The sequence below is a fragment of the Psychroflexus montanilacus genome (assembly GCF_020164535.1).
GTDB classification, from domain to species: Bacteria; Bacteroidota; Bacteroidia; order Flavobacteriales; family Flavobacteriaceae; genus Psychroflexus; species Psychroflexus montanilacus.
The window spans coordinates 173015-230685 of the sequence record NZ_JAIQZC010000001.1 but is presented as its reverse complement, the minus strand read 5'-3'; the positions used below and the strand labels follow the sequence as shown (position 1 = coordinate 230685).

At 35.5% G+C, this 57671-nt stretch carries 52 protein-coding genes, 1 tRNA gene and 1 pseudogene (1 of these 54 cut by a window edge); 21 read left to right on the top strand and 33 right to left on the bottom strand.

The features are described 5' to 3' along the window. Window positions 1-249: 249 nt before the first annotated feature. Window positions 250-789, top strand: coding sequence for a hypothetical protein (locus tag LB454_RS01105; RefSeq protein ID WP_224462463.1), 540 nt, complete (start codon window positions 250-252; stop codon window positions 787-789). A gap of 153 nt (window positions 790-942) precedes the next feature. Here the strand turns inward: LB454_RS01105 and LB454_RS01100 are convergent, their stop codons facing one another. After that, on the bottom strand, window positions 943-1137 hold the full coding sequence (locus tag LB454_RS01100) for a hypothetical protein (protein WP_224462462.1): 195 nt from the start codon (window positions 1135-1137) through the stop codon (window positions 943-945). A gap of 900 nt (window positions 1138-2037) precedes the next feature. On the opposite strand from LB454_RS01100, the gene LB454_RS01095 reads away from it, so the two are divergent. Together LB454_RS01095 and LB454_RS14190 are read left to right on the top strand one after the other, a co-directional pair. After that, window positions 2038-2187, top strand: coding sequence for a hypothetical protein (locus LB454_RS01095; protein ID WP_224462461.1), 150 nt, complete (start codon window positions 2038-2040; stop codon window positions 2185-2187). Between the two features lie 653 nt (window positions 2188-2840). After that, window positions 2841-3041, top strand: a pseudogene (locus tag LB454_RS14190) (T9SS type A sorting domain-containing protein); the annotation flags it as partial. 387 nt (window positions 3042-3428) lie between these two features. Here the strand turns inward: LB454_RS14190 and LB454_RS01085 are convergent. Then, complete coding sequence (locus LB454_RS01085; RefSeq protein WP_224462460.1) at window positions 3429-4178, bottom strand: hypothetical protein; 750 nt, start codon at window positions 4176-4178, stop codon at window positions 3429-3431. A gap of 182 nt (window positions 4179-4360) precedes the next feature. On the opposite strand from LB454_RS01085, the gene LB454_RS01080 reads away from it, so the two are divergent. Further along, window positions 4361-4546, top strand: a complete 186-nt coding sequence (locus LB454_RS01080) for a hypothetical protein (RefSeq protein WP_224462459.1) — start codon at window positions 4361-4363, stop codon at window positions 4544-4546. Window positions 4547-4663: 117 nt separating this feature from the next. Here LB454_RS01080 and LB454_RS01075 read toward each other — a convergent pair. From LB454_RS01075 to LB454_RS01060, 4 genes are all read right to left on the bottom strand, one after another. Then, a tRNA-Arg gene (locus LB454_RS01075) sits at window positions 4664-4737 on the bottom strand. A 115-nt stretch (window positions 4738-4852) separates the two neighbouring features. Then, window positions 4853-5695, bottom strand: a complete 843-nt coding sequence (locus LB454_RS01070; RefSeq protein WP_224462458.1) for an OmpA/MotB family protein — start codon at window positions 5693-5695, stop codon at window positions 4853-4855. A 78-nt stretch (window positions 5696-5773) separates the two neighbouring features. Beyond that, on the bottom strand, window positions 5774-6769 hold the full coding sequence (locus LB454_RS01065; RefSeq protein ID WP_224462457.1) for a glycosyltransferase family 2 protein: 996 nt from the start codon (window positions 6767-6769) through the stop codon (window positions 5774-5776). A 3-nt stretch (window positions 6770-6772) separates the two neighbouring features. Beyond that, window positions 6773-7213 (bottom strand): type I restriction enzyme HsdR N-terminal domain-containing protein, encoded by a 441-nt coding sequence (locus tag LB454_RS01060; protein WP_224462456.1) that lies wholly within the window; start codon window positions 7211-7213, stop codon window positions 6773-6775. A gap of 42 nt (window positions 7214-7255) precedes the next feature. Between LB454_RS01060 and holA the strand changes: the two genes are divergently transcribed. After that, window positions 7256-8263: a DNA polymerase III subunit delta gene (gene holA, locus LB454_RS01055; RefSeq protein ID WP_224462455.1), complete on the top strand. Its 1008-nt coding sequence runs from the start codon at window positions 7256-7258 to the stop codon at window positions 8261-8263. Here the strand turns inward: holA and LB454_RS01050 are convergent. From LB454_RS01050 to LB454_RS01025, 6 genes are all read right to left on the bottom strand, one after another. Continuing rightward, a complete protein-coding gene (locus tag LB454_RS01050) occupies window positions 8260-8436 on the bottom strand; it encodes a Lacal_2735 family protein (protein ID WP_224462454.1) in 177 nt (58 codons plus the stop codon). The genes holA and LB454_RS01050 overlap by 4 nt on opposite strands. A gap of 84 nt (window positions 8437-8520) precedes the next feature. Next, window positions 8521-10401, bottom strand: a complete 1881-nt coding sequence (locus tag LB454_RS01045; protein ID WP_224462453.1) for a T9SS type B sorting domain-containing protein — start codon at window positions 10399-10401, stop codon at window positions 8521-8523. A gap of 31 nt (window positions 10402-10432) precedes the next feature. Then, on the bottom strand, window positions 10433-11257 hold the full coding sequence (locus LB454_RS01040; RefSeq protein WP_224462452.1) for an SDR family oxidoreductase: 825 nt from the start codon (window positions 11255-11257) through the stop codon (window positions 10433-10435). A 14-nt stretch (window positions 11258-11271) separates the two neighbouring features. After that, window positions 11272-12243, bottom strand: coding sequence for a 3-oxoacyl-ACP synthase III family protein (locus LB454_RS01035; RefSeq protein ID WP_224462451.1), 972 nt, complete (start codon window positions 12241-12243; stop codon window positions 11272-11274). A 105-nt stretch (window positions 12244-12348) separates the two neighbouring features. Continuing rightward, on the bottom strand, window positions 12349-13236 hold the full coding sequence (gene cysM / locus LB454_RS01030) for a cysteine synthase CysM (RefSeq protein ID WP_224462450.1): 888 nt from the start codon (window positions 13234-13236) through the stop codon (window positions 12349-12351). After that, complete coding sequence (locus tag LB454_RS01025; protein ID WP_224462449.1) at window positions 13233-14033, bottom strand: serine O-acetyltransferase; 801 nt, start codon at window positions 14031-14033, stop codon at window positions 13233-13235. The genes cysM and LB454_RS01025 overlap by 4 nt, the downstream gene beginning before the upstream one ends. 170 nt (window positions 14034-14203) lie before the next feature. Between LB454_RS01025 and LB454_RS01020 the strand changes: the two genes are divergently transcribed. Beyond that, the gene (locus tag LB454_RS01020; protein ID WP_224462448.1) at window positions 14204-15253 is read left to right on the top strand and encodes a flavin monoamine oxidase family protein; all 1050 of its coding nucleotides are present in this window, start codon (window positions 14204-14206) and stop codon (window positions 15251-15253) included. Here the strand turns inward: LB454_RS01020 and folK are convergent. Further along, complete coding sequence (folK, locus tag LB454_RS01015) at window positions 15245-16387, bottom strand: 2-amino-4-hydroxy-6-hydroxymethyldihydropteridine diphosphokinase (protein WP_224462447.1); 1143 nt, start codon at window positions 16385-16387, stop codon at window positions 15245-15247. The genes LB454_RS01020 and folK overlap by 9 nt on opposite strands. A 113-nt stretch (window positions 16388-16500) precedes the next feature. Here folK and LB454_RS01010 point away from each other — a divergent pair, with 113 nt between their 5' ends. The 5 genes from LB454_RS01010 to LB454_RS00990 all read left to right on the top strand — a co-directional run bounded on the left by LB454_RS01010 (window position 16501) and on the right by LB454_RS00990 (window position 21818). After that, window positions 16501-17187 carry a queuosine precursor transporter gene (locus LB454_RS01010; RefSeq protein ID WP_224462446.1) on the top strand — a complete coding sequence of 229 codons (687 nt, stop codon included), beginning with the start codon at window positions 16501-16503 and terminating at the stop codon, window positions 17185-17187. A gap of 91 nt (window positions 17188-17278) precedes the next feature. After that, window positions 17279-19888, top strand: coding sequence for an AsmA-like C-terminal region-containing protein (locus LB454_RS01005; protein ID WP_224462445.1), 2610 nt, complete (start codon window positions 17279-17281; stop codon window positions 19886-19888). Between the two features lie 24 nt (window positions 19889-19912). Then, the gene (locus tag LB454_RS01000) at window positions 19913-20296 is read left to right on the top strand and encodes a hypothetical protein (RefSeq protein WP_224462444.1); all 384 of its coding nucleotides are present in this window, start codon (window positions 19913-19915) and stop codon (window positions 20294-20296) included. A 48-nt stretch (window positions 20297-20344) separates the two neighbouring features. Next, window positions 20345-21220 carry an HAEPLYID family protein gene (locus LB454_RS00995; RefSeq protein ID WP_224462443.1) on the top strand — a complete coding sequence of 292 codons (876 nt, stop codon included), beginning with the start codon at window positions 20345-20347 and terminating at the stop codon, window positions 21218-21220. 49 nt (window positions 21221-21269) lie between these two features. Then, on the top strand, window positions 21270-21818 hold the full coding sequence (locus tag LB454_RS00990; protein ID WP_224463853.1) for a hypothetical protein: 549 nt from the start codon (window positions 21270-21272) through the stop codon (window positions 21816-21818). On the opposite strand, the gene LB454_RS00985 is transcribed toward LB454_RS00990, so the two are convergent. From LB454_RS00985 to LB454_RS00930, 12 genes are all read right to left on the bottom strand, one after another. Beyond that, on the bottom strand, window positions 21815-23341 hold the full coding sequence (locus tag LB454_RS00985) for a GH3 family domain-containing protein (protein WP_224462442.1): 1527 nt from the start codon (window positions 23339-23341) through the stop codon (window positions 21815-21817). The two genes, LB454_RS00990 and LB454_RS00985, sit on opposite strands and share 4 nt — an antisense overlap. Window positions 23342-23463: 122 nt before the next feature. Next, window positions 23464-25590, bottom strand: a complete 2127-nt coding sequence (gene scpA, locus LB454_RS00980; protein WP_224462441.1) for a methylmalonyl-CoA mutase — start codon at window positions 25588-25590, stop codon at window positions 23464-23466. Window position 25591: 1 nt separating this feature from the next. Then, on the bottom strand, window positions 25592-26995 hold the full coding sequence (locus LB454_RS00975) for a methylmalonyl-CoA mutase subunit beta (RefSeq protein WP_224462440.1): 1404 nt from the start codon (window positions 26993-26995) through the stop codon (window positions 25592-25594). Beyond that, on the bottom strand, window positions 26988-27320 hold the full coding sequence (locus LB454_RS00970; protein WP_224462439.1) for an FtsB family cell division protein: 333 nt from the start codon (window positions 27318-27320) through the stop codon (window positions 26988-26990). Before LB454_RS00970 ends, LB454_RS00975 begins: the two co-directional genes overlap by 8 nt. Before the next feature lie 18 nt (window positions 27321-27338). Then, window positions 27339-27947, bottom strand: coding sequence for a uridine kinase (udk, locus tag LB454_RS00965; protein ID WP_224462438.1), 609 nt, complete (start codon window positions 27945-27947; stop codon window positions 27339-27341). A gap of 20 nt (window positions 27948-27967) precedes the next feature. Then, the gene (locus LB454_RS00960; RefSeq protein WP_224462437.1) at window positions 27968-28627 is read right to left on the bottom strand and encodes an alpha/beta hydrolase; all 660 of its coding nucleotides are present in this window, start codon (window positions 28625-28627) and stop codon (window positions 27968-27970) included. Continuing rightward, entirely contained in the window at window positions 28627-28980 is a 354-nt protein-coding gene (locus tag LB454_RS00955) for a DUF4870 domain-containing protein (protein ID WP_224462436.1), read from the bottom strand. Before LB454_RS00955 ends, LB454_RS00960 begins: the two co-directional genes overlap by 1 nt. After that, entirely contained in the window at window positions 28970-30220 is a 1251-nt protein-coding gene (locus LB454_RS00950) for a dihydroorotase (RefSeq protein WP_224462435.1), read from the bottom strand. The genes LB454_RS00955 and LB454_RS00950 overlap by 11 nt, the downstream gene beginning before the upstream one ends. Window positions 30221-30225: 5 nt before the next feature. Next, window positions 30226-32148, bottom strand: coding sequence for a BatA domain-containing protein (locus tag LB454_RS00945; protein ID WP_224462434.1), 1923 nt, complete (start codon window positions 32146-32148; stop codon window positions 30226-30228). 5 nt (window positions 32149-32153) lie between these two features. Beyond that, on the bottom strand, window positions 32154-33368 hold the full coding sequence (locus LB454_RS00940) for a sensor histidine kinase (RefSeq protein ID WP_224462433.1): 1215 nt from the start codon (window positions 33366-33368) through the stop codon (window positions 32154-32156). A gap of 73 nt (window positions 33369-33441) precedes the next feature. Then, on the bottom strand, window positions 33442-34218 hold the full coding sequence (locus tag LB454_RS00935; protein WP_224462432.1) for a TIGR02757 family protein: 777 nt from the start codon (window positions 34216-34218) through the stop codon (window positions 33442-33444). Then, the gene (locus LB454_RS00930; RefSeq protein ID WP_224462431.1) at window positions 34202-34861 is read right to left on the bottom strand and encodes an ABC transporter ATP-binding protein; all 660 of its coding nucleotides are present in this window, start codon (window positions 34859-34861) and stop codon (window positions 34202-34204) included. The genes LB454_RS00935 and LB454_RS00930 overlap by 17 nt, the downstream gene beginning before the upstream one ends. 213 nt (window positions 34862-35074) lie before the next feature. On the opposite strand from LB454_RS00930, the gene msrA reads away from it, so the two are divergent. Both msrA and folE read left to right on the top strand, forming a co-directional pair. Continuing rightward, window positions 35075-35620: a peptide-methionine (S)-S-oxide reductase MsrA gene (gene msrA / locus LB454_RS00925; RefSeq protein ID WP_224462430.1), complete on the top strand. Its 546-nt coding sequence runs from the start codon at window positions 35075-35077 to the stop codon at window positions 35618-35620. Between the two features lie 3 nt (window positions 35621-35623). Further along, complete coding sequence (gene folE, locus LB454_RS00920) at window positions 35624-36208, top strand: GTP cyclohydrolase I FolE (RefSeq protein WP_224462429.1); 585 nt, start codon at window positions 35624-35626, stop codon at window positions 36206-36208. A 63-nt stretch (window positions 36209-36271) separates the two neighbouring features. Here folE and LB454_RS00915 read toward each other — a convergent pair whose 3' ends face one another. The 5 genes from LB454_RS00915 to LB454_RS00895 form a co-directional block, all read right to left on the bottom strand. Continuing rightward, entirely contained in the window at window positions 36272-39079 is a 2808-nt protein-coding gene (locus tag LB454_RS00915; protein ID WP_224462428.1) for a gluzincin family metallopeptidase, read from the bottom strand. Further along, the gene (locus LB454_RS00910; RefSeq protein WP_224462427.1) at window positions 39076-40305 is read right to left on the bottom strand and encodes a T9SS type A sorting domain-containing protein; all 1230 of its coding nucleotides are present in this window, start codon (window positions 40303-40305) and stop codon (window positions 39076-39078) included. Before LB454_RS00910 ends, LB454_RS00915 begins: the two co-directional genes overlap by 4 nt. A 3-nt stretch (window positions 40306-40308) precedes the next feature. Continuing rightward, complete coding sequence (locus tag LB454_RS00905) at window positions 40309-40995, bottom strand: LOG family protein (protein WP_224462426.1); 687 nt, start codon at window positions 40993-40995, stop codon at window positions 40309-40311. 12 nt (window positions 40996-41007) lie between these two features. Next, entirely contained in the window at window positions 41008-43842 is a 2835-nt protein-coding gene (gene uvrA, locus LB454_RS00900; RefSeq protein ID WP_224462425.1) for an excinuclease ABC subunit UvrA, read from the bottom strand. A 117-nt stretch (window positions 43843-43959) separates the two neighbouring features. Then, window positions 43960-44259 (bottom strand): GNAT family N-acetyltransferase, encoded by a 300-nt coding sequence (locus LB454_RS00895; RefSeq protein WP_224462424.1) that lies wholly within the window; start codon window positions 44257-44259, stop codon window positions 43960-43962. A gap of 157 nt (window positions 44260-44416) precedes the next feature. Between LB454_RS00895 and LB454_RS00890 the strand changes: the two genes are divergently transcribed. Beyond that, window positions 44417-45067, top strand: coding sequence for an alpha/beta hydrolase (locus tag LB454_RS00890; RefSeq protein WP_224463852.1), 651 nt, complete (start codon window positions 44417-44419; stop codon window positions 45065-45067). Between the two features lie 10 nt (window positions 45068-45077). After that, the gene (locus LB454_RS00885; RefSeq protein ID WP_224462423.1) at window positions 45078-46013 is read left to right on the top strand and encodes a lytic transglycosylase domain-containing protein; all 936 of its coding nucleotides are present in this window, start codon (window positions 45078-45080) and stop codon (window positions 46011-46013) included. A gap of 379 nt (window positions 46014-46392) precedes the next feature. Here the strand turns inward: LB454_RS00885 and LB454_RS00880 are convergent, their stop codons facing one another. Then, window positions 46393-47064: a TlpA family protein disulfide reductase gene (locus LB454_RS00880; protein ID WP_224462422.1), complete on the bottom strand. Its 672-nt coding sequence runs from the start codon at window positions 47062-47064 to the stop codon at window positions 46393-46395. Between the two features lie 149 nt (window positions 47065-47213). Here LB454_RS00880 and LB454_RS00875 point away from each other — a divergent pair, with 149 nt between their 5' ends. Continuing rightward, window positions 47214-47816 (top strand): histidine kinase dimerization/phosphoacceptor domain -containing protein, encoded by a 603-nt coding sequence (locus LB454_RS00875; RefSeq protein ID WP_224462421.1) that lies wholly within the window; start codon window positions 47214-47216, stop codon window positions 47814-47816. Continuing rightward, window positions 47813-48553, top strand: a complete 741-nt coding sequence (locus tag LB454_RS00870; protein ID WP_224462420.1) for a response regulator transcription factor — start codon at window positions 47813-47815, stop codon at window positions 48551-48553. Before LB454_RS00875 ends, LB454_RS00870 begins: the two co-directional genes overlap by 4 nt. 6 nt (window positions 48554-48559) lie before the next feature. Here LB454_RS00870 and LB454_RS00865 read toward each other — a convergent pair whose 3' ends face one another. Continuing rightward, window positions 48560-49075: a DUF2892 domain-containing protein gene (locus tag LB454_RS00865; RefSeq protein ID WP_224462419.1), complete on the bottom strand. Its 516-nt coding sequence runs from the start codon at window positions 49073-49075 to the stop codon at window positions 48560-48562. 136 nt (window positions 49076-49211) lie between these two features. On the opposite strand from LB454_RS00865, the gene rpmH reads away from it, so the two are divergent. From rpmH to LB454_RS00850, 3 genes are all read left to right on the top strand, one after another. Continuing rightward, window positions 49212-49373 carry a 50S ribosomal protein L34 gene (gene rpmH / locus LB454_RS00860; protein WP_003438882.1) on the top strand — a complete coding sequence of 54 codons (162 nt, stop codon included), beginning with the start codon at window positions 49212-49214 and terminating at the stop codon, window positions 49371-49373. Window positions 49374-49465: 92 nt separating this feature from the next. Then, window positions 49466-52318, top strand: a complete 2853-nt coding sequence (carB, locus tag LB454_RS00855; protein ID WP_224462418.1) for a carbamoyl-phosphate synthase large subunit — start codon at window positions 49466-49468, stop codon at window positions 52316-52318. A gap of 1 nt (window position 52319) precedes the next feature. Continuing rightward, window positions 52320-52829 carry a gamma carbonic anhydrase family protein gene (locus LB454_RS00850; protein ID WP_224462417.1) on the top strand — a complete coding sequence of 170 codons (510 nt, stop codon included), beginning with the start codon at window positions 52320-52322 and terminating at the stop codon, window positions 52827-52829. 68 nt (window positions 52830-52897) lie between these two features. Here the strand turns inward: LB454_RS00850 and clpB are convergent, their stop codons facing one another. Next, entirely contained in the window at window positions 52898-55483 is a 2586-nt protein-coding gene (clpB, locus tag LB454_RS00845) for an ATP-dependent chaperone ClpB (RefSeq protein WP_224462416.1), read from the bottom strand. A 179-nt stretch (window positions 55484-55662) separates the two neighbouring features. On the opposite strand from clpB, the gene LB454_RS00840 reads away from it, so the two are divergent. Further along, a protein-coding gene (locus tag LB454_RS00840) for a T9SS type A sorting domain-containing protein (RefSeq protein WP_224462415.1) crosses the window boundary here: on the top strand, window positions 55663-57671 show its 5' portion. The gene runs 265 nt beyond the window's last position; the window shows 2009 of its 2274 coding nt (coding positions 1-2009); its start codon is at window positions 55663-55665; its stop codon lies off the right edge, out of view.

The window sequence follows — 57671 nt, the reverse complement described above, 5'->3', positions numbered from 1 at the left end:
TTGCACAAAAAAAAGGCTTATGTACTGCAAACCGCGAAATTGTATAAGTATAAACGAAAAACATATTATAAAATAAAAGGTAGTGAATAATGACAATGCTTGGTTATTTCTATGGTGTTTCAGATATCTTTAAACAGTCATTGTTTTTTTCTATGCATCTTTTATAGAAATATTTTAGCAATATTTATAAAGTTATAAATTATAAACTAAAGTCATAAAGCTGATAATAATATTTTTAAGATTTGACGTATGTCAAGTAATAATAATAAGCCAACTAAAAGGATAGAATATCGAGGTAAAAATATAAGAGCCTCAAGGACTGGTGGTGTAGCTGCAAGAAAAAATATAGCGGGTGATGGTTATGGTGCAACCTTAAACACAAAGCACGGTTTAAGACTTCACAAACGAATTTCAAAGGGTACAAGATTAGGTTTTCAAAATGGTAATTTTCAGTTTTTAGGTAGGTTCTCAAATGGTCCTTTTAATTTTAACATATCTAAATCAGGCGTTAGCACTTCTGTAAAAAACAGTAGAGGTTCTTATAATTTATTCAAGCCAAATTATTCAAGTTTTAATATGGGAGGTATAAATATTAGAGGTAAAAATGCTGCTTTCCTTCAACTATTATTTTTTGCATGTACACTTTTTATAAATCTTATTAAGTTACTTTGGTGGTTATCTACCCATATAATATGGTTTATACTATTAATGATAAAATGGTTTATTGATTTTTCAATAGGTTTTTACAATGGTTTTAATACCAAAAAAATAGATACTACAATTAATTAGATTATTTTAAAATATATTTTTTATTAATACAACCCCCCAGCAAAATAAGTAAAGCCTACGTTTCACTACACCTTTACCCATTTTGCTTCCCCGCAGTAAAAGCTATACAATAATTTATACAAAATAGAAGCACACATCACATAGCATTTACTCTTAGCCTTTGCCCACACATCCGTTTCCATAGGATATGTATTCCAGTATTGAAGCATTCCAATATTCCGTTTTCATAAGAAGTGTACAGCAAAATACAGGCAACACTACATCCGTTTCCATAGGAATAGCTACAACAAAATAGAAGCATCCGTGGCAGGTAATAAGGTGTGCTTCCGTCATTCTGTTTTGTTCCATATAGCATAGCTGCAAGGGCATACGTATTTCATAGACAGTTTAGTAGTGCATAGGATAATGGCACACACAACAAGCAATTAGTTATATATCCCTTGCATCTACCACTCATACGCTTATTCCGCTTAAAGCTTCATTCACTATTCGTTTGCTATATTTCACACACGCCATTCCTACTGCACCCACAGCTACTCTTGCACCCAAGCCCAGCAAGGTTTTGCTATCGCAAGTATTTTTTTTGGGTGCAACCGCTGCTTATTAATGTGCGAGCCTGCTAGTCACAACGGGCGGATAGTATGGCACAGTAATTGGAACAGCCATGTTTTCATAAAGCTTATTTTTGCTCATAACTTCACAAAAAAAAGCATTATTCCAACCCCGCAAAAAGAGCTATTACTCCATTCCACTACAAACGCTTCACAATGCACTACATTACATTTCACCTTGGCTATCGCCAAACCTTCATTTCGTTACGTGCACGTTCAGCTTATTTCCGTTGCATTACATAATAGCCCTTTTTTTTCCCACAGGCCAATTACTGCGCCATACAGTGTTTACATCATAGTAATGGGGGGCTTATCAGCCCTTCCTCCCATTACACCCGTTGTTCCACTCGCAGCCGGCTCGCGCCTTTGGATTACCTGCCATATCATGCTTTTAGTTAAAAACACAGCAAGAAAAGCTATTTTACTAGCATATCAAATATTCATAAGCATTTTTACCCCAATTAAGGATGCATAATTTTATGCAATTTTGAAAAAGTTTATGAAATATTATATCACTTATGTTTTGTACTGTATATAGATTAGTATAAAATAAAAAATATAGAATCGTTACATAAAATTAAAAAGTGATGTATTTTTGAATATATGTAATAATTAGTAACAAGCTAAAAAAGAAAACATGACAAGACAAGAAGCAGAGCATGAACTTTATGAATTATGGCAAAACGGTGAAATTCCAAGTAATTTCACTGTAGACCATTCCGAATATGAAAGAGCCGTAGAACAGTTGATGGTATATGGAGAAATTCACTATCCTGATTTTTTCTAATTAATGGCTTCTCTATTTCAAATAATTCCTTAGGTAATAATTGTATTTATAAATTCTAAACTGGATTTATTCGGTCTAAATCAAACGAAAAATCTTTGATTTTTCTATTAATTGTGGTATCGAGTTTTTCTTAATTCTATATTATGCTTTACATGAACCGTATTTTATATTAGTTAGATTACAGAACTTTGTATGGTATTATTTATATACGCTTTATGCAGGAAGTATTATTCGAATCTGGCATATAAGTGAATCTATTTATGGAAGTTTTAGAGGTAAAATTGATTTAAACTATAAATATGAAACCTTTTTGTTAGTTTAATTATAGGATATCTACTTTTATTATAAATAAGTCAAAATTTTAAATAACTATTCAATCGTAAAAAGCCAGTTCGTATCACGATTCTATATGTAATGCTAGGTTTTGGGCAAAATTTTAAGGCTTAGTCATTTCTTTTACTCACAATATATATATTTATAGTATAAAATTTATAAATCAAAAATTGTTCGCTCGGGTTTGTGCTAAATTTATGGCTTTAGCTTTTTTGGCTCGCACTACTCATAGCCAAAACGTTGTCACAGAAGCACCCAACACTTGGGGTACGCTTTAAGTTAGTAATCATACATTACAGCAAGTAGTAGTATATCCTACCGTTATCAATGATTTTTTATACTTCTCACATATAGGAAGCATATCCTATACCTATCACATTTACAGCATACAAGGAAAGCTACTTCAACAAGGTACTTTAAACAACACCCCCATAGATGTGTCATTATACAAACCAAACATTTATCTCATTAAGCTTTCGTCATCATATAAAACAACTACACAAAAGTTTACAATAAAATAATATCCTATAAATTGTTTTATATCAAATGTTTAGTCAATAAAAATAATAAAAGATAGCAAAGCTATATGGCACGCTCCACCCACCGCCATAAGGCAGTAAAGTTCAAGCCCTACGGGTTTTAGCCAAAACTTTTTTTTAACAACTTTTTATTTTTAATACATATTTAAAACAAAAAAAACTTTTGCCTAAAAAACTTGACAGCCTTGCCTGTGCCATATTTTAAGAGGCTTTCTTTTTTTATTTTTTTTTCTTTGTCTTTAAAATATTAGGGGGCATTCAGGTCTTATCCAAAGTTCGGAAAACAAAAAACCCTACGTTTCAATCGTAGGGCTTTTACAATTCAAAGGTCAATAAACCTATGCAGAACAAATCCAAATCAAAAAAATACTATGCAATTTCCAAAATGCTCAATACGTTGTAAGAACCATTCTTCAAGATGTATTGGCTACCATTCACCTCCTGAAAAAACTCTATGAGTAACAACATAACATCAACCCCTGTACCGGCAGGAACAGCAGGTGGCACCAATGTTTGAGTGGCCACTGTACTATCAATCGGTAAGTTCACAGCTGGACTAATCTCAATCGAATTTTCTCCCGTTTCAAAATCAATCTTTGCAAAAGCAGAAGTAAGGCTTACATGCGTAGCACCACTAGGGTAGGCTATATCATTCATCGGGTTTAAATCCGTCAAAGTAACTTGACCAGTAGCCGTATCAATGGCATAGGGTGCAAACAATACGGAGCCTATAATCGCCTTGTTATTAAAATTAAACCCTTTCAAAATCTCCTTTCCTTCCACGGTATTTAATCCAATAGAAACCTTTCTTTCCCCTCTAGCAGAAGTAGTATCAAGGTTTTTAATTTTGGTCATAGCCTGCGTAAGTCGGCTAGCCACCCTTCCATCCTTTGCCCTCATCAGCAAGTTCCTAACAGAAATACGAAGCAATTTTCCAGAAGATGCAGCAGCACCAAATTCACTTCCATTCTCTCGGGTTCTAACAAAGGCAGGATCATTCTGTATTCGTTCTTTCGATACGCCCCCTTTAGTTCTTACCAGATGACCATCCTTTGTCTTGTAGAACGTCATGTTTTCCAGCGTTCCTTCAATTTTTAAGATACCTCCAAGTTTTGCCATTTTCAAAAATTTTAAATTTACTCCAACAAATATAAACATAAGAATAGGAAATACTTATAGTTTTATTGTTTTGGTATAATAGTTTCCTATATTTGTCAATAATTCCGATACTGTATAATAAAGACCATACTTTAAGTATAGATAAAGCATATATAAAGTATCAAAAATAATAAGAAAAAGTTATGAGTAAGCGAGTTTGCATTTATCCAAAAGACATTGCCATGATCACTGGCAAAACAGTAAGACACGGTAGGAGCTTATTACAGCGCATTAGAAAGCATTACAACAAAGAACCCCACCAAGTAGTAAGTATATCAGAGTTTTGCGCATATATGGGCTTAAAAGAAGAAGAAATAAGCGTATATTAATATTCCTTTTTAACATCTATTGTGTTACAAAATACCTAAAAGCATAATTGTGTTACAAATGTGTTACAATGACAAATAAAAAAAGCCTTACAATTATGTAAGGCTTTCATTTTCAAGTGATCGCGACAGGATTCGAACCTGTGACCGTCTGCTTAGAAGGCAGATGCTCTATCCAGCTGAGCTACGCGACCTAATTTTGCGAGTGCAAATATAGAAATAATCTTCTTTTACACAACTAATCTTTTCCAATTTTATTAAATAAAAAAGCCTCACATAATTGTGAGGCTTTAGAATCATTAAGCTCAATTACTTAGCATCTTTCATACCATCTTCAATCATTCCAAAGAATTGATCAAGTTTTGGAAGAACAACTATTCTAGTTCTTCTATTTTTAGCTTTTCCAGCTGATGTATCGTTACTAGCTACAGGCTTATATTCTCCACGTCCAGCAGCTGTCATTCTTGCTGGTTCTACGTTGTAATCGTTTTGTAAAATTCTAACAACCGCAGTAGCTCTCTTAGTACTTAAATCCCAGTTGTCTTCAATATTTGTTCTAGATATTGGATCATCATCTGTATGTCCTTCTACCATAAACTCGAAGTCTTTCTTGTCATTTACAACTTTAGCAACTTTAGCCAATACTTTTTTAGCATCTTCAGTTACTTTAAATTGTCCGCTACCAAATAACAATTTGTCAGAAATAGATACAAATACTACTCCTTTTTCAACATTGATTTCGATGTCTTCATCATTCACATTATCAAGAGCTCCTTTCAAGCTTGTTACTAATGCTAAAGTTACACTATCTTTTTTGTTGATAGCATCACGCATAGTTTTGATTTGAAGATCTTTTTCTTTCATACTTTCTAAAGAGCGTTCTAAGTTTTCAGCACCTTTCTTAGAAATAGTAACTATTTCGCCTTGTGTATTTAGCAAAGCTGCATTTGTGTTTTGTAAAGTCTTGATTTGACTTTCATAGGACTCTCTAATAGATTTCTTGTCGTCTTCACAAGCTGAAAGTTTCATTTCAGCAGTTTTAAGTTCATCCTGTGTACTCTGATATTTGTCTTCCATTTCCGCAAATTTTTTGTTGGAAACGCAAGAGGTCATCAAAAGGCCAGTAATTGCAATAGCAAATAATTTTTTCATGATTCAATTTTAATTTTTAAGTTATACAAATTTAGTTTCTGTTAGTTAAATAATTTAAGAGTTAACAATTATTTATTGTCAATGTTTTAATTGATTAAACTGTTTACATTTTAATACAAAACTATGCCAAACTATGCTGTTAACAACAAATTTGTGTGATCTTTTTTTGAGATCTCTTCTCTTTTTTAGCAAGTCAGGGATTCGACTGTAAAAGCTCATGTGCGCTTGAAATATTGAAATGAAATGTGAAAATTGACCTTTCAATAAAAATCTAAACCCAGCCACTCCATCTAAAACCATTCTTATGAACAGGATAGCTGTAGGATTGTGATTTGAATTTTTCAAAATGTTGCTTAAGGAATTACGAAAATTCAGAAAAGTTTTGCGTGGACTTGATGCAGCTAGAGTACCTCCTCCTTGGTGATAAACCTCACTTCCAGAAGCACACCAGATGGTATAACCTAGATTTTTCAGCCTCCAGCATAAATCAATTTCTTCCTGATGTGCAAAATAACTTTCGTCAAATCCGTTAGCCTCTTCAAAATAATTCTTTCTCACGGCAAAGCAAGCACCACTCGCCCAAAATATTTCTAAATCTGTATCATATTGTCCTTGATCTTCTTCCAAATGATCAAAAATTCTTCCTCTGCAATAAGGATAACCAAGAGCATCTATAAACCCACCAGCTGCTCCAGCGTAGTCAAATTTATTTGGATGTTGGATAGATTTTATTTTAGGTTGAATGGCAGCTATCTTTTCAGAAGTTTTAAACAATTTCAAAAGAGCACCTATCCATCCGTGTGTGACTTCAACATCATTATTCAGTAAGATGAAAATCTCTTCCTCAACGTATTTTAAAGCTTCATTATAACCTCCTGCAAAGCCCATATTAGTCTTGTTTTTTAGAATAACGATTTCAGGAAATTTATCAGCTAGAAATTCAAGGGAATCGTCCGAGGATGCATTATCTGCCACATATATTTTTGCATTTTCAGAATGTGTTACAACCGATGGAAGATACTTTTCTAAAAGGGTTTTCCCATTCCAGTTCAAAATGACTACTGCTACATCCATATCTTAATGTGAAGGTAAATTTTCTAAAAAAATATAAGTCTCATTCATATAATCCATTTTGCAAAAATAATGATTCAAACCATTGGTAATCATTAAATACTCTGCTTTTAATGCCATATTATACCGTGCAATCTGGTCGAACGTTTCTTGATTTATACTAATGCCTGGCGCCTTGCATTCAACAACAAGTTCAATGGCTCCACTAGGCCTGTAACCCACAACATCATAGCGTTTTGTAATGCCATTAATGTCGATTTGGCGTTCTTCATTGAGTAGGTTGGGGGAGTATTTCTTTTCTCTTATTAAATAGTTGACAGTATGTTGCCTCACCCATTCTTCAGGAGTGAGTACCAGGTATTTTTTCCTTAAGATTGAAAATATAGCAGGTTTATTTTCTTTACTTTTGATTTTAAAAGAATACTCAGGAAAATTCAATTTTTGCATACCCAAAGAAACAAAATTGAATCAAATTGAAGCTCATCTACTATGAAGGATTTTAAATCTATACTCTCAGATCTCGATCAACGAAAGTTTTCTCCTATCTATTTTTTGGTAGGAGAGAGGGAGACCTTTTTTGTAGACCTTATTGCTAGCAAAATTGAAAATACAGTACTTTCGGATGAGGAAAAAGCGTTCAACCAAAGTATTCTTTATGGAAAAGATGTTACTATTGAAGATGTGATTGGGCAGGCTAAACAATATCCCATGATGTCCGAACATCGGGTCATTATAGTGAGAGAGGCTCAATCGTTGTTGAAAACCCTCGACAGTTTGTCTTCCTATGTAGAACAGCCTCAACAAAGCACTATTTTGGTGTTTTGTATTAAATATAAAAAGATGGATGGTCGCCAAAAAGTGACCAAACTCCTAAAGAAAGAAGCAGTTTACTTTGAGACAAAACCTTTGTATGATAATCAGGTGCCACAGTGGATATTTGAAACTTTATCTGCATCTGGTTTTTCAATTGCCCCAAAAGCATCAGAAATGCTGGTTGAGTTTCTTGGGAACAATCTTTCTCATATCTATAAAGAGCTGGAAAAATTACAACATGTATTACCAAAGGGTTCAAAAATTACGCCTGAACATGTTGAAGAAAATATCGGTATAAGTAAAGACTTTAATAATTTTGAACTTACCAAAGCCATAGGTGTTAAAGATGAAGTGAAAGCACAGCAAATTGTTGCTTACTTCGCTCAGAACTCAAAGAATCATCCCATACTACTTACGACGGCTCAGCTAAATTCATTCTTTAATAAATTATTGAGATATCATGCTCTAAAAGATAAGTCTCAATCTTCTGCGGCAAGAGCTTTGGGAGTTAATCCGTATTTCGTGAAAGATTATAGCTTTGCTGCACAAAAATATTCTATGAAGAAAGCCAGTCAGGCAATTTCACTAATTCGTGAAGTGGATTTGAAAGGAAAAGGTGTGAATTCCAATCAAATTTCTAATGGAGATTTATTGAAGGAATTACTCGTCAAATTAATGCGCTAATTTTGTTGAGCTTTCAACTTATCGATTTCTTTGGCCACATCATCGGCCTCTTTTAACTTGGCATCCGATTTTTGTCTATTACTTTTAGATAAGTCAAATGCTTCCTTCTGCAGCTTTTTATATTGTTCCTGAAGTTTTTCTAATTCAGTTTTCTTTTTAAATAATCCAAACATATTTTTTATTCAATAATAAATCTCTTGATACAATCAGTTCAGATTTAGAAGTAGAATTAACGAAAGTTTACACTGAAATGAAGTTTATCGCTTCAAAGTTATATTTCCACTATACGTTTTATCATTGATTTTGATACGATACCAGTAGTCGTCGACAGGCATATTTTTACCGTTATACGTTCCATCCCATTCAAATGGTGCTTTGTCACTTCGGATTAAAACTTTACCATATCTATCAAAAATGACAATTTCAAATACTTCGTAAAATATATCTCCTTCAATCTTGAAAGTATCATTGATTTGGTCTGCATTAGGAGTAAAAAAATCAGGAATAACCAAGTATAAAAACTCCTCACTTACTAGCCCGCATCCATTGTTTTCCTGGACGTAAACAGTATATAAGCCACCTTCTATATTATTGAAGATAGGTTGACTTTGAAAATTGTTTCCATCTATTGAATAACTAAAATCCCCATCATCAGTAGTTTCAATAATTAATGAGTCATCATTTTGTGAGATTTCTGAAATTTCTGGTGGAGAAATAGTTTCAACGTTGAAATCTTTGGAAACAACGCAGTTGTCTTCTGTAGTTATTTCAAGCGTATAAATTCCAGAACTATCAACTTCAATAAAGTTGGTTGTCTCGCCAGTACTCCATAAATAATCTACATTTTCAAAACTTTCACTCAGTATTAAACTTTGATTTTCACAAACTTCAATGGTTTCATCAAAAAGTTCTGGAGTGTCGAAGAGAGAATACTGGATAGCAACACGGTCGGGATTGGTGCAGTTACCTTCTATAGTTGTGCCTTCTGCGTAATAGATACCGTTGTTTTCTGGTTCAAATTCAAAAGTACCTTCTGCCAATAGATTTCCATCACTTTCACTATCGTACCAGTTCACACTTATACTGGAATTTGTCTCTACAACAATAGGCTGTGGAATTCCGTCACAAATGAACACATCACCTCTGCTTATTGGATCTATATACTCAATACTTTCTACTTCAAAAATTGTTGATATACTATTGCAGGCCGTGTTGTTTATATTAGAAGGGTCTTCCGCTACTAGAGTTCTATAAAATCTACTCTCTGAAATTTCAGGAATAACTAGCTGCGCATTAGTTTCTCCAGGAATATTATTCCAAATTTCACCATCAGTACTTTCCTGCCACTGATAATTATGAGATTCATAAACACTAAAATCTGGATTGGCTTCTATGGTGAAATCGTTCACAACCTCATTTTCACATAATTGAAGTTTTGTTTCATTATTTTCACCTAAAATTTCTGTAAAATCTCCACAGGATTTGAAAACTATATCATCAATAGCTAAGTCATTTCCACAGCCACCTTCACCATTATTGAGCATCTTTAAAATCACAGCATCCTGTCCGGGAAGTGTTGTGAATGTTAAACCAAACTGATTCCATGTGGGAGTATTTGTTCCATTTATGTCACCTGTATCACCTTCAGCTAAAAGTATTGTATCTGTTTCGTCCCAGATCTGAAATTTTACATTAACGGGAATACCTGCATTCGGGCAAATGTTTGAACTAGGATCATAAATGTTCATAAGATATGCTGAAAATTCATAAGAATTATTGATACAAAGCCCATCTACTGGAATTTGATAAAATAAGCCAGGTTCAGAAATAGGGTCATCACTGGCATTAACAATTAAAGCTTTGCCATTTGGATTCCCGGTATGATCGGGAGCATTGTGAAAGCTGCTAAGTTGCTGAAGGTTGGAAGAGATAGTGTACTGTCCGTCCTCAACATCTTGAGTCACAAATTCGTAATTGGTCACCTCTGCAGAGAGTGGAGGACCATTTTGAGTTCCTTGTCCAAAATCTTCTTCAAAAATAGGATCACCAGAATTTCCTTCACAAAACCCAAGCTGAGCCTGCATTGAAAATGTAATGGCAAATCCCATCACTACAAAAATGAAATACTTATAAATCAATACAAACTTTTATAAAAGTGACTAAATTTGCCTATCCCATAATATTATAGCCTCCATCCACATGTCTAATCTCTCCAGTCGTTCTTCCATTAGGTCTTAAAAGGTTTAAGACTTCGTAAGCTAAATCTTCTGGAAGAGCGTTACCAAGAGGGCTTTTGCGATGTGCAAATTCTACATCTTTCTCATTTAAAGTGGCATTACCAGCTTTACTTCCCATATAAGGTGAAAACCGAATACAATTCACTCGAGTTCCATTTTTTCTTCCCATTTCGTCGGCAAGTTCTACAGTGATACGCTCTAATGCAGCTTTAGCGATGCTGATATTTCTATAGGGGTGAAAGGTAACTTTGGAAGCAGCGATATAACTTAAGGAGCAAATGGAAGCATCAGCGTTCAACAAATTATTTTTGAATAAATGGCTTGTTAAACTTATAAGTGAAAATGCTGAAACCTCCATAGTATCACAAAACTCCTTGAAGGTGACATCAAGCAATGGTTTCACTACTTTATTTCTTATGGTTTTATCCATAGCAATGGCGTGAAGAAAACCGTCTACTTTCAGTTGTTTTGTTTTGAACTGTTCGCAAAAATCTGCAATGCTATCTTCTTGAGAAACATCTAAAATCTCAGTAGGAGTGTCTTTTCCTAATTCTTGATGAACACTTTCTTGAAAGTCTTTAAAATTTTGATTTAGAAAGGCTTTAGCCTTATCCGATAAATTATCGTGAAACTTGCTTACTCCAAGCCCTGTACAAATAACTTTACCTCCGTTTTCTTTTATTTTCTTGGCAACATACATAGCCAGTGAATGCTCATCTGCAATGCCTGTAATAAGATATGTTTTTCCTTTAAGCATAATTTAAATTTTGATTACCATTTATATAGTGCCGTCCCCCAGGTCCATCCCGCGCCAACGGCTGCAAAAAGCAATACGTCGTCTTTTTTGAATTTGCCAGCTTTATGAACTTCGTCTAAAACCAATGGAATTGTGGCTCCAGAAGTGTTGGCGTACCTATCCATATTGGTCATCACCTTCTCAAAAGGCATATTTATTTTTTCTGCAATAGTCTTTAAAATTCCAATACTTGGTTGATGTGGAATCATGAAACTCACATCATCAATCGATGTTTTTGTTTTTTCTAAAAGTTCATGAATAGATTCGGGTACTACTTTTGTAGCAGTATCAAATACTTCTTTTCCATTCATTTGAAAATAATGTAATCTATTGTCAAGTGTTTCTTTAGAAGCTGGGGTTTCAGAACCGCCTCCAGGAATTGTAAAATGCTCTTTTCCTCGTCCATCAGAATGTAAGTTGAAATCAATAAACCCCTTATCTTCTTCAGTTTTACTTAATACAAGAGCCCCTGCACCATCACCAAAAAACACAGAGTCTCTGCGTTCCCAATCTATAATATTGGAAAAGGTGTCTGCACCAATAACTAGTACATTATTATAAACACCGTTTTTTACAAATTGATAACCTACTGAAATGGTGAATAAAGCACCAGAACATACAGCCGCTACATCAAAAGCAACGGCATTAAAGGCCTCCATTTTTTCCTGAACAAAACAAGCACAAGAGGGAGCCTGCCGGTCTGGAGTAGTGGTAGCAACAATAATAAGATCGATATCTTCTACTTCAAGATTTGCATTTTTTACGGCATCCAGTCCTGCTTTGTAAGCCAAGTCACTTGTTGCTTCATCTTCAACAATACGGCGTTCTTTAATGCCAAGTTTATTGTAAATCCATTCGTCTGAAGATCCAACTTTTTCAAAAAAGGAATTGGGAACAATTTTAGGTGGCACATAAGCACCAGTTCCACTTATAAATACATTAGGCATAGATTATAATTTATGCGTTAAGTGTCGAAATTTAAGTTTTTAATTCACTTTTTAGGATAAATATAGAAGAAGTCTTATAAATTTAACATTTAGCCTCTTCAGCAATTAGCTCTCAAATAGATCGGAAGATAAATAGCGATCACCCCTGTCGCATATGATACTTACGACAACTCCATGATCCAAACCTTCACAAAGCTTCACAGCTGCTGCTGTTGCACCGCCAGAGCTCATGCCCGAAAAGATGCCTTCTTTTTCTGCAAGGTATCTCGCCATCTTTTTGGCTTCCTCTTCGTTCACTTCATAAATATGATCAACACGTTTGGGGTCGTAAATTTTAGGTAAGTATTCATCGGGCCACTTTCGTATCCCCGGGATTTTAGTTCCTTCGGCAGGATGCACCCCCACCAGCTGAATGTTTTTATTTTTTTCTTTAAGGTACCTGGATGTTCCCATAATGGTTCCTGTAGTTCCCATAGAGGATACGAAATGAGTTACTTTTTGGTCAGTATCTCTCCAAACTTCCGGGCCAGTAGTTTTGTAATGTGCTTTCCAATTATCCTCATTTCCAAACTGATTGAACATGTAATAATCTCCAGTTTTTACTTTTTCTTCAGCATAATCTCTGGAATACATAATTCCTTTTTCTCCGTCTGTAAGAGTAACCTTTGCTCCATATGCCATCATCGTTTGAACGCGTTCTTTTGTAGCATTTTCTGGCATCACGAGTTCTATATCCAGGCCAAATATACCTGCAACCATAGCCAAAGCAATACCCGTATTTCCACTAGTTGGTTCTATTAGTTTGGTGTTTTTATCAATATCACCACGCTCCATGGCGGATTTTATCATGTTGTACGCTGCACGATCTTTTACACTCCCGCCGGGATTTTGACCCTCGAGTTTTAAGTATAGTGTTACGTAAGGATTTTTTACTAAGGTTTTGGCCTCAACAATGGGGGTGTTGCCAATCAGGTCTAATATACTTCTGTTCATGTTTTTTTGTTTTCGTTGATTTTCACCATCGATTTATGAGTAACTGTAGATCTTCCAGCTACAGATTTGGTTAACCAAACATTTCCTCCAATAGTAGATCCCTCTCCAATCACAGTTTCTCCACCAAGTATTGTTGCGTTGGCGTAGATCGTTACATCACTTTTGATGGTAGGATGTCTTTTTTGATTTCTCAATGTTTTATCTACGAGCATGGCACCAAGGGTAACTCCCTGATAAATTTTCACCCGGTCTTCAATTTCTGAAGTTTCTCCAATCACTACGCCGGTGGCATGATCTATAAAAAAAGGATTTCCTATAATTGCTCCAGGGTTAATATCTGTTCCTGTTTTGGTATGAGCGCTTTCGGACATTAATCTGGGAACCAACGGAAGACCAAATTCTAGTAAGGCATGACTCAACCTGTAGATAGCAATTGCATAAAATCCAGGATAAGCTAAGTAAACTTCGTCTATAGAATTGGCGGCAGGATCATTTTCTTTGATGAAACAGGCGTCATTATTAAGTTTTTGAAGAATATCTGGTAATTTTTTCATGAAATCTGTCCAGATTTCACGACAGGGGTCTTCTTCTTTGAAGCATACCAAATCTGCCAGGGTTTTAAATTGTAATTCCAATTCATTCATTCCTGTTGTAACATCCGTTTCTTTATCAAAAAGTGTGAGAAAAAGCTGTTCAGTAAACTTCTCGGTTTTACTTTTTATTTGATATAAATTAGAAACCTTAGCTTTTTCAATCTCTATTTTTTGAATGATATCTTGCTTTAGTGTTGTAGACATGTAGCTAAATTAAATAACTAAAATTATTATTCTGCAATCTTTTTTTAAAATGTGAAAGTAAGAGTTCAATACTAAAGTATATCTGCTTTAATTCAATTTTAAACTTACTTTACAACTTCTGTATCTTAACTCCTGAATGTAAACCTGCATATTTGCAAGAAAATGAGTTGATGCAAAATGTTTTAATTATTGGAGCTGGCTTAAGTGGATTGTCTACAGCTTACACTCTTAGAAATGCTAATGTTAACCTTACTATACTCGAGGCAAGACCTAGACTCGGCGGACGAATTTATACCAAAAAAGAAAATCAGCTTCATCTGGAAATGGGAGCTACCTGGTTTGGACCACAGCATACAAGCCTTCTCAAATTAATTAATGTGCTGAATATTCCATATAAAGTTCAGGAAAATGGTAGAGAAGCTATTTATGATTTTAGACCTAATGGGAATATAGAACGATTTCAAATTCCTCATCAAGGGGCTGCTACTTACAAGTTTGAAAATGGTACTATAGATTTGATTGATGCTTTGCATCAAGAAATTTCAGCTTCAATTATGTATAACGAAGTAGTTAAAACCATTACTTACGATACTCACTTTAAGGTAAAAACTGAAAGTAATCAGTTTGAGGCAGATTATGTTATTGTAAGTCTTCCTCCGCAGTTGGTCCATGATAGTATTCAAGTTGAGCCTGCTTTGCCAGATTTATTCAAGGATTTGCTATCCAGCACTCACACATGGATGTCAGACTCTATCAAATTCTCCACTGCTTTCGCGTCTGATTTTTGGAAGACCAACCAATTTATAGGAACGCTGATGAGTCCTCATCAAATTATTCAGGAAATGTATGATCACAGCGATTTAAACAAAGCTCAACATGGTCTTGTTGGTTTTTTGAACTCAAGATATTCCCATGTAAATCAACAACTGAGAAAAACTAAAGTTTTGAATCAGTTAAAAAGTATTTTTACAAACAAGTCGTTTGAGACGAAAGCCTACGCAGATGTCAATTGGAGGGCTGAGGAATTTACCATTCATAAGAATGCCAAGTCTTTGGTTCCTCATCAAAATAATGGCAATCCTCAACTTAGAACTGCTTTTTACAATGACAGATTATTTTTTTCAGCTTCAGAGACTGCAGCTCAAACCCCTGGTTATATGGATGGAGCGGTGCATCGCGGGGTTGAAGTAGGAGAACTGCTTTTAAATAAACTAGCGTAAAGATTTTGTGTTGATTTCTGAAATTTTTTCTATCAGGTACAAATAATCTTCACGGTTGGCGACGAAATCCAAATCTGATATATCAATAACTTTTACATCTATTTTGTTCTGAGATTTAAAAAAATTCAGATACCCATCGTGAATGCGTTTCAGGTAATCTGGAGTGATATTTTGTTCGTATTCACGCCCTCTTTTCTTAATGTTTCTGAGCAACCTCTCAATATTCTGATATAAATAGACATAGACATCTGGCTTTGGGACTTCACTGTACATAATGTCAAAAATCTTTTTGTACAAAGCATATTCGTCTTCCTGAAGTGTCACCTTTGAAAATATCAACGACTTGTTGGGATTATAATCCGAGATGGCAAAATCTGAAAATAAATCCAGTTGTGATATATCGTCCATCAACTGCTGGTGGCGATCTGCCAGAAAGGACATTTCCAGAGGGAATGCAAACCGGGCTTGATCTTCGTAAAATTTTGGAAGAAAGGGGTTGTCTTTAAAACGTTCCAAAATCAACTTCCCATTAAAATCTTCAGCAATCATTTCTGCCAGACTGGTTTTTCCAGAACCAATATTCCCTTCAATGGTAAGGTAATTCACCTGTCTAAATTCAGCTTTCTTGTGCTGAAGTTGATCTGAAATAGCTTCAATAGGTGAGGTGTCCTTACAGTTATTTATGAGCTCTGATACACTTTTATTTAATGTAGGGTGAATAAGATTTGGAACTAAATCTGCCAGTGGGTATAAAACGAAACTCCTTTCTATCAATTTAGGATGAGGAACTGTGAGCCGTTCTGAAACAATGGTTTCATTTCCGTAAAATAAGATATCAAGGTCTATGGTTCTTGCCTGGTATCCTATGTTTTCAACTCTGATTCTTCCTAATTGAAGTTCTATAGTTAAAAGCTTTTCCAGAGTCACCTCAGCAGAAAATCTTGTGTTTACTTCGATGACAGCATTCAAAAAATCATCACCCTCAAATCCCCAGGCTGGCGTTTTATACACTTTAGAAACCCTGGTGACATCTCCAATGGCTTTGTATACTTCATAAACGGCTTTTTTAAGCCAGTCCATTTTTTCACCCTGATTGCTGCCTAAAGCGATATAAGTTGTGGTAATGATCTTCAATGTGTTAAGAAAATTTTAATAAATATTGATTTACAATCGGCTATGAAAATAGGCGATTCCATGATTTTGCAGCTTAAATTTGCTGCAAAGGTAAATATCAAAACCAAATATATTTGAGAGCAGGACAAAAACTTTCCGCAGAACATATTTTTCTCGTATTAACAGCTTTATTTATTACCTCTTTAGTTGTTTCGAACTTAATATTTCAGAAATTTTTTTACTGGGATTTTTTTGGAATTTACACTTTTGAAATTTCTGTTGGCGTTTTACCATACCCTATCACGTTCTTAATTACTGATACTGTCAGTGAAATTTATGGAAGAAAAAAAGCAAACCAGGTGGTGACGCTCGGTATTTTTGCGTCTGTATTTTCCTTACTTATCATTTTTGTCTCCAACTCAGTACCTTCTACAAGCTGGTCACCCATAGGTGATAATATATTTGATGACGTATTTGGGGCATCTACAATTGCAGTAGCAGCCTCTATGATGGCCTACTTACTGGCACAGTATGTTGATATTTACATTTATCACTTTTGGAAAAAACTGACGAAAGGCAAGTACCTATGGTTAAGAAATAATTTTTCCACTTTTTCATCACAGTTTGTAGACACCTTTGCAGTAGTTTTATTGCTTAGCATTTTCGGTGAACTTAGGTGGGAACTCTTTTGGGGATTGATCTTGAGTGGATTTCTCTTTAAAGCTCTTATCGCTCTATTGGATACACCGCTCTTATATTTAATCGTCTACTTTTTTAGAAAAAAATTCGATCTCAAGCCTGGTGAAGAGCTTTCAGAGTGATTTTCACCTTACTTCAACAATTCTAAATTTTAATTCTTTTTTTGGTATTTAAGCAAAGGCATTATGTAATTTTAGCTTCAAATAGTAAATTATGAAAAAGGCTTTTAAAATTCTAGGCGTTGTTGTATTGATACTCATTATAGGATTGTTTTTAACTCCAATTTTATTCAAAGGAAGTATTGAAAAAATGGTAAAAAAAGCAGCCAATGATAATGTAAATGCTAAGGTAGAATGGTCCTCCCTGAATCTAAGTCTTTTCAGAAATTTTCCAAATGCTAGTTTGAGCTTAGAGGAAGTGAGCGTTACCAACAAAGCACCATTTGAGGGCGATACGCTGGTATATGCTAAAGAGTTTAATGTAGCTATGGGCATTATGCAACTTTTCAAAGATGAAGGGTTAAGCGTAGATAAGTTATATTTAAATGAAGCTTTTATAAACGTAAAAGTTGATTCTCTTGGAAATGCAAATTACGATATTGCTAAAGCCTCTGAAGCTTCAGAACCTCAAGAAAGTCAACAAAGTAAACCTTTTCAGCTTAATCTGGATCATTATGAAATTAACTCTTCTCGAATTAATTATTTAGACGAAAGCGGGAATATTTTTTTGAAATTAAAAGAATTCAATCATAGCGGTGATGGAGATTTTGCTGAATCAGTATTTACTCTTAAAACACACACAGATTCCAAAGTGTCTTTCGATTTTGATGGGACTAACTATTTAAATGACAACTCAATAGTTTTGGATGCCGACTTAGAAATGGATCTTGAAAACATGAAATTTTCATTTTTAGATAACGAGGCTCGGGTAAATCAGCTTCCACTTCGGTTTGAAGGATTTGTGCAGCTTTATGAAGACTATAATGATATTGATATCCAATTTTCAACCCCATCTTCTGACTTTAAAAATTTCTTAGCCTTAATTCCGGAAGCCTATGCTTCCAGCCTTGATGGTGTAACAACAACGGGGGATTTTGAGTTGAAGGGTATGATAAAAGGTCGCGTAGATGAAACTTATATTCCTAAACTGGATATAAAAGCATCGAGTTCCAATGCTTCTTTTAAATATCCAGATTTACCCAAAAAGGTAGAAGATATTTCACTTAATTTAGAAATTAAAAATGAAAGTGGACTTGTAGAAGATACTTATATCAATTTTAACGATGTCAAATTCAGAATAGATCAGGATCGTTTTGCTGGAAGTGGTTCTGTTAAAAATCTGACTACCAATATGCTGATAGATTTGAAAGCTAAAGGTAGATTGAATCTTGCCAATATTTCTAAAGCTTATCCTGTGGATCTAGAACAGGAACTAAGTGGATTTTTGGATGCTGATTTGGTAACCAATTTTGACATGAATTCTATTGAACGTGAAGCTTATCAAAATGTTACAGCAAATGGTTCAATGAAATTATCTAAGTTTGATTATGCTTCACCAGAGCTTGCTAAATCTTTACATATTGAAGTAGCAACGGTAGACTTTACAACCAATGCGGTAAAGTTGAACAATTTCGAAATGACCTCTGGTTCTACTGATCTAAAAATGACAGGTAACCTTAATAATCTGTTAGGTTTTGCCTTTTCAGATCAGCCACTTAAAGGAAAGTTTAATGCTACTTCAAGTAATTTTGACGTTTCAGATTTTATGGTTGAAAGTTCTAATGAATCAGAATCTTCATCGGAACAACAAACATCCAAAACTGATACTGACTCCAACTCTTCAGAAGAAGCTATTCAAATTCCTAAGTTCCTGGACATCGTCTTGAACTTTGACGCTAAAAGCGTGAAATATGATAATCTTACTCTTAAAAATGCTAAAGGAAGTCTTGCTTTAAGAGAAGAAAAAGCTATTTTGGATAATGTCAGTGCAGATCTATTTGGTGGGAATATAAAACTAGACGGAATGGTATCTACAGCAGGTGCGCCAAATTTTGATATGAAATTGAGCCTCAATACTATCAAAATTGTTGAAGCATTTCAACAAATGGAATTAATAAAGGGACTGGCACCTATTGCACAGGCTTTAAACGGAGTGGCAACAACAAACCTATCTTTAAAAGGAAACTTAACCAAGGATTTGATGCCGATTTATACTTCTTTAACTGGAGATGCTTTGGCTAAAATCATCAGTGCTGAAGTAGAGGAAAACAAAATGCCACTGGTGTCAAACCTTAATAATCAATTTCAGTTTTTCGATTTTAATAATTTGAAAGTCAATGATTTGATTGCTAAATTGAATTTTAAAGATGGCGCCATCAATGCAGAAAATTTTGATTTCAAGCTTGATGATGTCAAGGTAGACGTTTCTGGTAGCCATTCCTTTGACAACACGATGAATTATAATCTAAAGTTTAATGTGCCGGCTAAATATTTTGGGGATGAAATAGGCGGCAGACTGGCTCAATTGAGTAATTCCGATTTAAGTAAAATGAATGTAGATGTTCCTGTGGTTCTGTCTGGAAGTTTTAATAATCCTAGGATACAGGTCAATACGCAAAATGCGATACAAAGCTTGACTTCACAAATAGTTGATGCCCAAAAAGAGAAAGCCAGGAATACGATAAAAGATAAGGCTGGAGAACAAATTGACAGACTTCTTGGTGGTGACAAGGATAAGGATAGCACCAAAACCAAGGAAGATGATGTAAAAGATAAAGTAAAAGATGTTCTTGGTGGCTTTCTAAAAAAGAAAAAAGATAATTAGATTTACCGAAAATTAAAATAGTTGATGTTTAGTTATATAAGACACGGTTGGATTGGTAAAAATATCCTTGGTCTGTTGATACTTGTGTTTTTGAACTCCAGTATCGATGCGCCAGATATTTTTTCAAAAAGTGTTGCTTACAACGAACAGGAAACACTCATTGAACTTATTGTTGAAAAAGGTTTAGGCTTTGAAGAGGCTATTAGCGAACAAGAACACGATAATGAACTTCCAGAAAATTCAGCTTCAAAGAAATTTCAAACTGACCTATTTAGAACTCAATTTTCTGAGAGCTTAATTGACTTTAATTTTGATTTGAAAAACCAGTCTAGTCCATGCTACCTCAACCTGATTTATTCTCAAGATCACTCCAAAATCATTATTCCACCGCCAGAATTTAGAGTTTAAAATTCAGTTTTTTATTTAAAAATAGTTTTAACTCAAATTCAATTTACAATGTCATTACAATATTCATTGAGAATAATTTTATTCTCAACATTTGCTATATGTTCAACTTCTGTATTTAGTCAAATCACAAAGCAGGAAAGAGATAGCATTTACATAGCAGAAACAGAAGAACAAAAAAATTTACCAGCAAAAGTCCTACATGCTGAACCCCTTTACATAGATCTTATAAGAGATTTGGGAGCCAGAAAAGGTGAGAGGGAATGGAACGTAGGTTTTGGAATCAAAGATAATAACGATTTCGAAGAGTATGAAAGCCTCATAGAATACGAATGGGCTCCAATAGATAGACTTGGTTTAGAAGTCGAACTTCCATTTTTATTTTTCTATGACAGAAGAGGAGCTTCCAATGGAGATGCTCTACCTCAAAGTAGGCTTGAAGGACTACAGTTTGCTGCACAATATTCATTTTTAGTAAGTCCAAAACATAACCTATCTATGGCAGGTGGTTATTTGCACAGCTTTACAATGAATGCCTTCAATAGATATGATTCTAGCCGTTTATTTACCGGTAATTTGATGAGTCCATTTCTAGTGGTTGCCAAGCGTTTGGGATCTAATTTCCATTCATTAGTCTATACTGGTCCTGTTTGGGAAAGAGGCTTTAGTGGTTTTGAGAATGAGTTTTTTTTCCAGATTAACACAAGTTTTCATTACATGATTACTGGAACTCGTAATTTTATAGGTCTAGAAGTAAATAAAATTGCTGTTGAAGGCAAGCTGAAAACGACCTTAAGACCACAAATGAGATTAGGAATTACAGACCATCTCATGATTGGAATTGTAACTGGCATACCAATTGACGTTAATAATGATCGCTTTAGTACATTTTTTAGACTAATTTATGAGCCAAAAGCAAAGCCATAACCTTTTTATTTTAGTTATTTTACAAATTATCATTCACTTTAGCTACTCTATGAAAGCTCAAGAGCACCACATATATCCTGATTCCTTAAAAGACGAAATCCAACTTGCTTTAGATTATTTCCCTCAGTTAACTGATGTAAAGATCACATTTAAGTTTAAGTCGGACATTAAAAAGTCGACTATGCAGGCCCAGCCTGACTTTAAGAGTTTATTTAAGGCGAGATCAAAACGAGAGTATTATATATTTATAAGTGAAAAATTTAAAATTTCAGATAAAGAATTCAAGACAGTTAATGTTCCTTCAGATATTATAACGGGTTGGATTGGGCATGAATTAGGCCATATTCTGGATTATGAAAATAGGGGAACTTTCAATCTTATTTGGTTTGGAATTAGGTATTTATATATGGAAAAGCATATAGTAGAAGCAGAGCGATCTGCAGATACGTTTGCTGTCAATCAGGGGATGGAGGAGTATATACTTAAGACAAAAAATTTCATCCTCAATCACGCCGACATAGATGAGAATTACAAGAAGCGAATCAAACGTTATTATTTATCACCAGAGGAAATCATGCAAATTGTACAAGAGCGTTAATGTTCTTGTACAAATTTTTCCCATTCCTGAAATTTTTCTTCGTTCATGACGCGTTCCATTTTTACCTGGCCACCTTTCTTTTTATTCCTTGCATTCCAATCGTAAAAGACATCTGGGTTGATCAAATTGACTTTGACTCCGTTAAGCGCTTTTGTTCTCGCCACTTTATAATTTTTATTGGCTGACTTTAATTTTTCGTCAAGAGATTCTGCTACTTCTGAAGCATCTAATCTTGTGTTGGAAGAGCCTAAGTACCAATAGTGATAAAACTCGTCATCCTCACCACGTTTGGCACAAATGGTATATTCAGAAATGTCCATATCATACTCATCTTCTAGCTCCTTCATGGCAGTATCCATCTTATTTACCGAGAGTTGAGATCCTACAGTATTTAAAAAGAATTTAGTTCGCCCTGTGATTTTAATTTCAGCTTTACTGATATCTGTAAATTGTATGGTATCTCCTATGGAGTAGCGCCATGTACCACTTACAGTACTTATGAGTAATACATAATCTTGGTCAAGCTCAACATCTTCGATGCTTATACTCGGAGAATCAGGTTTTAAAGAACCATCTCGATTTATGAATTCTGGTTTGAAGGGCACAAATTCAAAAAAGATACCATTATCCGTAAGGAGTTGCATAGAATCTGTTCCTGGACGTGTTTGTAAAGCTATAAACCCTTCAGATGCTAAGTAGGTATCAATAACCTCCACGTGTTTCCCAGTTAGGCGTTTGAAGCTTTTTTCGTAAGGACCAAACGCAACACCACCAGAAGTGTATACTTTTAAGTTGGGCCAGATGTCGTGAATAGTATCAACCTGGTGGTAGTCTATGACTTTCTCCATCATCAACTCCATCCAGGATGGAATTCCACTTAAGGCTCCAATATCCCAACTTTTTGCATTTTCAGCAATTTTCTGAACGCGCTCGTCCCAATCATCTATTTTTGAAATTTCTTCACCAGGTTTATAAAATCCACGAAACCAAAATGGAATTCTACTTGCACTTATGCCACTAATTTCACCCTCCAGATGATCATTGTTGTTCTGTAGCTCGGTAGAGCTTCCTAGCATCATGATTTCTTTTTCAAAGAAATCTGCTGGTAAGTCAAAATTTTCGATAGCTAAAATCTGCTTAATTCCAGCATTTTTTATAGCGTCTATCATATCATTAGTGACAGGAATACGTTTACTGGTTTTGCCAGTTGTACCAGAACTCAATGCAAAATAATCTGGATGCCCAGGCCAGGTCACATTCTCTTTTCCTTCGTGTAACTTATACCACCACTCGTTATGCATTTTGTCATAATCAAAATAAGGGATAGTAGATTTAAAATCCTGGTAGGGAGTTTTTGAATCACTTATTTTGGAAAACTTATAGTATTCTCCAAATTCCGTGTTTTTTGCTTTATCTAGTAAAAAGTTAAAAGTTTCCCTTTGATTTTCAACGTGATCTGTTTCTGAAGAAATAGAATTTCTGAGGTTGATGACGCCTTTAATGATGTTTCCTATAATTGCCATGGGGATGAGTTTAATTGCTAAACTAACGTATTAGATATTTTTAATTCTGAATAAAGTATTAAAAAAATTAATCTACAAAAAAACATCTTGTGTTGTAGAGCGTCAACTTTTAGACGAGCATCTTAAAAGCTATCGTTCAATATCTCTAAAATTTGAATCGCCGCATCACTGATTCTGCTACCTGGCCCAAAAACCGCAACTGCTCCAGCATCAAATAAAAACTGATAATCTGCAGAAGGAATTACTCCACCAACAATCACCATGATGTCTTCACGACCTAATTTTTTTAACTCACCTATCACTTCTGGTACAAGTGTCTTATGTCCTGCAGCTAAAGAAGATACACCAAGTACATGTACATCATTTTCTACAGCCTGCCTTGCCGCTTCTTGTGGTGTTTGAAACAAGGGACCAATATCTACATCAAAGCCAACATCGGCATAACCGGTTGCCACAACTTTGGCTCCACGATCGTGACCATCTTGTCCCATTTTAGCAATCATGATACGTGGACGACGGCCTTCTTTTTCGGCAAACTCATCGGCCAGCTCCTGTGCTTTACTAAAGGATTTGTCTTTTTTCATTTCTTTGCTATAAACTCCGCTAAAGGATTGAATTTTGGCCTGATGCCTTCCATAAACTTCTTCCAGAGCATCACTTATTTCGCCAAGGGTTGCTCTTTCTTTGGCGGCGACAACAGCGGCTTGTAGTAAGTTTCCATTTTCTTCTTTAGCGATTCGGGTTAACTCTGCTAAACTTTGCTTGACTTTGTCAGGATTACGCTCTGTTTTTATTTTTGAAAGTTTCTGAAGTTGCTGCTTCCTTACGGTTTGGTTATCCACTTCTAAAGTCACAATAATATCTTCCTGTTTCAATCGGTAGGCGTTTATGCCGATAATTTTATCGGTGCCACTATCAATTCTTGCTTGCTTTTTAGCCGCGGCTTGTTCTATTCTAAGTTTGGGAATACCGGCTTCAATAGCTTTGGTCATTCCACCAAGTTCTTCTACTTCTTCAATATGTTTCCAGGCCTGCTGAGCGATATCATGTGTCAATTTTTCGACATAATAACTACCTGCCCAGGGGTCTACGGTTTTGGTGATTCCTGTTTCTTCCTGAAGGTAAATCTGAGTATTTCTGGCAATTCTGGCTGAGAAATCAGTAGGTAGAGCAATAGCTTCATCCAGTGCATTGGTATGTAAACTTTGGGTTCCCCCAAAAGCTGCAGCAGTTGCTTCTATGCAAGTTCTCGCCACGTTATTAAACGGATCCTGCTCGGTTAAGGTCCAACCACTGGTTTGTGAGTGGGTTCTCAAAGCCAGTGACTTAGGGTTTTTGGGGTGGAATCGCTTAACCAGTTTTGCCCAAAGCATTCGGGCAGCGCGCATTTTAGCGATTTCCATAAAATGATTCATACCCACTCCCCAAAAAAAGGAGAGTCTTGGCGCAAAGGTATCGATGTCCATTCCTGCATCCAGTCCTTTTTTGATATATTCCAAACCATCAGCCAGGGTGTAAGCCAATTCAATATCAGCTGTAGCTCCAGCTTCTTGCATGTGATATCCAGAAATACTGATGCTGTTGAATTTTGGCATGTTCTGAGAAGTGAACTCAAAAATATCCGAAATAATTTTCATAGATGGCGTAGGTGGGTAGATGTAGGTATTCCTAACCATGAATTCTTTCAAAATATCATTTTGAATCGTTCCCGAAAGCTCTTCTTGCTTTACCCCGGTTTCTTCGGCAGCAGCGATGTAAAAAGCCATAATGGGGAGTACAGCGCCATTCATCGTCATAGAAACCGACATTTTATCGAGTGGAATTTGATCAAACAAGACTTTCATATCTTCCACTGTATCAATAGCCACACCTGCTTTCCCTACATCTCCAACCACGCGTTCGTGGTCACTGTCGTAACCTCTGTGCGTTGGCAAATCGAAAGCCACAGATAAGCCTTTTTGTCCGGCAGCCAAATTTCGTCTGTAGAACGCATTACTTTCTTCTGCGGTAGAGAATCCAGCATACTGTCTTATCGTCCAGGGTCTTCTTACATACATGGTTGAGTAGGGACCACGAAGATTAGGCGCCAATCCTGCCGCAAAATCTCTGTGCTCTACCTTGTCCAAATCTTCTTTAGAATAGGTAGATTTAATTTTGATCTGTTCTGCAGTTTTAAACTTCGACAACTCTTCATTCTCTGCCTTAGTTGCCGACTTTAAAGTCATCTGCTGTATATTTTTTCTTTCCATACTACACGTTTTGTTTTGAAGATGGATTTGTCTTTTCTCTTTCCAGCCTTTCCTTTTCGATAGGTTCTGCTAATCTTTTTTCTAAAATTGGTTCTATAAGGGTTTTACGCTGCTGTTGCTTCAAAAATGGAAATAACTCTAGGTTTTGAGACATCTGGTCATCGATGTTTTCATACTTGTTTAATCCAACCAAAGTGAATTTTCCAGTATTGACTTTTGCTTGTTCTTTTTCAGCGCTTTCTTTTATTTTCTTCTGAATTTTCCCTTCGAACAGCTGATGGATAAAACCTTTTCCAGCTTCAATGGTTTTGAAAATGTCTAAAGCTTTTTCAGCCAATTCTTTGGTGAGATTTTGAATGTAATAGGTGCCGTCAACAGGGTTTAAGACCTTGTTAAAATAGCTTTCCTGTTTTAAAATCAATAGTTGATTTCGGGAAATGCGCTCTCCAAATTCATTGCGTTTATGGAAAACTTCGTCGTAGGCTAGGTTATTGACCCAATCGGCTCCCCCCAAAATAGCACTCATGCATTCAGTCGTGGTTCTGAGCATATTCATGTTGTAATCATAAATTGTATGATTCCTTTTGCTGGGTTCAGCTATAATGTGAAGCTCAATATCGAAATCGTATTCGTTACCTAAACTGTTAACCAGAAGTCGCATAGCTTTCAACTTAGCAATTTCAAAAAAATAGTTCGAACCCTGCGCTATCACAAGATTAACGTTTACAGTTTTCAGCTTTAAGGTTGAATTATCTAACAGATTCAGATATTCGTTAAGATGTGCCAGGGAGTATGCCAGCTGTTGTATAATAATTCCTCCGGAATTTTGATACAGTCTCGCATCAATATGGATTTCATTTTGAAAGCTTTCAAATTGAGCTGTCTTTAAAAATATTTCATTGTCTTCCTTTTGACTTTTAAACCAATTGCCTGAAGAGGCTAATTGATGAATGGGATCGAAACCTAACCAAACCTGTTTATTTTGATTTTTTAAAAGAGTATCTAATTTTTCAAAAAAAGGTAAATCCTGAACTAAAAATTCAACATAAAGCGGAGTAGTGTCATCCTTTAGCGCCTCAAAAAACCTTAATTTTTTATCATCAGCTTCAGGAATAATAATCCAAAGACTTTCCGCTCCGCGTTCTATGACATCTTTTGCGTTTTCAATGGTTATGTCAACGTTTTCCAAATATAATTTTTCAGTCACATACCAGGCTGGCGATTCAGGAAGTGTAAACTCATAATCGTGATTGTCTGCATTATAAAAAGGTTTTATATCGATACCTTCATCGGTAGAAGTGACAAGGGTTTCGTTATAATCTGCTCCTTTCAGGTCAGCCTGTATTTTTTGTTTCCAAGCTTTGGCCGAAACTGGATCGAACTCATCAAATAAGGTTTTACTCATCTTTATCTGTTTTTAAGCTGTCTTCGTATTCAATGATATAAATATCTTCATTGGGACGTTTCATGAAATAGGTTTCTCTGGCAAAACGTTCTATTTCTATGCTGTCTTCCAACTCTTTCAGAATTTGTTTATCGCTTTTAATTTCTTTTTGATAATATAGTTTATTAGCCTCTATCTCCTCAATTTCCTGGTTTAATTCCCTGTGAATCAACCACGAGTTGCTGTCCAGAAATAACATCCATACGATAAAGACCGTGAGCACCAGCACGTATTTGTTGCTCATGAATTTAAACCAGGGTTTCTTTTTCAGGTCTTTAAACTTCATAGTTGTAAGTTACTAAAATTACAGGAGTCTTTCCTTGATAATAGTTTGAACTATGTCTATCGCCACCGTATTGAATCGATTGTTGGGGATAATGATATCCGCGTATTCTTTGGTTGGTTCAATAAACTGCTGATGCATGGGTTTCAAAGTCGACTTATAGCGATCCAAAACTTCGTCGAGATCTCTGCCACGATCGGAGATATCTCGCTTAAGACGTCGCATCAAGCGTTCATCACTATCGGCATGAACAAAAATTTTGATGTCAAACATTTCTCTAACTTCAGGATGAGTAAAAATCAAAATGCCCTCTACTATCATCACCTTCCTGGGTTTTGTAGTGATGGTCTCTTGGGTTCTATTGTGTTCTTTGAATGAATACACAGGTTGCTCAATGGATTCTCCCGACTTTAATATTTTTAAGTGCTCGACTAAAAGATCAAAATCTATAGATTTTGGATGATCAAAATTGATCTTCTTACGCTCTTCCATCGATAAATGAGACAAATCCTTGTAGTAAGAATCCTGATAAATCACATCAACTTCGTCGTGTTGCAGTTCGTTTATAATTTGGTTGACCACAGTGGTTTTACCACTTCCAGTCCCTCCGGCAATGCCTATAATGAGCATAATAAAAAGATGTAAAAAAATTAGTTGTTTTGCTTTGCTAGCCAGGTTTTGAAACTTTGGAAGTTTTGAGGGTTGATGCCATGACCAACTGGGTATTCTTCATAGGTCATGTCAATTTTCAATTCTTCTAAAAAGGGTTTATTGTTTCTGGCCCATTCCACAGGAATCACCTGGTCCACACTTCCATGAGAATTATAAACTTTTAAATGGCTAAAATCCTGGGATTCGTACCCAGCCTTTAGCATATTAGGATCCACATAACCAGATAAACCAATGATGTTCTTTACCAGATGTGGATACGAAAGCCCAAGAGCAAAACTTAAAATAGTTCCCTGGCTAAACCCAAGCATAGTCACATTATCTGCATCTACAGGATAAGCTTCCAGAGCTTCCTCTATAAATTTTTTCACTAATTCTCTGGATTGTACTGCTTGTTCAATATCGCTAAACTTCCCCTGCTGCGCATCAAAATTGATGGCGTACCAGGCGTTGCCCATGGGCTGAAGCGAATGCGGAGCTTTCAAGGAAATAATCATGTATTCTTCTGGCAATTCTCCGGCAAACGAAAATAAATCATTTTCATCGCTGCCGTATCCGTGCAACATGAGCATAAGTGGCGCATTTCCGGATAAGCTCGAAGGTCTTATTAGATGCGTAAGTGATAAATCTTTAGTTGTCATTAAGTCAGTTTTTTAAATAAGGTTTGGCATAGATTTCCAATCAATGGAACTTTAGTTTTTTTACCGGAAACCGCTCCTATAAATCCGTAAATCCAAAGAATGAAATAAGCCAAATAGAACGCCGAGCCAATCATTAAGTTTAGCGTTTCCGTTAGGCTATCGTACAGTCCATTAATGATTACACCAAATAGAATAATAAGTAGATTAATTCCAATGGCTTGTCTTATATGAAAACTGGCAAACTCGTGTTTACTCTCATCAGAGTTGAGAAACAAAGCCAAAATGCTACCAAAAATGGTAAAATAAGCCACAATGGCTGCGGTTTTTCCGCTTCTTTCCTGTTTAATTTTCATAGAATGAGCTGTTATAAATACTTCCTAAAACCTTTCCCTTTAAGCTTTCACCAAGGAATATAGCGTTCTTAGATTTAGAAATAATATGTTGTTTTTGGAATATGTATTCTGAATTTGGATCGAACAAGCTTAAATCTGCCCGTTGATTAACTTCAATTATTGACGTTTGTATTCCAAGTTTCGTCTTGGTTTTGGATAATAATTCTGAAGCTTTTTCGACACCAAACAAAGTGTTCAAGACTGAAAATGCAGATTCTAAGCCAATGCTTCCATAACTCGCGTTTTCAAATTCAAGCTCTTTGTGTTCTTCATCCATGGGTTCATGGTCGCAAGTGACCATGTCTATAGTCCCCGTTTTTACAGCTTCCCTTAAAGCCTCTGCATCTTTCTGAGTTCTCAGCGGAGGAAGGATTTTGTATTTGCTGTCAAAACTCTCCAGCTTTTGACTAGTAAAGAATAAATGTGGCAAAGCAACGCTACAGGTTACTTTTAGACCTTTAGCCTTAGCTTCTTTAATCAATTGAATTGAATTTTTGGTCGATATGTTCGGGATGTGCAATTTGCCTCCTGTGTATTCTAAAATATAAAGATCTCTTGCGACTTGTAATTCTTCAGCCAGACTTGGCATGCCTTTTAATCCAATGTAAGTGGTAAACTCATCTTCATTGACTTGAGCTTGTCCTGCTATAGATTTATCCTGAGGAAAGGAGAATAGCAGGCCATCAAAACTTTTGACATACTGTAGGGCTATTTTGAATAAGTTAGCATCTGCGATGGGTATCTTAAAATCGTAAAACCCGACAGCTCCCGCCATTTGCATGTCGTATAACTCTGCTAGATTCTTTCCATCAAAGCCTTTAGTGAGTGCTCCAAGTGGTTTGATGTCAATAAGCTGTGTATCGATTTGTTGTTGCAGAAATTTGACTGCAGAATTTGTATCGGTTACAGGATAGAGGTTTGGATTTAAAAAAAAACTGGTAAACCCCGATCGTCTTGCTGAAGTGACACCATTTGCTAGGGTCTCTCTCTCTTCAAAACCTGGCTCCCCAAATGAGACCGAACTGTCAAAGAATCCATTGGAGACGTGTAAATTGTCAAAGTTAATGATCTTGTCTGCACTTTCTATGGAGGCTTCAAGTTGAGTAATCACACCATTTTCAATCAAAATATCTTTGGTTTGGAGATGATGAGAACTTTCTGGATCTAGAATTTTGGCAGATTTTAGAAGTATGGATGACATAGGCATTATTTTAAAAATCTCAGAATTAAAAGTTCTATTAAAAAGAAACCAATTGCAAAAATAAGCATCCAGGTCCAAAGCTCAAGGATTTTCCTCTCTTCTGTAAAAGAATTAAAGGCTTCGGGAATAGACGAGAAGTTTTTGGTCTCCAAAGAACTCACATCCATTGGTTTAAGCTCGCTTTCACTTCTATTATGATTGAAGCTTAAGGTTAATAAAACAGAATCCTCCTGAACTAAATCAAAATAGCCAGCGGTTTCTGGCTGGTATTGGGTATTGATTAGTATTGAATTTCCACTTCTTTTTTGTTGAGGAATCACTTGCTGAGAGTCGTTTTTAAGCTTTAAAACTTCATCTTTCCCTAGATTTGCTTTTACATTGATAAGATTTTCCTTTCCTAAAAGTGAATATAGTTGTGGGTTGGGACTGCTTTGCATGGCAATATTATAGAAAACGGGTACCACAAGCGGAGAATTTGTAAAATTGGAGACATCAGAATTTAGTGCTGAAGCAAAACTGTAAATGTTGTTACCTTCTGCCAAAAAGGATTGCCCATTACTGAATTTTAAAATAGGAGTGAAGGCAGTATTCATCCTTAGAAATCGTGAAGTAGAGGGGTAATCAAAATTCTGAATTTTCTCTGAAAAAACGTTTTCAAACAAAGGGTGGTCAAAATTGATACCGGTGATTTCTCTTTTTGCTGATATTGAACCTTGATAAATTGCAGACCCACCAGCAATCGCTTTAAACGCGTCTGGTTTTGCATTTTCATTCGGTATGATGACTAATGTCCCTCCATTGTCTTGAAATTCTCTCAGTCGACTGATCAAAATAGGATTGACGTTTTCTATTTCATTAAGGATGACAAGATCTGTTTCCAAAATTCTAGAATAGTCAAAGTTTGAAATTGGATATTCTTTAAAATCAAATAGATCTGTTTGATAGATAGAGGCTAAAAAGGATTTGTTAGTATCCAATTCTGAGTAAAGCGATAACACATCGATTTGCTTTTCTTTGTTTAAGCTGAAATACAAGGTGTTATCATAAGACATTCCGTCGGAGTCTATCTCTAATTTTCCGCGTTTGAAATCTCTGTTGGACAAGTCAAAGTTGACCAAAGTTGAAGCGGACTTTTCAAAGTAAGCTTTGGTCTTGGCAACTAGTTCGTCGTTATCGAACAGCGAGACAGTGATGTCTTTTTCTGTTTTTGCTTGAGAACTGATTTCTGCTTGAAGAGTTTTGCTAGTGTTACTGGATTGTAACTGAGCAGAAGTAATTGTGAAATTTTCTAGTGAAGATGGGGATTTCACAATCAAACTGAGCTCTGTATCACTTTCAGGCTTCAGGCGAACTTCATTTTCAAAGTTGAGCGCATCTGAGATGATAAATAAACTACGGCTAGACTCCTGTTTTTGAAATAGAGACTCGGCTTTAAGCAACAGGTTCTCATAGTTTAGTTGAACGGGAGCAAATTCAATGGAAAAAAAATCGGTTTTGATATCGCTTTTTGTCACATTTTTCCAGGTCAGATCATTTGTAAAGAGCGAAAATCTTTGCTTTTCGTCTAGCTCATCCCATAGGTTTTGTTTGGCTTCTTCGAGTAAGGACATTTGTTTTCCAGGCAGTTCCATAGAAAAGGAATTGTCTAAATAAATGACGATTTCGCTGTCTTCTAGGGCGGTGTCTGTATGAGCAATAAAGGGTCTTGCAAAGGCCAAAACTAAAAAAACCAGACCTAGAAGCCTGGTAGCAAGGATTAACCATTTTTTAAGTGTTGAGCTTTTTCTGGATTGGAGCTTGATACGTTCTAGTAAAGCAACGTTACTAAACTTGGTGGTTTTGTATCTTCTAAGTTGAAATAAATGAACTAAAATGGGAATGATGAGCAGAAAGAGGAAGTAAAGAACGTCTGGCTTTTCAAAAATCATATAAATTACAACTTTTTGGTCCGTTCTACCGTAAATTCAAAGGTGGTTCCTTTTCCTTCTACGGAGTTTACAGAAATTTTTCCACCTAAGTTGTGTATCATTTTTTTGACTGTGGAAAGCCCAATTCCGTTTCCTTTGTTGCCTTTTCTGTCATTTTCCGCAGCAGTAGAAAACAGATTAAAAATTTCTTTCTGTTTGTCTTCAGGAATACCGATGCCATTATCTTTTACATAAAAGCGATAAAAATTTGGCTCCTTTTTAAAATCGATATCAATTTCAATTTTTGGCTTGTCGTTGTACTTAAGGCTGTTGCCAATCAGGTTGAGAAGAATTTGTTCCAAAGCTACGCGATTGGTGTAAATGTCTATGCTTTCTTCTGGAAATCTGATGTCACAATCGTCACCGATATCCAGCATTTCAACAATATCTTCCACAAGCGAGTGAACATCAAATTTTTCGAGCGAATCTTCATTACTGGTAATAGAATCACTTTCGTAATGAGTGAGAATATTGGAGATATAGTCGCTAAGCTGAAAGGATGATTTTTTAAGGTTATTGAGGTAATCTAATCCTGCTTCATCCAGTTTATCTTTATACTTTGCTTTCAAAACGTCTATGGTCACAATCATATTGGCCAGAGGCATTTTCATATCGTGAGAAACAACTCCGGCAAAATTCCTGAGCTGTGCGTTTTTTTCTTTTAGCTGTTTTTGAGTCTTATTCAAACCTCTGTTGATGGAATGCAACTCAAATAATTTAATGACTTGATTGGCCAGAAAAAAAAGACCTTCTTTTTGTTTTTTGGATAAAGTCCTTGGTTGATGATCTATAACACAAAGGGTGCCGAGCGCATAACCATCTTTGTCTCTCAAAGGAACCCCTGCGTAAAAAATAACCTGATCATCACCTTCAACTAATGGATTATTTTTGAACCTTTCGTCTTCACGAGCATCGGACACTTCCATGATGTCATCGTCTGAATGGATAGCAAAATTACAGAAGGAATATTTCTTTTCGGTTTCACAATGATCTATACCAACTTTGGATTTGAACCATTGTCTATCTTCATCCAAAAGAGAAATCAGTGCAACGGGAGTATCACAAATAGAAGCGACTAATTTTGTAATCTGATCATATTCCTGTTCTGGTAAAGTATCTAAAATGTCTAAAGACCTGAGTGCTGCAAGTCTTTGGGATTCAGTTTTGGGATCGGTCTTCATCAAAGCGTTATCTAAACTTATTCTAAATATTAACAAACTGCAATATACAAAAATTAGTGTTTTATACCTAGTCTTAAAAACTCTCAAAAGCACCTAATCCAAATAATGCAAAATCATATTTTACTGGGTCTTCAGCATCCAAAAATCGGAGGTTTGTGTCCAGTTCTTTTACTGCTTTGGCATCGTTTTGGGTTCGCTTCAATAAGCCCAGTTCTCTTGCGATTCTACCCGAATGCACATCAAGTGGACAGGATAACAGAGAAGGAGAGAGGCTTTTCCAAATTCCAAAATCTACACCATTTGGATCTTTTCTCACCATCCAGCGTAAAAACATATTGATGCGTTTTGCTGCTGAATTTCTTTCTGGATCACTCACATGCTTTTCGGTTCTTTTTTCATGATCGAGTTGAAAAAAAATGGATTTAAATTGATGAATGGCAAGCTGAAGCGAGGTGTCAGTTTTGTAAGTATTAAAAACAGTTTCTAAACCGCCGTGCTCAGTATAAATGAATTTTAAGGCTTTAATAAAGTACTTCAGATCCGTTGAATTGAAAGTTCTATGAACAAAACCATCGCAATTTTCAAGATCAGCTTCAGTGTGATTTAAAATGAAATCAAAGGGCTCAAATTGAAGAATTTGGCAGAGCTTTTCACCATTGTTTAGAATACTTTTTCTATTGCCCCAGGCAATGGTTGCCATCAGAAAACCTATGATTTCTATGTCCTCTTTCTTTTGAAATTTATGAGGAATAGAAATGGGATCTGTTGCTATAAATTTAAACTGATTATATAACTCAACTTTCTCGTCTAAAAAGGACTTTAACTCTATAGTTTTAGACAAATTTGCCATCTTTCATTTCCAATTTTCTATCCGCCATATCGGCCAATTCTTCGTTATGAGTCACAATGACAAAGGTTTGATCAAATTCATCACGCAATCTTAAAAACAACTTATGCAATCTGTCAGCAGAAGCAGAATCTAAGTTTCCAGAGGGCTCGTCTGCAAAGATAGCCTTTGGCTGGTTGATGAGTGCTCTGGCTACAGCAACTCTCTGTTGCTCACCACCACTAAGTTCATTAGGTTTATGATCCGCTCTATGCTTTAGGTCCAAATAACCCAACAATTCTTTTGCCCGTTTTTCTGCTTTTTGTCTTGAAGTTTTATTTATAAAAGCGGGGATACAAATGTTTTCAATTGCTGAAAATTCTGGTAATAATTGATGAAATTGAAATATGAATCCAACATTCTCATTTCTAAATCTTGCCAAGGCTTTTTTCTTTAAACCATTTATTTGTTGCCCGTTGATTTCGATGATAGGGTTCTTAGCTTTGTCTGGCTGTTCTAATGTGCCAAGAATTTGGAGCAGGGTTGTTTTTCCAACTCCAGAAGGTCCAACAATTGAAATAATCTCCTTTTGTTGAATATCTAAACTAATATTGTCTAATACTTTCAGCTCTCCATAATGTTTGCTGATATTCCTGGCTTTTATCATGAATCAAATTTGAAGTTCAAAAGTCAGAATAAAATCTGAATTAAAAAAAATACTATGGATTTAAGAGTCTTTGCATAATTAACTCGTTATGAAATGAGTATCAACATATGAATCAAATGTCTTAATCTGAAAAAATCATCACCTACTAATATTTCCTTAAATGAAAAAATAATGTTTAATATATGCGTAGATTTGTTCAACAAAATCTAATTTATGTCAGATCAAACTTTAGAACTAGCCACTTTTGCAAATGGATGTTTTTGGTGTACGGAAGCCGTATTTCAAAGACTTGAAGGTGTAATAGAGGTGAAATCTGGTTTTACTGGTGGAAAAATAAAGAATCCTCCATATAGAGAAGTCGTGATGGGAAGAACTGGACATGCTGAAGCAATTCAGCTTACTTATGATCCTGCTGTAGTGGATTATAAAACTTTGCTTTATGTCTTCTTTTCTACACATGATCCTACAACGCTAAATCGTCAGGGTTATGATGTGGGTGAACAATACCGAAGTGAAATTTTCTATCACGATGCCAATCAAAAATCCTTAGCAGAATCTGTAATATCAGAATTGGAATCTGATCAAATATTTCAGGATGAGATAGTCACAAAGCTTTCAGAGGCTTCAATGTTCTATACAGCCGAAGAAGAACATCAGAATTTTTATAACAATTTCACAGAAAATAGATATTGTCAATTGGTCATTGAGCCTAAACTGGCTACGCTTAGAAAAAAGTTTAGTCATCAACTTAAATCTTAACACATGTCTTACAAAACCTACGAAGAATACACTCAACCTTACGTTGATGAAATAAAGACTAATTATTCATCAATTCTAGAAAACATTGGAGAAGATCCTTCTAGAAATGGAATTTTAAAAACACCAGAAAGAGCTGCAAAAGCAATGCAATTTTTAACTCAGGGCTACGATATGGATCCACAAAAAATTCTTCTTGGAGCTATGTTTGAAGAAGATTATGATGATATGGTTCTGATAAAGGATATTGAATTATATTCTCTTTGCGAACATCATATGCTTCCTTTCTTTGGAAAAGTTCATATTGCTTACATTCCCAATGGTAAAATTGTAGGGTTAAGTAAAATACCAAGAATTGTAGATGTTTTCGCTAGACGTCTTCAGGTACAGGAACGCCTAACGCATGATATACTTGAGTGTATCAATGATACTTTACAACCAAAAGGTGTAGCCATAGTTATCGAAGCTCAACATATGTGTATGATGATGAGAGGAGTTCAAAAACAAAATTCAGCGACAACCACTTCAGGTTTTAGAGGTGAATTCAAAAAGCAGGAGACACGAAATGAGTTTCTAAAACTTATTGGGTAAAACTAAGTTGAAATTACAAGGTTATCACAAAAGCCAAATTTAATATGAGTTTGGCTTTCGTATTTAATACCACTTTCTAGTAAATAATTTAAAAATAGTCGAGAGGTCCAGAGAAACGATGAAACGAATGCGCTGATCGTAGTTATCTTCTCCCATTTCCCATCCATTGCTGGAATAAACAGGAAGATAAAGTTCAAAATAATCTTCTACGAAGCTCAGGCGAATTCCAGAATCGTAAACAAATTGAGGATTGTTTAGGCTATTTTTAAAAAACCCTGCATCACCATAGGCAAAAATCCAATTCCATATGGTTGTACTCACATTTGTAGAAACAATCCAATCGTCTGCAAATCTTTGGTCAAATTGAGATTTGAACCCACCTTCAGCCATGATAAATTGCTGACTGAAAAGTCCGCTTTCTTCACTTCTTCCGTAATAATTGTAGTCAAACAAATAATCTGTAGGTCGGTCCAAAGCAAAACTAAAAAAATCAGAATCTTGTGTATCGTTGTAAAGAAACACACCACCATAAAATCTTAAATTGATTTGTCGGTTGTTGTTGAAAAGTTTTCTGAAACTGAAGGTAGAAGAAATTTTGCTAAATTTTTGAGCAATCTGATAATCGATGGATGTAGTAAAGAAGCGGTCCAAATTTTTATCAGTGAAATTATATCTTATATTGAAAATATTATAATTAGGTTCATCTGTTTCTACGAATTCATTCTCTTCCTGATCCACGTTGACAGATCTTACAGTCAAATTATGTCTTGCATTATCTCTCAAGTCCTGAGGTCTGTAGGTCATATTGATATAACCAGAATAGCGATTGTAAAATAAATCCTGATCGTAAGAGAAACGAGATCCTGTCAATCCATATCTCACTTTAAAAAGGTCTTCACCTTTTAAAAATTGAGTGTAATCTATGGAAGCTCCACCAACTACTGCATTGCTGGCAAGACCATATTTAGGGTTGATTTTGAAGCTTAGCTGCTTTGGAAGCAATGATGTATTGTATAGTTTTGGACCTAAAGCAAGTCCATCATACAGATTATAAGTAAACTCCGGAGTAATGAACAATTGATTGTATTTAGGGTCATCGATGTCCTCTAATAGCCTGAACTGAAATGGTTTATTTAGCAGTTTTCCTCTGCTTTTGAAATTATTACGGGGGTTCAGTTCTGGAATAACTTCTTCATAATTTACAGCAACCTGATCGCTATTCAAATTTTGAATATAAATAACAGTGTCTTTTCTAAAAGCATCCACCCATTCTTTGGAAATGACTTTTTTATCCTTAAGTTGATAAACAGCGACTGGCATTGCATTTTTAGTCTTGTTCAAAATTCTCACTTCTAAAGAATCCTCTACCTTTGTAACACCTTTTATTTTGAAGTCAATGTCTTTTGAACTCCCCAGGTAATTTAAATAAAACCAACTTATATCTTTGTCGGTAAGTAAAGATAATATTTCAAAATAATCACTTGGTTTTGAGTATTTTAAATTATTATCTTTAAAGTAAATATTCAAGCTTTTATCTACAATCTCTTTGCCGAGATAGTCTTCTAGATACCTAAAGCCAAGTCCACCTTTATAGGGATTTGACAATTTTTGATTAAACTTGAGAAGGCTGTCCTGTGGAAAATCTACAGGCTGTCCAAGATTTTGTCTAATAGTCGTTTCATGGATAAATTTGTATCTGTCATTGAACATCAAGTCTGAGGCGTGAAACCACCTTACACCTACAACTTTTGAAAAAGATCCAAGAAGTTTTACATCCGGATAATAAGTTTCCACATAATCCATCATTACTTTGACCATGATCGCATCGAGAAACCATTGATTTTCTCTTGTGTTTGTAAGTAGGGAGCGTCTTAGGTACTGGTCTGTGATAGTTTTAAGAACTTTTATATCGTATTGAAATCCATCCGGGAATGGCCTTATAAAACTTGGTAATTGATTAAGCCCATAAACAGGAGATCTGTTATAGTCTTCTTCGGTAATCATCATGGTATCAAAACTGAATTTTCCAAACTTCTCTTCGAGATAATAGACGATTCTATCAAGAATGAGTGCTTCAATTTCTGGTCGGAGTTCACTGTCCTTCAGGTTGGTAAGTATCTTAACATGATCGGTTTGTACGCTTTCAAAATTATCAACTCGCTTTATAAACAAACTCGAACCTACAAAGTTTTCTCCCTTTAGTTCGATTTTTTGAAATCCAGTAAGTTGACTTTCGATTTTCTTTTGATTAAAACTGGACTTGACGACATAAGTATTAGGAAACTCTAAACTCAGGTTATAATTCAGTTTTTGTAAGGGATAATCATTTAAATCTTTGTGACTATAAAGTACCCAATCCTTTTCATAAATAGCAGGGGAAATCAACCAGTGTTTTAAGTTCAATTCATTTTGATTCCATCCAAAACCAGTAAATTTATGATCGGGAACGATGACAGAATAGTTTAAAACAATATCAATTTTTTGACCAGGTTTCAAAGGTGTTTGTAAGCTTATTTCAATAATATCAGGCTGGCCATCAACACGTTTCCAGTTGGAATCAGCCGACTTAATTGACAAGGAATTGATAGTTGTTCCTCCTCTTTCATAACTTGGGGCAAAGTGAAATCTTCTCACATATTCCTGAGCATATCTTTTAGCCAAAGGACTCTCCTTATCAGAAAACGCATTAAGCCAGTCGTAAAGATAAATCGTTTTTAGGTCCTTCTCACCAGTATTTGAAAACGTGATAGTTTGAGAGATGGTGAGTGTCTTGAGGTCTTCAGATGTAAGAATATCAGCAGATATCTGGTTTTGAGTTACCCCCGAAACACAAATAAAAACAAAGGCTAAACACAGTAGTTTTTTTCTCAATGGTTCACGTAAAATTTTTCAACGTTCGATATTTTTTCTAATTTTAAGAAATACAATCCATTAGAATAAGAGGAAACATCCAGTGAAATTTCTAAACTTGTAACGTCAAAGGATGTTATTTCTTGTCCTAACATATTATAAATCTTGGCTTTTTTTAAATTCATTTGTGGAGAAAACCTCAAATCTAATCTTTCTGAAACGACATTTCCATTTATAAGCAAGACATTAGTTGAAGAATCAAATTCAGTTGTTGATAAAAAATCCTCATTTATAGCCAGATCCATGACCACAGGAAGGTGATCGCTCATAAGATATAGCTGTTCTCTCAATTCTTGACCGTAGGCTCCATCACAATCTATACTGTTAATATTGTTATTGAAACAGTTGGCATTATTTCCTAAAGCTTTATAAGTATCCTGAATATATGAAATGCTATTTCCGTTTGAATTTAAAGCGTCTGAAATTAACATGATATCAAACCTGTCATCCAGGCCTCCTCCAGCTCCAAATCCATCAAATTCTGCAGTACTCGTGCGAGTACTTTGAGTGTGGATGCCAGCAAAACTTGAATTGTTATTCCAGTCTCCTTCTTCGTTAATAGGATCTATCATTGTCAAATTTGAAGTTCCATTCAATAAGGTTTGGTAGCCAGGTTCGGATGCAGAATACATATTAAAATCTCCGGCTAATAGAATATTGGAATCTGAAGGAAAAGTTTGAATATAATTAATGAATTGCTGGGCTTCAAAAGCACGTTCAGCTACATTAGATTCTCCTCTGGAAGCCTTGAAATGAGCTACAAAAACTTCAAATGGTTGCTTCGAATCCGTATTCAATTCAAAGCTATAATGGTTTATGCTTCTCACATTGGTCTCTATTTGGTTGGTATAATTCAGTTTGAACTTGTCGCTATCATAATATACTAATTGATGAATTAAAGAGGCCCCGGATGAATTAAATAAAAAAGGAGATTGAGCTATGTTCGCAGAGGTGTAATGAAAAGATTCATTCAAAATATCCTGTGCGTCTCGTTGTGATTCTACTTCACAAACCATGAACAAGTCTGGCTCGTAAGTACTTAAAATTGAATTCAAAATTTCCAATCTATTTGTCGGTGGTGCGCTAGAAAAATTTAGTAAATTATAAAACATCGTCTTGACTTCCGTCTGGCCAAAACAAAATTGAGAATATAGTAAAATTAAAAACAGCCCCGCGAGTCTAGCCATCGTTTAGAAGTTTGGACTCAAGTCAAATTGATTGTAGAAATCGTCTAAAATTTCAATGACTTCATTTTCGTTGTCAACAAGATGAATTAAATCAAGATCTTCCATGCTTACTGTTCTAAGCTTTTCTGCTAAAGTTGATTTAATCCAATCCATTAAACCACCCCAGAAGTCAGTCCCTACAAGAATAATGGGAAATTTATCAATTTTTCCGGTTTGTATTAGAGTTATAGCTTCAAAAAGTTCATCTAAAGTCCCAAAACCACCAGGCATTACCACAAAGCCCTGTGAATACTTAACAAACATTACTTTTCTTACAAAAAAGTAATCAAAATCCAGACTTTTATTAGAATCTATATATGGATTGTCATGCTGTTCAAATGGTAAATCGATATTGAGACCAACAGAAGTTCCGCCACCAAGATTAGCGCCCTTATTTCCAGCTTCCATGATACCAGGACCACCACCAGTGATGATACCATAACCTTGATCCACAATTTTATTGGCTACTTTTACAGCGAGTTCATAGTATTTTTCCCCAGGCTTTGTTCGGGCAGAACCAAAAATAGAAACACAAGGTCCAATTTCGCTTAGGCGTTCATACCCATACACAAATTCGCTCATGATTTTGAAAAGTGCCCAACTATCGTTTGTTTTAATTTCGTTCCAGTTTTTAGGATGTTTATCAACCATATCTTAGTTATTTTATAATTCTTTCTTTAAAAATTGAGCCGTATAGCTTTTTGTGTTTTTAACAAGTTGTTCAGGGGTTCCTTTCGCTACCAATTCTCCGCCTTTTTTTCCACCTTCATAACCGATGTCAAAGATATAATCTGCAAGTTTAATCACATCCATGTTATGTTCAATCACCAAGACTGTATTTCCTTTGTCGACCAATTTCTCAAGAACTTCCATCAAAACCCGAATGTCTTCAAAATGAAGACCTGTTGTAGGTTCATCCAAAATATAAAAAGTATTTCCTGTACTGATTTTGGAAAGTTCTGTTGCCAGTTTTATACGTTGAGCTTCGCCACCAGAAAGTGTTGTACTTTGTTGTCCTAGGGTGATGTAACCCAAACCAACATCTTTGATGGTTTTAAGTTTTCTGTGAATTTTTGGGATAGGTTCAAAAAAAGATGTGGCTTCATCTATTGTCATTTGCAACACATCGCTTATTGACTTGCCTTTATAACGGATTTCTAATGTTTCTCTGTTGAAGCGTTTGCCCATGCAGGTCTCACATTCCACATACACATCTGGTAGGAAGTTCATTTCTATGACTTTTACTCCAGCACCGCCGCAGGTCTCGCAGCGTCCGCCCTTTACATTAAAGCTGAACCTTCCAGGCTTATAACCTCTGATAAGAGCTTCTGGAGTTTTGGCAAATAAGCTGCGTATCTCACCAAACACTCCCGTATAAGTTGCAGGATTGGAGCGCGGTGTTCTCCCAATTGGAGATTGGTTAATGTCAATAACTTTATCCAGATGTTTGAGGCCTCTCACTGTTTTATGAGGAAGGGCTTCCATTTTTCCGTTAAAAAAGTGATTGTTCAAGACTGGATATAAGGTATCATTAATTAAAGTCGATTTACCACTTCCTGAAACACCTGTGACGACGATAAGTTTGCCAAGTGGAATCTTAATGGTTACATCCTTAAGATTATTTCCGGTTGCATTTAATAAATGCAAATGCTTACCGTTTCCTTTTCTTCGCTTTTTAGGAACTTCGATTTCTCGTTTTCCTGAAAGGTAATCTGCCGTGAGAGTATCGTGTTTCAAAATCGTCTTAGGATTCCCTTCACTTATGATTCTTCCTCCGTTTTTGCCTGCATGTGGACCAATATCAATCACATGATCTGCTCGTTCTATCATATCCTTATCGTGTTCCACCACTATGATGGAGTTTCCAACATCACGCAAAGCAACCAAAGAATTGATTAATTTTTCATTGTCTCTCTGGTGCAAACCAATACTAGGTTCATCCAAAATGTAAAGTACACCCACTAGCTGTGAACCTATTTGAGTAGCCAAACGAATTCTCTGAGCTTCACCCCCAGAAAGTGTTTTGGAACCTCTATTTAAATTCAGGTAATTTAGCCCAACGTCTTCCAAAAAGGAAAGTCGAGTTTTTATTTCTTTAATGATTTCTTCAGCGATTTTTTGTTCGCTTGAATTTAATCTTTGGAGTAAATCTTTAAAAAATTCTACCAGCTCATCAACATCCATGTCGACGATTTCTGCCATGTTTTTCTTATCAATCTTGTAGTAAAGCGATTCCTTTTTCAGTCGACTTCCTTCACAAGTTTCACATGGCTTTTTGTCCATATACTTCTTGGCCCAGCGCTTTAAGGCTGCGGAGGATTCTTTTTGATGAAATGTATCTTCAATAAACTTTGCAACCCCTTCAAAATTGTAACTGAAAGTTTTACTCACCTTTGAAGTCTCGCTATATTTTTTGAAACTTGCTTTTCCGCCGTGCAAAATCACTTCTACAGCTTCTTTGGGTATGTCTTCAATTGGGTCTTTTAAATCAAAATCAAAATGCTCTGCAATCGCTCGAAGCTGTTTAAAAACCCAGTTGTTTTTTTTCTCTTTGCCATGAGGCTCGATTCCACCACCTTTTATAGAGAGGCTAGGGTCTGGAATAATTCGATCTAGGTTGATCTCATAAACTTCACCAAGACCATTGCATTTTGGGCAGGCTCCTTTAGGCGAATTGAATGAAAAATTATTTGGTTCTGGGTTGGGGTAGGAGATGCCGGTAGTAGGACACATCAGGTTTCTGCTGAAGAATTTGGGCTCCTTCTTGTCGTGTTCCAAAATCATCATCACATTATCGCCCTGTTTCATAGCAGTGGCTATACTTTCAGTAAGTCTTTTACTGGTGTTGATGTCATCGTCAACTTTCAATCGATCTACTACAACTTCTATGTCGTGGATTTTGTAGCGATCCACCTTCATACCTTTTTCGATATCTCTTACCTCGCCATCTATTCTAACTTTCAGAAATCCCTGTTTGGCAATTTGCTCAAAAAGTTCTCTATAGTGTCCTTTTCTAGATCGAATTACCGGAGCTAAAATATTGACTCTTTTACCCTTGAAGTCTTCTATAATTTTATCCTGGATTTGTTCATCGGTAAAACTGACCATTTTCTCACCAGTTTTATAACTGTAGGCCGTTCCAACCCTTGCAAAAAGTAGTCTAAGGAAATCGTAAATTTCAGTAATCGTTCCTACTGTACTTCTCGGACTTTTGGAAGTGGTTTTTTGTTCTATAGCAATCACAGGGGAGAGGCCATCTATTTTGTCTACATCTGGACGTTCAAGACCACCTAAAAATTGTCTGGCGTAGGCAGAAAAGGTTTCAATGTATCTGCGTTGTCCTTCAGCGTAAATTGTATCAAAAGCAAGAGACGATTTTCCAGAACCTGAAAGACCTGTGATAACCACAAGTTTGTTTCTAGGAATATTTACGTCAATGTCTTTTAAATTATGAACTCTAGCCCCAAGGACTTCAATAAATTCTTCTTTTTTCTTCATAGCATTTTCAACGCGCGAATTTAAGTAAACAAAATGATATTATATGCTATAATACCAATTGCTTATCAATTGTTGAGAGCACAATTTATGCTACGAATGATATTTAAAATTTAAGTATTATATACTAATTCCAGCAGGAAGCAAATCTTTATACTTAAGTCTGTTTCTTCTGAAAAATTTTGCGACCTCAGGACAAGTAGGCATTACTTTAAAGCGTGTATCTTCAAAACTATCCAGAATTTTGGAAATAAATTGATTTTGAATTTCAGAGTCTTTATATTGTTCTGGCATAGTGAGCTTGGTAAGAAATATTTTTCTGTCATGTTCAGAAAATTCAACAGCTAGAAGTTCGCCGTCAATCTTGGTCTCATATTGCCTTTGAAACTCATTTTTAGTAACCTCAAAGTCTTTTTCCATATTTCAAAGATTTGTAATTTTTAAACATAAAATTAATTAACAAAACTTAGAGGTTTGTAAATTAATTTATTGATTTGCAAAGGTAAACAATAAATTTAAAACCTACTTTTGTATTTAGTTTAAGGTAAAATTATTTTCAGTGATTAACGTATATATGATGCCAGGAATGGCGGCTAATCCAAGTATATTCGAAAGAATAAATTTACCAGTAGATCAATTCAAAATAAATTGGTTGTCCTGGAAAATACCACAGAAAGATGAATCTCTATCAGCTTACTCCAAGCGAATGGTAGAAGGTATAGACAAAAATGAACCTATCGTGCTTATAGGTGTTTCCTTTGGGGGAGTTCTTGTGCAAGAAATGAGCAGGTTTGTGAGAGTGAAGCGCTTAATAATTATTTCTAGTGTAAAAACAAGGCATGAAATTCCAAAACGGATGAAAATTGCTCGAGATACAGGAGTTTATAAAGTTTTACCAACCGGCTTGCTGGATTATATCACACACATTGAAAAGCTACCCGTAGGAGATTTGATAAGAAAACGACTTAAACTTTATCAACAATATTTGTCTATAAACGATAAAGAATATTTAGATTGGGCAATCAAGGAAATGCTGTGCTGGGAACAGGATATCCCACTATCGGATATCATTCACATACATGGAGATGAAGATGCTGTGTTCCCTATTAAGAACATCAGCGAATGTATTAGCATAAAAGGAGGGACTCATATTATGGTTCTCAATAAATTCAGATGGTTTAATAAAAACTTACCAGAATTAATCACAACTGGAAAATTAAAAGCATAAAACAATAACTATGAAACTTGATACTTTTTTCAAAAAATCAATATTTACTCTGGGAATTGCCACATTTACTTTAGGTAGCTATTTCGGAATAACGAGTTTTATTTCCTCGGATGAAAATGAGAAGCTGAATCAAAACCCAGAAAAAAGTTTTGAAAATGATTATAACGTATTCGCTTTAGAGTTGCCTGAGCAAATTGATTTTGCAGGAGAAAGAACTCCATTGGAAATCAATGATGTGAAAGAACGCCTGGACAGAGAGTTACTGGTCAATACCTACTGGCAATCCAATGCATTGCTTCTTATTAAAAGATCCAATAAATATTTTCCAATTATAGAGCCAATTTTAGAAGAATATGGAGTTCCAGATGATTTCAAATATCTGGCTGTGGCAGAAAGTGGTTTGGAGCATGTAGTTTCACCAGCTGGAGCTACAGGGTTCTGGCAGATTATGAAATCAACAGCTCAGGAATATGGTTTGGAAGTCAATAGCAATGTTGACGAGCGTTACCATTTGGAAAAATCCACGCGAGTAGCATGCCAATACCTTAAAAATTCTAAAGAACGTTTTGGATCATGGACCTTGGCAGCAGCGTCTTATAATGCTGGAAACTCTGGTATTTCCAGAGAATTGAAACGACAGGAAGTAGAAGATTATTACGATTTGCTTCTGAATCCAGAGACTTCAAGATATGTGTTTAGAATTATTGCTTTGAAGCATATCTTGTCAAACGCTGAAGAATTTGGGTTTCATTATGAAGAAAAAGATCTTTACAAGGCAGAGGCTGTGAAATCAATTGAAATTGATACTGCTGTAACTGATTTTGTGAGATTTGCTGAAAAATTTGATATGAATTATAAAACTCTAAAAGCTCATAATCCATGGCTTAGAGATAAACATCTAGATAATTTTTCCAAAAAAGCTTACGAGATAAAAGTTTTAAAGTAAATCTTTCGATTTGGGATTTTTAACGACTTAGGCCTTATTATTATTGGTTAAATTGTAGGCTTTCTAAGCAGTATTTTGGGTGTTGGGGGAGGAGTTCTCATCGTTCCATTGATGGTTTTGCTTTTGGGTTTTCGCAACATCAAGCTCATGGAATAAACCTAGCAGTCCTGGCTGTAAAAGGTGAATTTGGCTGCAGCATACAATTACTGTCAAGACGAAAACCTGAACTGGAAGTATGCGTTGGTTATGGTTTTTATATTTGCTATTGGCGGCTATTGAAGATTTGAGCAGGCCATCAGTCTTGATGAGAAGCTTCTTAAACGCATTTTTGGCGTTGTATTAGTTGTTTTTGGGTTTTAAAATGATCTTTAGTGAATGATTAAAAACTCTCATATTTCTGAAGTAGCAAAATGTCTTCAGAAATATCATCATAACATGCTAGAGTTGCTACATCTACATCCACAGAAGGATGAACTTGAGTATTCTTTCTTATATTAAGAACAGTTTTGTCTCCGCTTATAGTTAAGGAAACCGGCACACCCAACTTATGCTTAAGCATTTTGATAGTTTTAGTTTCAGTATTGTAAAGCTCATTGACGTAAAGAACTCGTATATCCCGATGAAATTGTTTAGAAAATTTCATAGCGTCTTCTTTTTTATCCCAAAGGATTAGCACAAAATCCATCCAGTCCGAATTTTCTTCTACAAGCTTATCCAAAGCTTCAATCTCTCCATTACTTGGGATGCACCAGGAAGCATAACTCATCAAATAAATTGGTTTCTTAATATCATAGATGGAATTAACTTTTTGATCAAAACTATATACCTTAAAATTATCCAAAATTGTTCCTTTGAGCTTAAGATCTACAAATGAGCTAAAGTATTCTTCCGAAGCTTCAAAATTACCGCGATGAAAATCGAGAGTGGATTTTTTTTGAAAATCGCTATGATGAATTGCTAACATTTCAGAAAAAAGAATGCTGTCGAGTCTTTCCTCATTTTGAGAGAAAACCGATATAGATAAAAAGACGAACAGCGTAATTTTTCTCAATATTTGATGAATATTTGTTAAACTTTAAAATTAAGTAATTTAATTGCGAATTACTTAATCAATCTTTCGGTCTATTTAGCAATTTTTATAAAGAGTTTTCTTTTATTATATTATATTTGTTATAACCAATTGTTTTAGAAACTAATTTTATGACCAATGAAATCCAAGAAGATCAGGGAGAACTTAGGGAAGTTCTAGACAAAACACTTCATAGATTCAAAAATAATTTACAAACTCAGCTAAGTCTGATGAACATTCAAACGGCTACCAAAAGGGAGTACTTTGATGACAGAAAAGTGATTGTAGATAGAATTTTTGCGCTCACACATGTCTATGATTTATTTTACCGAAGTAATAAGGATGATACATTTTCACATGACTCTAAAGTATCAATTCAGTCATTTATGCTTCAGTTCATTCAGTATTTGAAAAGTTCAACAACAAAAATTGATTTTGAACTAATCGATATTTCAGAAGTACTTATAGATGTTGATGATTTATTACTTTTGAGCTATATCCTTGTTGAAGTTAACGATTTCAGAGAGAGTCTTGACGATACATTGTCTTTGGAAATTGATCAAAAAGACAATAAAGTTAATTTTAAATTTGCATTTTCGAGCATCCAAAATCATGAGAAATTTCATGAATTGTTTAAAAGTCAATACAAAATTTTTGACTTGATGGTTATGCAATTAAAAGGTAAATTTGATTATAGAAAGAAATTTGTAAGACTATCATTCCCAATCCTATGAAAACAAAAATACTTGTAGTTGAAGATGACAAACTTGTCTCCTTTGAAATCAAATCCATTTTAGATAACAATGGTTTTGATGTCAATATTTGTGAAAGCTATGCTTGCTGTATTAAAAATCTTGACACTTTCAAACCAGAGCTTATTCTATTGGATATTGATTTAAGTAAAAAATATGAAGGCATACAGATAGGTTCTTATTTGAACTCCAAATCCAACCTTCCTTTTATTTATATCACTGGCTATACTGATATTGAAACTTTAAAGCGGATTCAAACTACTAAGCCGGTAGGGTATTTATCTAAGCCTTTTCGCGAAATCGATATTATCAATAATATTGAATTAGCACTTTACAACAAAAAGGCAAGCCTGGATAATGTGATTAATGAAGCTGAAGTTGAAGAGGAAAGTAAATATTCTAAGCCAATTAAAAGAGCACTAGAGTATATAGACACCAATATAAATCAGGAAATTAAAACCAGTGAGTTAATAAGGGTTTCAGGCTGGAGTAAGTTTCATTTTATCAGGGAATTTGCCAAGGAAGTAGGTGTTACCCCATATCAGTACATATTTGAACAAAAAATGAATCTAGCTTCTTCCAAATTGAAAAATACGTATCAGACAGTAAAAGAAATTGCATTTGACTTGGGTTATACCTCCAATTCTAGCTTTACCAACGCATTTGTGAAACACTCAGGTTTATCTCCATCCAATTTCAGAAAAAAATATTGCAGGTAGATGAGTTTAGAAACGCTTCATTTGTTTCTTCATCATTTGGATTTGTTCATTTAGCATGCCATGCTTATCAAGAGATTTAGCTTCTTTCAGTAAGAGTTGAGCTTCTCGTTTTCTGCGTTTTGTCATAGCAATACCAGCAAGGTTTAGTTTGGCCATTGCCAAATCTTGTTTCATCGATAAACCAAGCTTTATCGCCTTTTTAAAGTACTTTTCAGCTTTGGTCATATTGGTTTGAGACAATAATAATCCATGGATGTAATTGAAGTAGCCTTGTTGTTTTTGAGTAAGGGCTGCTTCGGGATTTTTAATTTTATCAAGCCATTTTCTTGCTCCCTCAAAATCTTGCTTCCTTAATCTTAAGAATGCTAAAAGGATCATTTCGTTTTTGAAATAAAGAAAGATGAATATTCCTGAGAATAGTATTAGGGCTATACCGTTGCCAATATGGCTTTCTACAATCTGGTAAATTCCAAAAGCTATTATAAGTCCAGCAATAATTAGTTTGAAGTTCTTGTGAAACATGCTTGTTATTTTAGCTGCAAATCTAGCAAAAACAATTGAAAAAAACTTTATCACAAGCCTTGTAAAACTAAAAATGAATCGTATATTTGCACGCAGTTTTCAAAAAAATAGATAATACTTTTAAAGTCATAAAAAAATGAAAAGAACTTTTCAACCTTCCAATAAAAAGAGAAAGAATAAGCACGGTTTCAGAGAAAGAATGTCATCTGTAAACGGTCGTAAAGTTCTTAAGAGAAGAAGAGCAAAAGGAAGAAAGAAATTGAGCGTTTCTTCTGAAATGAGTCTTAGAAAACGATAACATGATATATTAAAATCATTATATAAAGGTGTTGCTTATCGCAACGCCTTTTTTTATACCCAATAGTTTCATATTAAAACTGCTTTATTATTATGCCAAAAAATAACGCCATCAAAACAATGCTTATCATAGGTTCTGGCCCTATTGTGATAGGTCAAGCTTGTGAATTTGACTATGCAGGTTCTCAATCCCTAAGATCTTTGAGAGAAGAAGGTATCAAAACCATTCTTATCAATAGTAATCCTGCAACGATTATGACAGATCCTTCTATGGCCGATCATGTCTACCTAAAACCATTGACGACCAAATCAATAATTGAAATCCTAAAAACACATCCAGAGATCGACGCTGTTTTACCAACGATGGGAGGACAAACAGCTTTGAATCTATGTATAGAAGCAGATGATAAAGGCATTTGGGAAGACTTCGGTGTTAAAATAATAGGTGTTGATATTGATGCTATAAATATAACTGAAGATAGAGAGAAGTTTAGAAAACTAATGCAAGACATCGGTGTAGGAGTAGCTCCTTCCAAAACAGTCACTTCTTTTCTACAAGGAAAGGAAGTAGCTCAGGAATTCGGCTTCCCGTTGGTGATAAGGGCATCTTTTACTCTAGGTGGGAGTGGAGCTTCCATTGTCTACAGAGAGGAGCAATTTGAAGAGTTATTGACCAGAGGTCTAGAGGCTTCACCAATTCATGAAGTTATTATTGATAAAGCACTGTTGGGGTGGAAAGAATTTGAACTTGAGTTACTGAGAGATAGAAATGATAATGTAACCATTATTTGTAGTATTGAAAACATGGATCCTATGGGGATCCACACAGGAGATTCTATAACAGTTGCACCCGCTATGACCTTGAGTGATAAAACATATCAAAAGATGAGGGACATGGCTATCAAAATGATGCGCAATATTGGGGATTTTGCTGGGGGTTGTAATGTTCAATTTGCGGTGAGTCCTGATGAAAAAGAAGATATTATTGCTATTGAAATCAATCCCAGGGTTTCTCGATCTTCGGCTTTAGCCTCTAAGGCAACTGGTTATCCTATCGCTAAAATAGCTTCCAAGTTAGCCATTGGTTATCATTTGGACGAGCTTCAGAATCAAATTACACAGACCACATCTGCATTTTTTGAACCCACTTTGGATTATGTTATCGTGAAGATTCCAAGATGGAACTTCGATAAATTTGAAGGCTCAGACAGAACTCTTGGTCTTCAAATGAAATCTGTTGGAGAAGTAATGGGAATTGGACGTTCCTTCCAGGAAGCACTTCACAAAGCTACTCAATCTCTTGAAATCAAAAGAAACGGACTTGGAGCTGATGGAAAAAGTTATACCGACTATAATCAAATTTTAAGCAAACTTGAATTTGCCAGTTGGGATAGAGTGTTTGTTATTTATGATGCTATTCAGCTAGGAATACCTCTAAGTAGAATTCATGAAATTACTAAAATTGATATGTGGTTCCTCAAGCAATATGAAGAACTCTTCAATCTAGAAAAAGAAATTTCAAAATATTCGATAGAGACTATCACCAAAGAGTTGATGCTAGAGGCTAAACAAAAAGGCTTTGCAGATCGACAAATTGCCCATATGCTAAAATGCCTGGAAAGCGAAGTTTATTCTAAGCGAGAAGAATTAAACGTCAATAGAATTTACAAACTTGTAGATACGTGTGCGGCAGAATTTGAAGCTCATACGCCATATTACTATTCTACTTTTGAAGCTGATGTAGTAAATGATAAGGAAGAAATACAAAATACAAATGAGAGCATTGTTACTGATAAGAAAAAGATTATTGTTCTCGGGTCTGGACCAAACAGAATAGGACAGGGGATTGAATTTGATTATTGCTGTGTTCATGGGGTCATGGCAGCTTCAGAATGTGGTTATGAAACCATCATGATCAATTGTAATCCTGAAACCGTTTCAACTGATTTTGATACAGCTGATAAACTTTATTTTGAACCTGTTTTTTGGGAACACATTTACGACATCATTAAGCATGAAAAACCTGAAGGTGTTATTGTTCAGTTGGGTGGGCAAACAGCATTAAAACTTGCTGAAAAGCTTAGCAGATATGGTATCAAGATTTTAGGAACGAGTTATGAATCCTTAGATCTTGCCGAAGATAGAGGTAGTTTCTCTAAACTTTTACAGGAAAACAACATTCCTTATCCAGAATTTGGGGTAGCAGAAACGGCAGACGAAGCTTTAGCATTAGCCGAAGAATTGGACTTCCCCATACTTGTAAGACCCTCTTATGTACTTGGCGGGCAAGGAATGAAAATCGTCATCAATAAAAAAGAATTAGAAGATCACGTTGTCGATTTGTTAAGGAAAATACCAAATAATAAATTGCTTTTAGATCATTATCTGGATGGAGCTATTGAAGCTGAAGCTGATGCCATCTGCGATGGTGAGGATGTTTATATCGTTGGTATTATGGAACATATTGAGCCTTGTGGGGTTCATTCCGGAGACTCCAATGCTTTACTACCTCCTTTCAATCTTGGTGATTTAGTTTTAGAGCAAATAAAAGATCATACTAGAAAAATTGCATTGGCGTTACATACAGTGGGATTGCTTAATGTTCAGTTTGCTATTAAAGATGATAATGTCTACATCATTGAAGCTAACCCAAGAGCATCAAGAACAGTTCCTTTTATAGCCAAGGCTTACAAAGAACCTTACGTTAACTACGCTACCAAAATTATGCTGGGTCATAATAAATTGAGTGATTTCAATTTCAACCCACAATTAGATGGATATGCGATCAAACAACCTGTATTCTCCTTTGACAAGTTTCACAATGTCAATAAGCAATTAGGACCAGAAATGAAAAGTACTGGAGAGAGCATTCTATTTATAGATAGTTTGAAGGATGACACTTTTTATGAACTGTATGGAAGGCGTAAAATGTATTTGAGTAAATAATATGGCTTTAATTCAGTCTATAAAAGGTGTAAAACCAAAAATACCGGACACTTGTTTTTTGGCAGAAAACTCAACAGTTGTTGGGGATGTTAAAATTGGGCAACATTGCAGTGTCTGGTATAATGCTGTGATTCGTGGTGATGTAAATTCCATAGAAATAGGAGCGGAAACCAACATACAAGATGGAGCAGTGATTCATTGTACGTATCAAAAAGCTCCTACTAAAATTGGTGACAGGGTTTCGATTGGTCATAAGGCAATTGTTCACGGCTGTGCCATCCAGGATGATGTTTTGATAGGTATGGGAGCTATTGTTATGGACCATGCTGTAATTGAAAGTGGAAGTATTGTTGCAGCAGGAGCCATTGTCACTGGAGGAACCAGGGTGGAAGCGAATTCAATTTATGCTGGAATTCCCGCTAAAAGGATCAAAACGGTTTCTGAAGAAAATTTAGAAATGATAAAACGTACTGCTAAAAATTACATGCTTTACAAAACTTGGATAGATTAGATCAATCTTAAAAATAGAAAATCCCGCTTCAAGTCATTTAAAGCGGGATTTTTTATTTTGAAAAAATGTTATTGATTTCTAAATACCAATTTACCATCAAACTGGTCGAGTAAAATGATACTGTCTGTTTTTATATTTTCAGCTAGAATTTCTTTAGAAAGCATATTCAACACTTCTTTTTGAATGGTTCTCTTCACAGGTCTGGCTCCATATTGAGGATCAAAACCTATTCTAGCTATGTAATCGATAGCTTCATCAGTTGCATCTATGGTGATACCTTGCTTCATGAGCATTCTCTTCAAATTATTGATTTGTAATCCTACAATCTCTTTGATATCGTTTTTAGAGAGAGGTGTAAACATCACTACATCATCGATTCTGTTTAAAAATTCCGGTCTCACGCTTTGTTTTAATAAGCCCAGCACTTCAATTTTAGCACTTTCCATAGCAGTTTCAATATCTTCTGAAGCATCATACTTCTCCTGAATGATATGACTACCAATATTGGAGGTCATCACGATGATTGAATTTTTAAAGTCAGCTAAACGTCCCTTATTATCGGTTAATCGACCTTCATCCAGAACCTGCAGTAAAATATTGAACGTATCTGGATGGGCTTTTTCAATTTCGTCTAATAATATCACCGAATATGGCTTTCTTCTCACAGCTTCAGTTAGTTGTCCGCCTTCTTCATACCCTACATATCCTGGAGGTGCTCCTACCAATCTACTGACTGAGTGTCTTTCCTGATATTCACTCATGTCAATTCGCGTCATAGAGCTTTCGTCATCAAACATATATTCTGCAAGTGCTTTGGCTAATTCAGTTTTACCAACACCAGTTGTCCCTAGGAATAAAAACGAACCAATAGGTCGGTTTTGATCTTGTAATCCTGCTCTGCTTCTTCGTACAGCATCGGAGACAGCCTGGATAGCTTCCCCTTGACCTACAACTCTTTGATGAAGTTCGTCTTCAAGCTTAAGAAGTTTCTCACGATCGGATTGTAACATCTTAGTGACTGGAATCCCCGTCCATTTAGCTACCACTTCAGCGATATCCTCATAATTTACCTCTTCTTTAATTAAAGTGTTTTCAGACTTCTGGGTTTCAACTTCATTTTGAAGTTCTTCCAGTTTCTCCTGAGCTTCTTTTATTTTACCATAGCGTATTTCAGCTACTTTTCCATAATCTCCTTCACGCTCAGCACGTTCAGCTTCCAGTTTAAAATCTTCGATATCAGTTTTGATCTTCTGGATATTATCAACGATATCCTTTTCATTTTTCCATCGGGCATGTAAAGTATTTCTCTCCTCTTTAAGATCTGCTAAATCTGCTCTCAAGGATTTTAATTTGGTATCATCCTTTTCCCGCTTAATCGCCTCAATTTCAATTTCCAACTGCATGACTTTACGGTCTAAGACATCGAGTTCCTCAGGCTTGGAATTGATTTCCATCCTCAATTTGGATGCCGCTTCATCCATAAGGTCAATGGCTTTATCTGGAAGAAATCTATTGGTAATGTATCGCTGTGAAAGTTCTACAGCGCCAATTATTGCTTCATCTTTAATTCTCACTTTATGGTGAGTTTCATATTTTTCCTTAATTCCTCTCAGGATCGAAATAGCACTTTCGGTATCTGGCTCATTAACGGTAACCTTTTGAAAACGTCTTTCCAGAGCTTTATCTTTTTCAAAATATTTTTGAAATTCATCCAAAGTTGTTGCTCCAATAGCTCGCAGTTCGCCTCTGGCCAAGGCAGGTTTGAGAATATTGGCAGCATCCATAGCACCTTCGCCGCCACCAGCACCAACAAGAGTATGAATTTCATCGATGAATAAAACAATATCACCATCGCTTGTGGTGACTTCTTTTATGACAGACTTAAGACGTTCTTCAAATTCACCCTTGTATTTCGCTCCGGCAATAAGCGCTCCCATATCTAAACTGTATATCTTTTTAGACTTTAAGTTTTCTGGGACATCTCCGCTTATAATTCTATGAGCTAGTCCTTCTGCAATAGCTGTTTTTCCAGTTCCAGGTTCTCCTACTAGCATAGGATTGTTCTTGGTTCTTCTGGAGAGTATTTGTAGAATTCTTCTTATTTCTTCATCCCTCCCTATAACTGGATCCAGCTTGCCTTCCTCAGCCATTTTGTTGAGGTTATTCGCGTATTTATCCAGAGAATTATAGTTTTCTTCTGCAGTTTGAGAAGTCACGCGATCTCCTTTTCTAAGTTCCTGAATAGCTGCCTCCAAGGCTTTTTCTGTGACCCCTTGATCTTTTAAGATTTGGGATATTTTGCTGTTGCTTTTGAAGATAGCCAAAATGAGATGCTCAATAGAGACATACTCATCTTTCATTTTTTTAGCAACAATACTTGCTTCATTAATAGTTTTTCCTGCTTCTCTGGATAACATGATGTCACCACCCGAAACTTTTGGGAAGCTTTCCAGGTTCTTATCCAGTATTTGCAGAAAAAGTTGAACATTCACGTTCAATTTTTTCAAAAGAAAAGGAGTTACATTTTCGTCAACCTGCGAAATAGCCTTAAATATATGCTCATTTTCTATTTGTTGATGTCCATATCCTTGAGCCAGAAGCTGGGCCTTTTGTATTGCTTCCTGTGTTTTTATTGTAAAGTTTTTAAAATCCATCTTATAAGTTTTGTTTTTGGATTTCAAACTACGTACCCAAGACTATAATTGTCATTTTGACAGTTTAATCCTGAAAAAAACACGCATAATGGCAGATTGTGATATAAATTAAATTAGTTCAACTGAAATAGTTTAGTAAAGTTTTTTATATATTTGGTTTAAATCTAAAATAATTTAACATGAAAAATAAATACTTATCACTTTTGTTAGTTCTTATGTGTTACACTTTTGGTGCAGCTCAAGTGACCAATGAAGGAAAGCCAAAAAGTTGGAAACTCGATTTGGAAACTTCTAAGGCTCATACCATGCCAGGATTTGACTTGAAATCCTTGCAAGAAGAAGACGCTATAAATGATGAACTTAAAGATCGTCCTTTTCGTTTTGGATATGAACATCAAGTAAGTTTAGATTTTAAAAATGGGAAGTGGAATGAACTTAAGAATGGAGATAAAGTTTGGTTACTTAACGTTAAATCTGAAGGAGCAAAAACTTTAAACTTTCTGTTTGACGAATTCCATATTCCAGAAGGAGCTAAACTCTATTTTTACAACGATGATAAAACTGATCTTTTAGGTGCTTATACTGCCTCTCAGAACAGAGATGATATGCAATTTGGTACTTGGTTAATCAATGGTGATAATGTATGGATTGAATATTTTGAGCCAGCAAATTCAAAATTTAGAGGCCAACTTCATATTTCTAAAGTTGTCCATGGTTATAGGAGTGTAAACGATATTCCAGAATTAACTAAAGGTCTCAACGATTCAGGACCTTGCAATCAGGATGTTGATTGTCCTGTCGGTCCAGATTTTGATGATTTTAAAGATGAGTTAAAAAAGTCCGTTGCAATGACAATTGTTGGTGCTTCGGGATTTTGTTCCGGAGCTTTAATCAACAATACTCGTAATGATCAAAGTCAATATTTCCTGACTGCCAACCACTGTTTAGGTAGCTCTGTTGGTAATTGGGCGTTCAGATTTAACTGGGTAAGCCCAAATCCATCATGTTCTACAACGACAAATTCACCGGATGGAGATTTTGATCAAACCGCGAGTGGTGCAACATTATTAGCGAGTAATGCTAAGTCTGATTTTGCTCTTTTAGAAATTAATGCCCCATTTCCTAATGAGTGGGACCTAGTTTGGGCTGGATGGGACAGAACTGGTGATATACCAGAATTTACTGTCGGTATCCATCACCCTAGTGGAGATATTATGAAGGTTGCTAGAGATAATGATTCTCCAGCCAAAAACTCAAGACCATTTAATGGTATAAGTAATATGGACAACTGGTTTCTTGATGAATGGGAACTTGGGGTAACCGAACCAGGTTCATCAGGATCTCCATTATTTGATCAAAACGGTAGAATTGTTGGACAACTTGCTGGTGGTGCAGCAGCTTGCAGCGGTACAGTTAATAATGGGTCATTTGATTACTATGGACGTTTTGATGTGTCCTGGGATTTTGGAGACTCTTCAACGGATAGACTTCAGGATTGGTTGGATGCCGATGGAACTGGTGATCTGGTAGTTGATCAATTCCCTCCAGCTCAAGTATTTAATAATGATGTTGCCCTTTTGGTAGAAAATATAAATGATCCAATTTGTGGAGATGAAGCTATCCCAACGTTTACAATACTAAATCGAGGTACTGAAAACGTAACTAGCGCTACCCTAACTTATCAACTAGGTGAAGGTCCTGAAGAGACAATAGAATGGAGCGGGAATTTGAGTACTGGCGAGAGTGATGAAATTGGTTCTCCAACGTTAGACCTTACTACAGGAACAAACCTTGAAGCTTCTCTTGTAATCAACGGTGCAGATGATGAATTTTTGAATAATAATACTTTATCTAGACAAATTGATAATTTTGAAGGGGCAACATATTCCACAGAAACAGTTTCTTTAACGTTACTAACAGACGAATATGCAAGTGAAACGTCATGGGAGTTTATAGATGAAAATGGAAATGTTATTCAAGAAAGTCCTAGTACTTTATCAGATGAAACACTCTATGAAGAAACGTTTGAGGTTAATCCAGATTCATGTTATAGTTTCATAATTTTTGATTCTTTTGGAGATGGAATTTGCTGTGATTACGGTGAAGGATTTTATAGATTGGAAACTGCCTCTGGAGATATTATTGCTGAAGGCGGTGAGTTTAGTTCTGCAGAAACTACAGATATGAG

What these genes read in the sequence shown, in the direction of transcription:
- LB454_RS01060 (WP_224462456.1), bottom strand. Translation starts at nt 7,213, where the DNA reads ATGCAAAAATTGAATTTTCCTGAGTATTCTTTTAAAATCAAAAGTAAA.
- LB454_RS00890 (WP_224463852.1), top strand. Translation starts at nt 44,417, where the DNA reads ATGCCAGGAATGGCGGCTAATCCAAGTATATTCGAAAGAATAAATTTA.
- LB454_RS00975 (WP_224462440.1), bottom strand. Translation starts at nt 26,995, where the DNA reads ATGAGTAAAACCTTATTTGATGAGTTCGATCCAGTTTCGGCCAAAGCT.
- LB454_RS00990 (WP_224463853.1), top strand. Translation starts at nt 21,270, where the DNA reads ATGAAAGCTCAAGAGCACCACATATATCCTGATTCCTTAAAAGACGAA.
- LB454_RS00995 (WP_224462443.1), top strand. Translation starts at nt 20,345, where the DNA reads ATGTCATTACAATATTCATTGAGAATAATTTTATTCTCAACATTTGCT.
- holA (WP_224462455.1), top strand. Translation starts at nt 7,256, where the DNA reads ATGAAGGATTTTAAATCTATACTCTCAGATCTCGATCAACGAAAGTTT.
- LB454_RS01080 (WP_224462459.1), top strand. Translation starts at nt 4,361, where the DNA reads ATGAGTAAGCGAGTTTGCATTTATCCAAAAGACATTGCCATGATCACT.
- LB454_RS01050 (WP_224462454.1), bottom strand. Translation starts at nt 8,436, where the DNA reads ATGTTTGGATTATTTAAAAAGAAAACTGAATTAGAAAAACTTCAGGAA.
- LB454_RS00850 (WP_224462417.1), top strand. Translation starts at nt 52,320, where the DNA reads ATGGCTTTAATTCAGTCTATAAAAGGTGTAAAACCAAAAATACCGGAC.
- LB454_RS01020 (WP_224462448.1), top strand. Translation starts at nt 14,204, where the DNA reads ATGCAAAATGTTTTAATTATTGGAGCTGGCTTAAGTGGATTGTCTACA.
- LB454_RS00950 (WP_224462435.1), bottom strand. Translation starts at nt 30,220, where the DNA reads ATGTCATCCATACTTCTAAAATCTGCCAAAATTCTAGATCCAGAAAGT.
- LB454_RS00970 (WP_224462439.1), bottom strand. Translation starts at nt 27,320, where the DNA reads ATGAAGTTTAAAGACCTGAAAAAGAAACCCTGGTTTAAATTCATGAGC.
- folE (WP_224462429.1), top strand. Translation starts at nt 35,624, where the DNA reads ATGTCTTACAAAACCTACGAAGAATACACTCAACCTTACGTTGATGAA.
- LB454_RS00905 (WP_224462426.1), bottom strand. Translation starts at nt 40,995, where the DNA reads ATGGTTGATAAACATCCTAAAAACTGGAACGAAATTAAAACAAACGAT.
- LB454_RS00940 (WP_224462433.1), bottom strand. Translation starts at nt 33,368, where the DNA reads ATGAAGACCGATCCCAAAACTGAATCCCAAAGACTTGCAGCACTCAGG.
- LB454_RS00930 (WP_224462431.1), bottom strand. Translation starts at nt 34,861, where the DNA reads ATGATAAAAGCCAGGAATATCAGCAAACATTATGGAGAGCTGAAAGTA.
- LB454_RS00865 (WP_224462419.1), bottom strand. Translation starts at nt 49,075, where the DNA reads ATGTTTCACAAGAACTTCAAACTAATTATTGCTGGACTTATAATAGCT.
- LB454_RS00935 (WP_224462432.1), bottom strand. Translation starts at nt 34,218, where the DNA reads ATGGCAAATTTGTCTAAAACTATAGAGTTAAAGTCCTTTTTAGACGAG.
- LB454_RS00895 (WP_224462424.1), bottom strand. Translation starts at nt 44,259, where the DNA reads ATGGAAAAAGACTTTGAGGTTACTAAAAATGAGTTTCAAAGGCAATAT.
- LB454_RS01000 (WP_224462444.1), top strand. Translation starts at nt 19,913, where the DNA reads ATGTTTAGTTATATAAGACACGGTTGGATTGGTAAAAATATCCTTGGT.
- scpA (WP_224462441.1), bottom strand. Translation starts at nt 25,590, where the DNA reads ATGGAAAGAAAAAATATACAGCAGATGACTTTAAAGTCGGCAACTAAG.
- cysM (WP_224462450.1), bottom strand. Translation starts at nt 13,236, where the DNA reads ATGAACAGAAGTATATTAGACCTGATTGGCAACACCCCCATTGTTGAG.
- rpmH (WP_003438882.1), top strand. Translation starts at nt 49,212, where the DNA reads ATGAAAAGAACTTTTCAACCTTCCAATAAAAAGAGAAAGAATAAGCAC.
- LB454_RS00985 (WP_224462442.1), bottom strand. Translation starts at nt 23,341, where the DNA reads ATGGCAATTATAGGAAACATCATTAAAGGCGTCATCAACCTCAGAAAT.
- LB454_RS01025 (WP_224462449.1), bottom strand. Translation starts at nt 14,033, where the DNA reads ATGTCTACAACACTAAAGCAAGATATCATTCAAAAAATAGAGATTGAA.
- LB454_RS00910 (WP_224462427.1), bottom strand. Translation starts at nt 40,305, where the DNA reads ATGGCTAGACTCGCGGGGCTGTTTTTAATTTTACTATATTCTCAATTT.
- msrA (WP_224462430.1), top strand. Translation starts at nt 35,075, where the DNA reads ATGTCAGATCAAACTTTAGAACTAGCCACTTTTGCAAATGGATGTTTT.
- LB454_RS01070 (WP_224462458.1), bottom strand. Translation starts at nt 5,695, where the DNA reads ATGAAAAAATTATTTGCTATTGCAATTACTGGCCTTTTGATGACCTCT.
- LB454_RS01035 (WP_224462451.1), bottom strand. Translation starts at nt 12,243, where the DNA reads ATGCCTAATGTATTTATAAGTGGAACTGGTGCTTATGTGCCACCTAAA.
- udk (WP_224462438.1), bottom strand. Translation starts at nt 27,947, where the DNA reads ATGCTCATTATAGGCATTGCCGGAGGGACTGGAAGTGGTAAAACCACT.
- LB454_RS00875 (WP_224462421.1), top strand. Translation starts at nt 47,214, where the DNA reads ATGACCAATGAAATCCAAGAAGATCAGGGAGAACTTAGGGAAGTTCTA.
- LB454_RS00955 (WP_224462436.1), bottom strand. Translation starts at nt 28,980, where the DNA reads ATGAAAATTAAACAGGAAAGAAGCGGAAAAACCGCAGCCATTGTGGCT.
- LB454_RS00960 (WP_224462437.1), bottom strand. Translation starts at nt 28,627, where the DNA reads ATGACAACTAAAGATTTATCACTTACGCATCTAATAAGACCTTCGAGC.
- LB454_RS01040 (WP_224462452.1), bottom strand. Translation starts at nt 11,257, where the DNA reads ATGCTTAAAGGAAAAACATATCTTATTACAGGCATTGCAGATGAGCAT.
- uvrA (WP_224462425.1), bottom strand. Translation starts at nt 43,842, where the DNA reads ATGAAGAAAAAAGAAGAATTTATTGAAGTCCTTGGGGCTAGAGTTCAT.
- carB (WP_224462418.1), top strand. Translation starts at nt 49,466, where the DNA reads ATGCCAAAAAATAACGCCATCAAAACAATGCTTATCATAGGTTCTGGC.
- LB454_RS01005 (WP_224462445.1), top strand. Translation starts at nt 17,279, where the DNA reads ATGAAAAAGGCTTTTAAAATTCTAGGCGTTGTTGTATTGATACTCATT.
- LB454_RS01065 (WP_224462457.1), bottom strand. Translation starts at nt 6,769, where the DNA reads ATGGATGTAGCAGTAGTCATTTTGAACTGGAATGGGAAAACCCTTTTA.
- LB454_RS01085 (WP_224462460.1), bottom strand. Translation starts at nt 4,178, where the DNA reads ATGGCAAAACTTGGAGGTATCTTAAAAATTGAAGGAACGCTGGAAAAC.
- LB454_RS01105 (WP_224462463.1), top strand. Translation starts at nt 250, where the DNA reads ATGTCAAGTAATAATAATAAGCCAACTAAAAGGATAGAATATCGAGGT.
- LB454_RS00885 (WP_224462423.1), top strand. Translation starts at nt 45,078, where the DNA reads ATGAAACTTGATACTTTTTTCAAAAAATCAATATTTACTCTGGGAATT.
- LB454_RS01100 (WP_224462462.1), bottom strand. Translation starts at nt 1,137, where the DNA reads ATGGAACAAAACAGAATGACGGAAGCACACCTTATTACCTGCCACGGA.
- LB454_RS01095 (WP_224462461.1), top strand. Translation starts at nt 2,038, where the DNA reads ATGACAAGACAAGAAGCAGAGCATGAACTTTATGAATTATGGCAAAAC.
- LB454_RS00945 (WP_224462434.1), bottom strand. Translation starts at nt 32,148, where the DNA reads ATGATTTTTGAAAAGCCAGACGTTCTTTACTTCCTCTTTCTGCTCATC.
- LB454_RS00870 (WP_224462420.1), top strand. Translation starts at nt 47,813, where the DNA reads ATGAAAACAAAAATACTTGTAGTTGAAGATGACAAACTTGTCTCCTTT.
- clpB (WP_224462416.1), bottom strand. Translation starts at nt 55,483, where the DNA reads ATGGATTTTAAAAACTTTACAATAAAAACACAGGAAGCAATACAAAAG.